This is a genomic window from Cryobacterium mannosilyticum (genome assembly GCF_004402705.1).
In the GTDB taxonomy this organism is placed as follows: Bacteria; Actinomycetota; Actinomycetes; order Actinomycetales; family Microbacteriaceae; genus Cryobacterium; species Cryobacterium mannosilyticum.
In genome coordinates this window covers 1-57259 of record NZ_SOFM01000004.1, presented here as the reverse complement: position 1 = coordinate 57259, position 57259 = coordinate 1, and the positions used below count along the sequence as shown (strand labels likewise).

49 protein-coding genes (1 of these 49 cut by a window edge) are annotated in these 57259 nt (G+C 70.6%); 35 read left to right on the top strand and 14 right to left on the bottom strand.

Annotated features, from left to right (window positions below; translation table 11 throughout):
- Positions 1–1020, bottom strand: the 5' end (the start) of a protein-coding gene (gene hrpA / locus E3O32_RS01020) for an ATP-dependent RNA helicase HrpA (RefSeq protein ID WP_134506115.1). It extends 2946 nt beyond the left edge of the window; only the first 1020 of its 3966 coding nucleotides appear in the window; the start codon lies at positions 1018–1020; its stop codon lies beyond the left edge, outside the window.
- Between the two features lie 88 nt (positions 1021–1108).
- On the opposite strand from hrpA, the gene E3O32_RS01015 reads away from it, so the two are divergent.
- The 3 genes from E3O32_RS01015 (at position 1109) to pnuC (ending at position 3527) form a co-directional block, all read left to right on the top strand.
- Positions 1109–1870: a helix-turn-helix transcriptional regulator gene (locus E3O32_RS01015; RefSeq protein ID WP_134506113.1), complete on the top strand. Its 762-nt coding sequence runs from the start codon at positions 1109–1111 to the stop codon at positions 1868–1870.
- A gap of 52 nt (positions 1871–1922) precedes the next feature.
- Positions 1923–2756, top strand: a complete 834-nt coding sequence (locus E3O32_RS01010; RefSeq protein ID WP_134506111.1) for an aldo/keto reductase — start codon at positions 1923–1925, stop codon at positions 2754–2756.
- A gap of 90 nt (positions 2757–2846) precedes the next feature.
- Entirely contained in the window at positions 2847–3527 is a 681-nt protein-coding gene (gene pnuC, locus E3O32_RS01005) for a nicotinamide riboside transporter PnuC (RefSeq protein ID WP_134506109.1), read from the top strand.
- A 45-nt stretch (positions 3528–3572) separates the two neighbouring features.
- Here pnuC and E3O32_RS01000 read toward each other — a convergent pair whose 3' ends face one another.
- The gene (locus tag E3O32_RS01000; protein WP_134506107.1) at positions 3573–4106 is read right to left on the bottom strand and encodes a hypothetical protein; all 534 of its coding nucleotides are present in this window, start codon (positions 4104–4106) and stop codon (positions 3573–3575) included.
- Positions 4107–4222: 116 nt separating this feature from the next.
- Between E3O32_RS01000 and E3O32_RS00995 the strand changes: the two genes are divergently transcribed.
- The 4 genes from E3O32_RS00995 to E3O32_RS00980 all read left to right on the top strand — a co-directional run bounded on the left by E3O32_RS00995 (position 4223) and on the right by E3O32_RS00980 (position 9034).
- On the top strand, positions 4223–6166 hold the full coding sequence (locus tag E3O32_RS00995) for a thioredoxin domain-containing protein (RefSeq protein ID WP_134506106.1): 1944 nt from the start codon (positions 4223–4225) through the stop codon (positions 6164–6166).
- Entirely contained in the window at positions 6163–6573 is a 411-nt protein-coding gene (locus E3O32_RS00990) for a DUF488 domain-containing protein (protein ID WP_134506104.1), read from the top strand. Before E3O32_RS00995 ends, E3O32_RS00990 begins: the two co-directional genes overlap by 4 nt.
- Positions 6574–6628: 55 nt before the next feature.
- Positions 6629–7057, top strand: a complete 429-nt coding sequence (locus tag E3O32_RS00985) for a DUF1761 domain-containing protein (RefSeq protein WP_134506102.1) — start codon at positions 6629–6631, stop codon at positions 7055–7057.
- A gap of 219 nt (positions 7058–7276) precedes the next feature.
- The gene (locus E3O32_RS00980) at positions 7277–9034 is read left to right on the top strand and encodes a stealth family protein (RefSeq protein WP_134506100.1); all 1758 of its coding nucleotides are present in this window, start codon (positions 7277–7279) and stop codon (positions 9032–9034) included.
- Here the strand turns inward: E3O32_RS00980 and E3O32_RS00975 are convergent.
- Positions 8964–9902 carry a phosphodiesterase gene (locus tag E3O32_RS00975; RefSeq protein ID WP_134506098.1) on the bottom strand — a complete coding sequence of 313 codons (939 nt, stop codon included), beginning with the start codon at positions 9900–9902 and terminating at the stop codon, positions 8964–8966. The genes E3O32_RS00980 and E3O32_RS00975 overlap by 71 nt on opposite strands.
- Positions 9903–10140: 238 nt before the next feature.
- Positions 10141–10347: a hypothetical protein gene (locus E3O32_RS00970; RefSeq protein WP_134506096.1), complete on the bottom strand. Its 207-nt coding sequence runs from the start codon at positions 10345–10347 to the stop codon at positions 10141–10143.
- Positions 10348–10451: 104 nt separating this feature from the next.
- On the opposite strand from E3O32_RS00970, the gene E3O32_RS00965 reads away from it, so the two are divergent.
- The 4 genes from E3O32_RS00965 (at position 10452) to E3O32_RS00945 (ending at position 14602) form a co-directional block, all read left to right on the top strand.
- A complete protein-coding gene (locus E3O32_RS00965; protein ID WP_134506094.1) occupies positions 10452–11306 on the top strand; it encodes a phosphatase PAP2 family protein in 855 nt (284 codons plus the stop codon).
- A 73-nt stretch (positions 11307–11379) separates the two neighbouring features.
- A complete protein-coding gene (locus tag E3O32_RS17485) occupies positions 11380–12708 on the top strand; it encodes a type III polyketide synthase (RefSeq protein ID WP_241974432.1) in 1329 nt (442 codons plus the stop codon).
- Between the two features lie 6 nt (positions 12709–12714).
- Entirely contained in the window at positions 12715–13476 is a 762-nt protein-coding gene (locus E3O32_RS00950) for a class I SAM-dependent methyltransferase (RefSeq protein WP_134506092.1), read from the top strand.
- A complete protein-coding gene (locus E3O32_RS00945) occupies positions 13469–14602 on the top strand; it encodes an FAD-dependent oxidoreductase (protein WP_134506090.1) in 1134 nt (377 codons plus the stop codon). The genes E3O32_RS00950 and E3O32_RS00945 overlap by 8 nt, the downstream gene beginning before the upstream one ends.
- 145 nt (positions 14603–14747) lie before the next feature.
- On the opposite strand, the gene E3O32_RS00940 is transcribed toward E3O32_RS00945, so the two are convergent.
- A complete protein-coding gene (locus E3O32_RS00940; RefSeq protein WP_134506089.1) occupies positions 14748–16820 on the bottom strand; it encodes a glycogen debranching N-terminal domain-containing protein in 2073 nt (690 codons plus the stop codon).
- 169 nt (positions 16821–16989) lie between these two features.
- Between E3O32_RS00940 and E3O32_RS00935 the strand changes: the two genes are divergently transcribed.
- The 8 genes from E3O32_RS00935 (at position 16990) to E3O32_RS00900 (ending at position 26940) form a co-directional block, all read left to right on the top strand.
- A complete protein-coding gene (locus tag E3O32_RS00935; RefSeq protein ID WP_134506087.1) occupies positions 16990–18114 on the top strand; it encodes a LacI family DNA-binding transcriptional regulator in 1125 nt (374 codons plus the stop codon).
- Positions 18111–19358 carry a sugar ABC transporter substrate-binding protein gene (locus E3O32_RS00930; protein ID WP_134506085.1) on the top strand — a complete coding sequence of 416 codons (1248 nt, stop codon included), beginning with the start codon at positions 18111–18113 and terminating at the stop codon, positions 19356–19358. Before E3O32_RS00935 ends, E3O32_RS00930 begins: the two co-directional genes overlap by 4 nt.
- 10 nt (positions 19359–19368) lie before the next feature.
- A complete protein-coding gene (locus tag E3O32_RS00925; protein ID WP_134506083.1) occupies positions 19369–20631 on the top strand; it encodes a carbohydrate ABC transporter permease in 1263 nt (420 codons plus the stop codon).
- Complete coding sequence (locus tag E3O32_RS00920; protein ID WP_420898083.1) at positions 20628–21542, top strand: carbohydrate ABC transporter permease; 915 nt, start codon at positions 20628–20630, stop codon at positions 21540–21542. The genes E3O32_RS00925 and E3O32_RS00920 overlap by 4 nt, the downstream gene beginning before the upstream one ends.
- 257 nt (positions 21543–21799) lie before the next feature.
- Entirely contained in the window at positions 21800–22708 is a 909-nt protein-coding gene (locus E3O32_RS00915) for an SDR family oxidoreductase (protein ID WP_134506081.1), read from the top strand.
- A 230-nt stretch (positions 22709–22938) separates the two neighbouring features.
- The gene (locus E3O32_RS00910) at positions 22939–24705 is read left to right on the top strand and encodes a DUF7059 domain-containing protein (protein WP_241974431.1); all 1767 of its coding nucleotides are present in this window, start codon (positions 22939–22941) and stop codon (positions 24703–24705) included.
- Positions 24706–24935: 230 nt separating this feature from the next.
- Positions 24936–26357, top strand: a complete 1422-nt coding sequence (locus E3O32_RS00905) for a flavin monoamine oxidase family protein (RefSeq protein ID WP_166790740.1) — start codon at positions 24936–24938, stop codon at positions 26355–26357.
- A gap of 319 nt (positions 26358–26676) precedes the next feature.
- On the top strand, positions 26677–26940 hold the full coding sequence (locus E3O32_RS00900) for a hypothetical protein (protein WP_134506076.1): 264 nt from the start codon (positions 26677–26679) through the stop codon (positions 26938–26940).
- On the opposite strand, the gene E3O32_RS00895 is transcribed toward E3O32_RS00900, so the two are convergent.
- From E3O32_RS00895 to E3O32_RS00885, 3 genes are all read right to left on the bottom strand, one after another.
- On the bottom strand, positions 26927–27748 hold the full coding sequence (locus tag E3O32_RS00895; RefSeq protein WP_134506074.1) for a Pr6Pr family membrane protein: 822 nt from the start codon (positions 27746–27748) through the stop codon (positions 26927–26929). The two genes, E3O32_RS00900 and E3O32_RS00895, sit on opposite strands and share 14 nt — an antisense overlap.
- Positions 27749–27854: 106 nt before the next feature.
- The gene (locus tag E3O32_RS00890; RefSeq protein WP_241974429.1) at positions 27855–28130 is read right to left on the bottom strand and encodes an acylphosphatase; all 276 of its coding nucleotides are present in this window, start codon (positions 28128–28130) and stop codon (positions 27855–27857) included.
- 144 nt (positions 28131–28274) lie between these two features.
- The gene (locus tag E3O32_RS00885) at positions 28275–29297 is read right to left on the bottom strand and encodes a LacI family DNA-binding transcriptional regulator (RefSeq protein WP_134506070.1); all 1023 of its coding nucleotides are present in this window, start codon (positions 29295–29297) and stop codon (positions 28275–28277) included.
- Positions 29298–29462: 165 nt separating this feature from the next.
- Here E3O32_RS00885 and E3O32_RS00880 point away from each other — a divergent pair, with 165 nt between their 5' ends.
- The 5 genes from E3O32_RS00880 to E3O32_RS00860 all read left to right on the top strand — a co-directional run bounded on the left by E3O32_RS00880 (position 29463) and on the right by E3O32_RS00860 (position 37097).
- The gene (locus E3O32_RS00880; protein WP_134506068.1) at positions 29463–31499 is read left to right on the top strand and encodes a beta-galactosidase; all 2037 of its coding nucleotides are present in this window, start codon (positions 29463–29465) and stop codon (positions 31497–31499) included.
- Positions 31496–32452: a carbohydrate ABC transporter permease gene (locus E3O32_RS00875; protein WP_134506066.1), complete on the top strand. Its 957-nt coding sequence runs from the start codon at positions 31496–31498 to the stop codon at positions 32450–32452. The genes E3O32_RS00880 and E3O32_RS00875 overlap by 4 nt, the downstream gene beginning before the upstream one ends.
- Before the next feature lie 5 nt (positions 32453–32457).
- Complete coding sequence (locus E3O32_RS00870) at positions 32458–33372, top strand: carbohydrate ABC transporter permease (protein WP_134506129.1); 915 nt, start codon at positions 32458–32460, stop codon at positions 33370–33372.
- Between the two features lie 97 nt (positions 33373–33469).
- Positions 33470–34795, top strand: coding sequence for an ABC transporter substrate-binding protein (locus E3O32_RS00865; protein WP_134506064.1), 1326 nt, complete (start codon positions 33470–33472; stop codon positions 34793–34795).
- A gap of 127 nt (positions 34796–34922) precedes the next feature.
- A complete protein-coding gene (locus tag E3O32_RS00860; RefSeq protein WP_338145174.1) occupies positions 34923–37097 on the top strand; it encodes an alpha-galactosidase in 2175 nt (724 codons plus the stop codon).
- A 186-nt stretch (positions 37098–37283) separates the two neighbouring features.
- Here E3O32_RS00860 and adhP read toward each other — a convergent pair whose 3' ends face one another.
- Positions 37284–38294 carry an alcohol dehydrogenase AdhP gene (gene adhP / locus E3O32_RS00855; RefSeq protein WP_134506125.1) on the bottom strand — a complete coding sequence of 337 codons (1011 nt, stop codon included), beginning with the start codon at positions 38292–38294 and terminating at the stop codon, positions 37284–37286.
- Between the two features lie 315 nt (positions 38295–38609).
- On the opposite strand from adhP, the gene E3O32_RS00850 reads away from it, so the two are divergent.
- Positions 38610–39800: a CaiB/BaiF CoA transferase family protein gene (locus E3O32_RS00850; RefSeq protein WP_241974434.1), complete on the top strand. Its 1191-nt coding sequence runs from the start codon at positions 38610–38612 to the stop codon at positions 39798–39800.
- Between the two features lie 3 nt (positions 39801–39803).
- On the opposite strand, the gene E3O32_RS00845 is transcribed toward E3O32_RS00850, so the two are convergent.
- Positions 39804–41348: a PucR family transcriptional regulator gene (locus tag E3O32_RS00845; protein WP_134506062.1), complete on the bottom strand. Its 1545-nt coding sequence runs from the start codon at positions 41346–41348 to the stop codon at positions 39804–39806.
- A gap of 126 nt (positions 41349–41474) precedes the next feature.
- Here E3O32_RS00845 and E3O32_RS00840 point away from each other — a divergent pair, with 126 nt between their 5' ends.
- From E3O32_RS00840 to E3O32_RS00825, 4 genes are all read left to right on the top strand, one after another.
- Positions 41475–42845, top strand: a complete 1371-nt coding sequence (locus E3O32_RS00840; protein WP_134506060.1) for an aminotransferase class III-fold pyridoxal phosphate-dependent enzyme — start codon at positions 41475–41477, stop codon at positions 42843–42845.
- Positions 42842–44410 carry an aldehyde dehydrogenase family protein gene (locus tag E3O32_RS00835; protein WP_198417504.1) on the top strand — a complete coding sequence of 523 codons (1569 nt, stop codon included), beginning with the start codon at positions 42842–42844 and terminating at the stop codon, positions 44408–44410. The genes E3O32_RS00840 and E3O32_RS00835 overlap by 4 nt, the downstream gene beginning before the upstream one ends.
- A gap of 78 nt (positions 44411–44488) precedes the next feature.
- Positions 44489–45718 (top strand): acyl-CoA dehydrogenase family protein, encoded by a 1230-nt coding sequence (locus E3O32_RS00830; protein WP_134506058.1) that lies wholly within the window; start codon positions 44489–44491, stop codon positions 45716–45718.
- A 58-nt stretch (positions 45719–45776) separates the two neighbouring features.
- Positions 45777–47162, top strand: a complete 1386-nt coding sequence (locus tag E3O32_RS00825) for an MFS transporter (RefSeq protein WP_198413029.1) — start codon at positions 45777–45779, stop codon at positions 47160–47162.
- Positions 47163–47288: 126 nt separating this feature from the next.
- On the opposite strand, the gene E3O32_RS00820 is transcribed toward E3O32_RS00825, so the two are convergent.
- Together E3O32_RS00820 and E3O32_RS00815 are read right to left on the bottom strand one after the other, a co-directional pair.
- Entirely contained in the window at positions 47289–47993 is a 705-nt protein-coding gene (locus E3O32_RS00820; protein ID WP_134506056.1) for a response regulator, read from the bottom strand.
- On the bottom strand, positions 47986–49827 hold the full coding sequence (locus E3O32_RS00815) for a sensor histidine kinase (RefSeq protein ID WP_241974428.1): 1842 nt from the start codon (positions 49825–49827) through the stop codon (positions 47986–47988). The genes E3O32_RS00820 and E3O32_RS00815 overlap by 8 nt, the downstream gene beginning before the upstream one ends.
- 223 nt (positions 49828–50050) lie before the next feature.
- On the opposite strand from E3O32_RS00815, the gene E3O32_RS00810 reads away from it, so the two are divergent.
- The 4 genes from E3O32_RS00810 (at position 50051) to E3O32_RS00795 (ending at position 54204) form a co-directional block, all read left to right on the top strand.
- Positions 50051–51046: a Bug family tripartite tricarboxylate transporter substrate binding protein gene (locus E3O32_RS00810; protein WP_134506054.1), complete on the top strand. Its 996-nt coding sequence runs from the start codon at positions 50051–50053 to the stop codon at positions 51044–51046.
- Positions 51043–51546 carry a tripartite tricarboxylate transporter TctB family protein gene (locus E3O32_RS00805; protein WP_134506052.1) on the top strand — a complete coding sequence of 168 codons (504 nt, stop codon included), beginning with the start codon at positions 51043–51045 and terminating at the stop codon, positions 51544–51546. Before E3O32_RS00810 ends, E3O32_RS00805 begins: the two co-directional genes overlap by 4 nt.
- Positions 51546–53105, top strand: coding sequence for a tripartite tricarboxylate transporter permease (locus E3O32_RS00800; RefSeq protein ID WP_134506050.1), 1560 nt, complete (start codon positions 51546–51548; stop codon positions 53103–53105). Before E3O32_RS00805 ends, E3O32_RS00800 begins: the two co-directional genes overlap by 1 nt.
- 232 nt (positions 53106–53337) lie before the next feature.
- Entirely contained in the window at positions 53338–54204 is an 867-nt protein-coding gene (locus E3O32_RS00795) for an SDR family oxidoreductase (protein WP_134506049.1), read from the top strand.
- Positions 54205–54238: 34 nt separating this feature from the next.
- On the opposite strand, the gene E3O32_RS00790 is transcribed toward E3O32_RS00795, so the two are convergent.
- Together E3O32_RS00790 and E3O32_RS00785 are read right to left on the bottom strand one after the other, a co-directional pair.
- The gene (locus tag E3O32_RS00790; protein WP_134506047.1) at positions 54239–54805 is read right to left on the bottom strand and encodes a PepSY domain-containing protein; all 567 of its coding nucleotides are present in this window, start codon (positions 54803–54805) and stop codon (positions 54239–54241) included.
- A gap of 90 nt (positions 54806–54895) precedes the next feature.
- Complete coding sequence (locus E3O32_RS00785) at positions 54896–55786, bottom strand: SDR family NAD(P)-dependent oxidoreductase (RefSeq protein ID WP_134506045.1); 891 nt, start codon at positions 55784–55786, stop codon at positions 54896–54898.
- 177 nt (positions 55787–55963) lie between these two features.
- Here E3O32_RS00785 and E3O32_RS00780 point away from each other — a divergent pair, with 177 nt between their 5' ends.
- Both E3O32_RS00780 and E3O32_RS00775 read left to right on the top strand, forming a co-directional pair.
- Positions 55964–56764, top strand: a complete 801-nt coding sequence (locus E3O32_RS00780) for a nuclease-related domain-containing protein (protein WP_166790739.1) — start codon at positions 55964–55966, stop codon at positions 56762–56764.
- 192 nt (positions 56765–56956) lie between these two features.
- Positions 56957–57259: hypothetical protein (locus E3O32_RS00775; RefSeq protein WP_420898082.1), on the top strand; the 303-nt coding region annotated here is incomplete at its 3' end.

Here is a 57259-nt window from a genome sequence, read left to right as displayed (position 1 = left end):
CGGCAGCCGCTGCACCTTCGAGCGCACGCTGTACCGGCTGATCCTGGCGGTTCCGGCGTCGATGACATAGCGGATGCCCGGCACGGTCAGGCTGGTCTCGGCCACGTTCGTGGCGAGCACGATCCGGCGCCGCACCCCGGCCACCGTCGACGGCTGGAACACCTTGTGCTGGTCGGCGGCAGAGAGCCGCCCGTACAGAGGGAGCACCTCGGTGGGGCTGCCGCGACCGCCGGTGGCGAACTTGCCCTGCAGGGCGTCGGCGGCGTCGCGGATCTCGGTCTCGCCGCTGAGGAAGACGAGCACGTCGCCGCTGGACTCCCGGTCGAGCTCGTCGAGTGCGGCGGAGATGCCCTCGATGTAGTCGCGGTCGACGGCGGGTGCGGCATCCGTCAGCTCGTCGTCGTCCATCGCCTCGGCGACGAGCGGACGGTAGCGGATCTCGACCGGGTAGGTGCGGCCGGAGACCTCGATGATCGGGGCCGGCGTGCCGTCGGCGGCGGCGAAATGCTCGGCGAAGCTCTGCGGGTCGATGGTCGCGGAGGTGATGATGAGCTTGAGGTCGGGGCGCTGCGGCAGGAGCTGGCGCAGGTAGCCGAGCAGGAAGTCGATGTTGAGGCTGCGCTCATGCGCCTCATCGATGATGATCGTGTCATACTTCCGCAGCATCCGGTCGCGGTGCATCTCATTGAGCAGGATGCCGTCGGTCATCAGCTTGATCCGGGTGTCCGGCCCGACCTGGTCGGTGAAGCGCACCTGGTAGCCGACGGTCTGCCCGACCTCCTGGCCGAGTTCCTCCGCGATGCGCTCGGCGATGGTGCGGGCGGCGAGGCGGCGCGGCTGGGTGTGGCCGATGCTGGTGCGGCCGAGTTCGAGGCAGATCTTCGGCAGCTGGGTGGTCTTGCCGGAGCCGGTCGCGCCGGCGACGATCACCACCTGGTTGTCCCGGATGGCGCGAGCGATATCCTCGCGGCGCTGGCTGACCGGGAGTTCGGGCGGGAAGGTGATGACGACGGGGATCATGAGCCTTCCATCGTATTCCAAGCCGGGGAACACCCGGGTGCCCCGGCCTCCCCCGACGCCTTAAACCGCACGATGTTAGCATCAATGCATGACCGACGAGGAAGCGCGCGGGGGGCGGCACGCCGCCCTGGCCTCGGACGCGCGCCGCCAGGTGCTCGAACTCCTGATGTGGTCCGGCGCAGCCCTCGACGCGGCCGCCGTGGCGGGGCAGGTCGGGCTCCACGTCACCACGGTGAGATTCCACCTCGAGCAGCTCGAGAGCGCCGGGCTGATCCGGCGCTCGGTCGAACGTGCGGGTGCTCGCGGGCGTCCGCGCATCCTCTTCACCGCCGGGCCGGCAGCTCGGGAGGACGAGGCCAGGCACGACCTGAGCCAGGCCCTGGCCGGCGCGCTCGCCGAGGACGCCGACGGCGGCCGGGCCAGGGCGATCCGGGCCGGCGAGCACTGGTCGGCCTCGTTCGCCGGCGAGCTGCGGGGGAACGCGGGGGAGGGCGTCGCACCGCTCCTGCGCATCCTCGACCGGCTGGGCTTCGACCCGGAGGTTGAGGTCCCGGTCGGTGCGATGGCCGACGCGGACGGGACCGCCGGGGCGGTAACGGTCGCGGCCGGGGCGGACGCTCCGGGCCCCACGGCCCCACGGGTGGTCAACCTGCTCGCCTGCCCGTTCCGGGCCGATGCGAGGCAGGCGCCGGAGGTGATCTGTTCCGTGCACCTGGGCCTGATCCGCGGCATCGCCGCCACCCTCGGCCATGACCCGGAGGGCACCGAACTGCGCCCGTTCGTCGGCCCGGAGCTATGCCAGGTGCGGCTTCGCGGCGCCTGGGTCGCGGACGTATCGCCGACGGAGTAGTCCGGCAGGCTCGGTCAGAGTCCGTTCGGTTCGGACCCCTAGGGTGGGGCGCATGACGACTCCAGTTCCCACCCTGACCCTCAACGACGGCCACACCATCCCCCAGCTTGGCTTCGGTGTCTTCAAGGTCGAGCCGGAGGAGACCACCCGGATCGTCTCCGACGCGCTCCAGGTCGGCTTCCGGCACATCGACACCGCCGCGATCTACGGCAATGAGGAGGGCGTCGGCGCCGCGATCGCCGCATCCGGGATCTCCCGCTCCGACCTGTTCGTCACGACCAAGCTGTGGAACGACCAGCAGGGCACCCAGAGCGCGTTCGACGCCTTCGACGAGAGCCTCGAGAAGCTCGGGCTCGACTACGTCGACCTCTACCTGATCCACTGGCCGACACCGGCGAAGGACCGCTACGTCGAGAGCTGGAAGGCGCTCGAGCAGATCCGCGCCTCCGGCCGGGCCCGGTCGATCGGAGTCTCCAACTTCCTCGAGCCGCACCTGGACCGGCTGCTCGGCGAGACGGAGATCGTGCCGGCCGTCAACCAGATCGAGCTGCACCCCGCGCACCAGCAGCCGGAGGTGACCCGGTTCGCCCGCGCCAACGGAATCCAGGTCCAGGCGTGGGGTCCCCTCGGCCAGGGCAAGTACCCGCTCCTCGAGGAGCCCGTGGTGGCCGTCGCGGCCGAGGCGCACGGCAAGACGCCCGCCCAGGTCGTCATCCGCTGGCACCTGCAGACCGGGAACATCGTCTTCCCCAAGTCGAACCGGCGCGAGCGGATGCTTGAGAACCTCGACGTCTTCGACTTCGAGCTCAGCCGCACCGAGCTGAACACCATCTCCTCACTCGAACGGGTGGGCCGGGTCAGCTCCCACCCGAACGACGTGAACTAGAGCGCGATGTGGGCCCTGCCGGGCGGGCGGGCACGGCCGCGGTAGGTTGGGACACGACGGGGGAACCATCCCCGGCGAGGAAGTTGACCGATGAATCCGATTGAGTGGCTCTTCGACGCGCAACTGCAGATCGGCACCCAGACCATTCTCTGGCGCGAGGTGATCGGCAACGCGTTCGGCATCCTCAGTGCGGTCGGCGGGATGCGCCGCAAGGTCTGGGCCTGGCCGGTGGGCATCGCCGGCAACGCCCTGCTGTTCACCGTGTTCCTCGGCGCCGTCTTCGGCACCCCCAACCCGGTCAACCTGCTCGGCCAGGCCGGGCGGCAGGTCATGTTCATCGTCGTCTCGATCTTCGGCTGGATCCAGTGGTCCCGCGCCCGCAAGTCGCGCACGCACGTCGCCGTCGCCCCGCACTGGGCGGGCAATCGCACCCGGGTGCTGCTCGGCCTCGGGCTGGTCGCCGGCACGCTCATCCTCACGCCGATCTTCCGGGCGCTCGGTTCGTTCGAGCCGGTCTGGGCGGATGCCTGGATCTTCACCGGGTCCCTGCTCGCCACCTACGGCATGGCGAAGGGCTGGACCGAGTTCTGGCTGATCTGGGTGGCCGTCGACATTGTCGGCGTGCCCCTGCTGGTCAGTGCGGGCTACTACGCCTCGGCCATCCTCTACCTGTTCTACGGCGCCTTCACGATCACCGGCTTCTTCATCTGGATGCGGGTCCAGCGCCGCCGCCAGGCCCTCGTCAGCCAGGAACTGACCGGCCAGGGCTGACCGCTGCCGGGGTGACCGGCTGTGTCCGGTTCAGCACGCCGCCTTCTACAGTGCGCGGAGCGCCAGGGTCACGGCAACGCCGATCAGCAGGCCCGCGACGCCGCCGGCGGCGACGAGCAGGATCCCGCGCGCCGGGCGCCGGTCCGGCCGGGCCCCGCCGGGTGAAGCCGGGGCTGGGTCGGGCTCCGGGTCGTCCTCCTCCGGCCCGAAACCCGGCCAGCCGCGGAAGCTGACCAGGACCAGGTCGAGGGCCGCGGCATCCTGGGCCAGCAGCCGGGTGAGCTCTCGCAGCCGGTGCTCGCCGAGGGTGGCGCTGACCGGCTCGCCGGTGTCGGGATCGGCGACCTCGCTCAGCGGTCCGTCGATCCGGGAGCGCGAGTACACGGCCGCCTGCTCCGCGCCGAGCCCGACGAGAGGGTCGGGGTGCCCGCCGGGGCTGCGACTGAGCGGGTGAGCCCGCCACCAGAGCGCATCCTGCACATCATGCCGGCCCCGGTAGGCGGCCCGCAACGCGATCACCAGTCCCGGATCGGTCTCGGCCGCGGTTTCCAGGCGACCGGCCACTGTCTTCAACGTCATCTGCAGCCCCCCCACTGTCACTGTCAGCCTAACCACCCCCGAACGGGAGGTCCAGTGGCAGGGGCGCCGGGTTGGCGAACGACAGCATCCACGAGGTCCCGGCGCAGAATGGAGGCATGCCCAACCGACTTGCCGACGCGATCAGCCCGTACCTGCGCTCCCACGCCGGCAACCCGGTCGACTGGCACGGCTGGGGTGCGGAGGCGTTCGCCGAAGCCCGCGCGCGCGACCTGCCCGTGCTCGTGTCGATCGGCTATTCGACCTGCCACTGGTGCCATGTGATGGCCCGGGAGAGCTTCAGCGACCCCGTTCTCGCCGACTATCTCAATGAGCACTTCGTGAGCGTCAAGGTCGACCGTGAGGAACACCCCGACGTCGACGCCGCCTACCTGGCCGCAGCCAGCGCCTTCGTCGGCGGCCTGGGCTGGCCGTTGAACGTGTTCGTCACCCCGGGCGGCCGGGCGTTCTACGCCGGAACCTACTTCCCGCCGCAACCGATGACGGGGCATCCGTCGTTCCGGCAGGTGCTCGAGGCGGTGACGGATGCCTGGACCACCCGCCGCGCCGAGGTCACCGAGAGCGCCGACCTGGTGGCCGCGGCGCTCGCCACGGCCGCTGCGGAGGGGACGACCGCCGGAGCACGGCCGGATGCGGTCGCCCTCAACGCGGCCGCCGCGGCCCTGGTCGCCCAGGAGGACCCGGTCTTCGGCGGTTTCGGCGGCGCCCCCAAGTTTCCGGTGGCGCCGGCCCTCGGCTTCCTGCTCGAGCGCGCCGAGGGGCGGGACCTTGCGCTGCGCACGCTCAAACGGCTCGGCGCCTCCCCGCTGCGGGACCCGATCGAGGGCGGCTTCTTCCGCTACGCGGTCAACCGCGACTGGAGCGAGCCGCACTACGAACGGATGCTCTACGACAACGCCCAGCTCCTCGACCTCTACACGCAGGCGTGGAAGCTCACCGGCGAACCGTGGGCCCACGCCGTGGCCCTGGGAATCGCCCGGTTCCTGACAGGCGTGCTGGCGCTGCCGGGCGGCGGCTTCGCCAGCGCGCAGGACTCCGAGAGCACCGTGGACGGGCGACGCGTCGAGGGCGGCTATTACGCCCTCGACGAGGAGGCCCGGAAGCTGCAAGCCCGGCCCGCCCTCGACGACAAGGTGCTCACCGGCTGGAACGGCCTCGGAATCGCCGCCCTCGCGCGGGCCGGATTCGCCTTCGACGAGCCGGCCCTCCAGGCCGCCGCGATGCGGGCGGCCGACATGCTGCTCGACCGGCACCTGGCCGACCAGAGGACGGGCGAAGTCGAGCTCGTGCGCGCGTCGATCTCGGGGCGGGTCTCCGGTGCCCGCTCGACCCTCGAGGACTACGGGATGTTCGCACGCGGCCTCCTCGAACTCGCCCTGGCGACAGGGGAGGTGCGCTACGCCCTCGCGGCACGCCGGCTCGTTGACGCGACGCTGCCGCCGGCCCAGACGCCGCCGGCCCAGTCGCCGCTGCCCTTCCGGGTGCCGAACGGCTCCGACCCGGTGCTGGCCGCGCAGGGTCTGGAATCCGCCGTCGACCCGTCGGAGGGCGCCTATCCGTCCGGCCTGACCTCCATCGCCGGGGCGGCCTGGCTGCTCCACCTCCTCACCGCGGATCCGCGCTACCTGGCCGCGGCCGAGTCCGGGATGGACCTGCTCGGAGGGCAGCTCACGTCCCGTCCGCTCGCGTTCGGCGCGGCCCTGCGCCTGAGCGCCGCGTTGGCGGCACCGGCCGTGCAACTGGTGGTCGTCTCGCCGGACGGCAGCCCGGCAACGAGCCCCGATGGCCTGCCCGCCGCGGCGCGCCGGCGGGCGACCGGTCTCGTGGCCGCGGTCACCGAGGCCCAGGCGAAGGCCTTCGCCGACGCCGGCTTCGACCTGTTCCGGGACCGCACGACCCGCGCCGGCCTGGCCGCCGCCTACCTCTGCCGGGACTTCGTCTGCAGCCTGCCGGTGACCGACCCGGCCGACCTTCCGGCCGACCTGCCGCCGGGGGTGCCGGGCTCGACCGGGAGGCCGACCGGGACGACAATGGGCGCATGACCATTCGGATCAAGCGTGTCTACGACGATCCGGCCCCCGACGACGGCAGCCGGGTGCTGGTGGACCGGCTCTGGCCGCGGGGCGTCTCCCGGGAACGTGCGGAGCTCGACGACTGGATCAAGGACGTCGCCCCGAGCCCCGACCTGCGCACCTGGTGGAACCACGACCCCGACCGGATCGACGAATTCGCCGAGCGCTACCGGACGGAACTCGGTGCGACACCCGTGACCGCCGCCGCCGTGGCCCGGCTGCGGAGCCTGGTCGCCGCGAACGCACGCACCGGCACAACCACGACCCTGGTCTACGCGGCCAGGGACCCGGTCGTGAACCATGCCCGCATCCTCGGCGAGTATCTCGGGGCGGCGCACCCCGAGAGCCTCCCGGTCGGCGCGCCGCCGACCCCCTAACATCGAGCCAAGTCGTCAACCGCTCCGACCGAGGAGCCGGCCGAAAGGATTCACCATGGTTCCCGAAATCAACATCTGGGCAGTGCTGCTCGCCACCGTCTCGAGCATGGTCGTCGGCTCGGTCTGGTACTCCCGCCGGGCCTTCGGCACCTACTGGATGAAGGCGGTCGGCCACGATGAGGAGAGCATGCGCACCGGGTCGGCGGCCCCGCTCATCCTCACCGTCATCGTCAGCTTCATCACCGCGTGGGTGCTGGCCGGGGCGGCCGCGATCGCTCAGAACTTCTACGGGGGCAGCTTCCTCGCCAACTCCCTGCTGACTTCGGTCATCCTCTGGGCCGGGTTCACCGCGGCACGGATGGCCACCCACGACGCCTTCGACCGTCGCCCCTGGGGCCTCACCGTGCTCAACATCGTGCACGAGCTGGTCACCCTGCTGCTGATGGCCCTGATCATCGGCCTGTTCGGCATCAGCGCCCTGTAGAACAGCCTGCGGAGACGACCGGTCACGGCCCCGATCCGGAGCCGTGGCCGGTCGCGTTCCCGCCCCGTCCCGGGACGTACACTGAGAGGAGCGCCACCGCGTTCCGCCGGCTGCTTCGCACTCGGTTTCAGGACGGGTGCGCGGTCGTGCGACACACCGGACGCACTCTCCCCGCTGGTGAACCTGGCGAACGAGTGTTCCCAATTCCAGAGGAGGACCATGGCTGATTACACTCGCCCCACTGCCGACCGGCACGCCCCAACCGGACGCGGCACCGAATCTGACGCCGCCGCCTCGCTCCCGGTCCTCTCGCTCAGCAACGAACCCGAACTCGTGCTCCGCGCCGTCGATGCCCGCACCCGCCGCTTCGACCGTGAAGACCTCGTCGTGCGCAAGGGCGAGATCGCGCTCGTCAACGGCCACTTCACCCCGCGTGAGTCCATGGTCAAGGACCTCCTCGCCGTCGCGAGCGCCCTCGACCTGGCCGGAATCGATTTCCTGCTCGTGCGCGGCGACCACGACCGCCCCACCATCGCCGTGGACCGCAAGAGCCGCAAGCAGCTCACCCGGATCCTCGCCGCCGCGTTCGCGAACGAGCCCTTTTACGCGAAACCGCTCGACGGCGACCTGACCCAGCCTCTCCTGCTCGCCGACGGCGCCCTGGCCACGCTGCGGAAGTCATCCGTCTTCCGGGTCTACCGGCCCCGGATCGAACCGATCGGGCGGCTCCGCTACGGCGCGGAGACCGCGTTCCAGTTCGAGCTGTGGTACTTCGGCGAGGATGAGATCGTTGCGCCGATCGAGAACTCGCTGATGCGCACCCGGATGCCGCGCGGCGAGGCCCGCGAGACCACGATCGACCTCTTCGGACGCAGCTGGCGCACCCTGCAGCACATGTTCGACGACCTGGCCAGCGACATCAGCTTCGACATCGACCTGGTCTTCTCCTGGGTCGACGGTTCGTCCAGCGACTTCCAGCGGGAACGGGCCAAGCGCATGCAGGCCTACGTCGTCGGCGAGGGCGACGACTCCGACGCCCGGTTCCGCCAGATCGACGAACTCAAGTACGCGCTCCGCAGCGTGTACATGTTCGCGCCCTGGGTGCGCCGCATCTTCATCGCCACGGATTCGCCCGCGCCCGAGTGGCTGGCCGAACACCCGCGCGTCACGATCATGCGCAGCGAGGACTTCTTCCCCGACACCAGTGCCCTGCCCACCCACAACTCGCACGCGGTCGAAAGCCAGTTGCACCACATTCCGGGGCTGGCCGAGCACTTCCTCTATTCCAATGACGACATGTTCTTCGGCCGCCCGGTGGGCCCGGAGCTGTTCTTCTCGCCCGGCGGCATCACCAAGTTCGTCGAAGCGTCCACCCGGATCGGCCTCGGCGACAACGACCCGTCCCGGAGCGGCTTCGAGAACGCGGCCAGGGTCAACCGGGCCCTGCTGCGCGAACGGTTCGGCAAGGTCACCACCCGGCACCTGGAGCACACGGCCGCGCCGCTGCGCAAGAGCGTGCTGCGCGAACTCGAGGCCGAGTTCCCCGAGGACTTCGCCCGCACCGCGGCCAGCCGGTTCCGTTCGGCGACCGATATCTCGGTCACGAACTCGCTCTACCACTACTACGCGCTGATGACCGGCCGAGCGGTGGAGCAGACCCAGGCGCGCTCGCTCTACATCGAGACCACCCTCAAGCTGGCCCTGCGCCAGATGAACAAGCTGCGCAAACGCCGCGACCAGGACATGTTCTGCCTCAATGACGGCAGTTTCCCGGAGATCTCCGACGAGGTGCGCCGTGCCGCGGTGACCGACTTCCTCGAACGTTACTTCCCGATCGTGGCACCGTGGGAGCGGGAGAGCCAGGCGAATGACCGGGTCGGCACGCCCCTGATCGGCACCTCGTCGGTCAGTTCAGAATCCGGATCGGCATGGTCATCGGCGGCTCACGGAACGCTGGCAGAGTACCCGCGGGCATGATCTCGATTCCCGACTCGGCCAGCCGCCTGCCGCTCTCCGCGGCGTCGATGTACTCCAGCGCCGGGTAGCTGCCGAGCGGCACCACCGAGTGCAGCACCGTGTCCGCGTAGACATGCACGAGGTTGAACGTGCGCGCGCCGTCCTGGCCGCGGGTGCCGCCGACCGGCACGTTGAGGTCCTGGGTGTAGCAGGTGGCCGAGGCGACCGACACGGGGATGCCCGCGAACATCGCCGTCGACGAATAGTGCAGGTGACCGGCGAGGATGCTGCGCACGTCGGTGCCGCGGAGCACCCGGGCGAGCGCGGCCTGGCCGCGCAGTTCGACCGAGACGGCCAGATCGAGAACGCTCGGCACAGGCGGGTGGTGCATCGCCAGGATGGTGCCGTCGGGTGCGGGCACGCTGAGCTCGCGGCCCAGCCAGGCCAGTTGGGCCTCGCTCACGGCGCCGTGGTGATGGCCGGGAACCGAGGTGTCCAGGGTGATCACGCGCAGGCCGCCGACGAACTCGACGTGGTCGATCGGGGCCGACGACGCCGGCTCGCCGAGCAGGGTCGTGCGGAACGCCGACCGGTCGTCGTGGTTGCCCATCACCCAGATGACCCGGGAGCCGAGCCTGGCCGCGGCCGGCTCGACGATGGAGCGCAGGGTGCGATAGGCATCCGGCTCGCCCTTGTCGGCCAGGTCGCCGGTGATGATGATCGCCTCCGGCCGGCCGGTCGAGGCCTCGACCTCGGCGAAGAGGGAGGCGAGATGCGCGGCACTGTCGACCCGGTCGTACAGGCGTTCGCCGTGGGCGAGCAGGTGCGTGTCACTGAGGTGAAGCAGGAAATGGTCCGGCCTGGGGTATTCGGCCGTGCGAATGTTCACGGAGCTTCCATTCGTTGGGACTGGGAGCACTCTTCGTTGAGTGCGCTGACTCTACTCCGTTTATTCGATCAGTAGTTCTTGAACATCCGGTGTACGCCACGCCAACACCGCGGAAGGGTCACGGAGGGAAACCCCCGGGCCCAACCGATTTCCGCGTCCAGGACACAGCCTTCCTGTCGGCTTCCTCGATCTGCATGACCTGCTCTCCCGAGCCCGTCAGCTCGGGCCTGTCGCGGGCTCAGGGGTGGGTCAGGCCGGAGGAGGAGCCGGGCAGGGTCGGCTTGTCGATCTGGTCCTGCTCATACGGCTCGATCTGCTCGTCGGCGGCGCGGCGCCGTTCGGCTTCGAAGTCGCCCTCGAGCCCGGTGAAACCGCCCAGGCCGACGGCGCGCTTGCCCGCGGATTTCCGGCCGGCCTGTGCCCGGCCCCAGTGCAAGTTGAACATTCTCCCAAGCTACGCCGCCCGGTTGCCGAGTCAAGGGTCGGGCGCACGCTGTGCGCGAACGACGGGCGGATGCCGGTGCCGGTTGAGGGGTTGTGCAGCCAGGCGTGGGAAACTGGAACGTGCGCACCACGTCGACCACCAGTCCCCTCCGCTATGTCGTGGGTGCTTTCTGCTCGATCGCGGTATTCGTCGTGATCTACCTGTTCTCGGTGCGCACCCTCGCCGGCCAGACCATGGACCAGCTCGCATTCGACGGAGCGGAGTTCGGCCGGCGCAGCGTGACCCCGTTCACCCAGCAGGTGCTCGACGCCCTGCCCGTAGTATCCGTGATCGCGGGAGCGGTGATCACCGGCATCCTCACCGCCGTCCGGCGAAACGTGCGCACCCTGGTCGTCGCGATCGGCGCGGCCCTGGGCGCCGTGCTGACCACGCAGCTGCTCAAGGGCTTGCTGCTGACCCGGCCGGACCTCGGCGTCGACGGCTATGCGGGCAACTCGTTGCCCTCCGGGCATACGACGGTGGCGGCGGCATCCGCCCTCGCCGTCTTCCTCGTCTCCAGCCCGCGAACCCGGTGGCTGAGCGCCCTCGCGGGCACCGCCTTCGCGGTGGTCGCGGGAGTGTCGACCCTCGCGAACGGCTGGCACCGGCCGAGCGACGTGATCGCCGCCCTGCTCGTCGTCGCGGTCTGGGGGTGCGCCGGCGGGGTGGCGCTGACCGTGTGGCGCGGCGATGACGCGACCACCATGAAGGCTCCGCCGGCCGCAGGGGCCCGGATCCAGCTGAAGATCCTGGTGCCGTTCCTCGTCGTTGCGGTCTCCGCGTTCCTGGTCACGTACTTCCGCGCGTTCGGAACCACGCCCGGGCCGCTGATCGCGTACATCGGCGGGGTGTCGGCGATCATCGCGGCCGGATTCGCCGTGGCGCTCACGGCAACCCGGCTGTTCTCCCGCCTGCCCTGACCCGCGGTTTGCCGGGAGACATCCCGATGTGTGGGGGGTGTGCCGGTGCGGGGCTGCGTGTAACACTGGGGCTATGTCCGTCACTCTCAGAGCGCTGCAGACCGTGGTTCCGCCGACAATCCTGGTGCAGGAACAGGTGCGCGACGTGTTCGCGGCCCAGCCGGGACTGAGCCGGCTGGCCCAACGGCTGGTGACGGCATCCTTCAACCTGTCGGGAATCGACCGCCGGCACACCGTGATCGACGAGCTCACGCTCGACTCGGACACCGCTGACCCGCAGTTCTTCGACGCGGCCACGCAGCGCCTGCTGATGCCGGGCACCCGGGTGCGCAATGAGCTCTACATCGTCGAGGCGACCAAACTGTTCGTCGAAGCCGGGCGCCGGGCGCTGGCCGCCTGCCCCGACATCGTCGCGGCGGACATCACCCACGTCGTCACCGTGTCGTGCACCGGCTTCTACGCCCCGGGCCCCGACTACATGCTCGTGCGCGAACTGGGGCTGAGCCCGGCCACCCAGCGCTACCACCTCGGTTTCATGGGCTGCTACGCGTCGATGCCGGCGCTGCGCACGGCGAAGCAGTTCGTCGAGGCCGATCCGAACGCGGTCGTGCTGGTCGTCAGCGCCGAGCTGTGCTCGCTGCACCTGCGCAGCTCCGACGACCCGGACACGATCGTCGCCTCCTCGTTGTTCTCCGACGGGGCCGCGGCCGGGATCGTCAGCTCCCGGGCGCCGTTGCCGGGGGAGCGGGCCCTGGACCTGGACCTGTTCGAGACCGTGATCACCCCGGTCGGCGAGGGCGACATGGCCTGGAAGATCGGTGACGAGGGCTTCGAAATGGTGCTGAGCACGTATGTGCCGCACATCATCGACGAACACATCGAAGCGGCCCTCGCGCCGCTCTTCGCCCGGGACGAGTCGCTCACGGCGGCGCTGGCGCCGCCCGCGGCCGAGCCGGAGCTCGAGCTGGTCGGGGCGGCCGCCGGTGGGCCGGGCTCGCTGGCGGCGGGGATGCCGGCCGGGGTGGCCGCCGGTTCGGCCGGGGCCCTGGCCGCGACGCTTCCCCCGACGCTTCCCGCGGCGCTTTCCACGGCGCTTCCCGCGGCGCTTTCCGCGGCGCTTCCCGCGACGCTTTCCACGGCGATCGCGCACTGGGCGATCCACCCGGGCGGGCGCAGCATCCTGGACAAGACCGAAGCAAAGCTCGGGCTCAGCGAGGCGCAGCTCGTTCCCTCGCGGGAGACCTTGCGCCAATACGGGAACATGAGCAGCGCCACGATCCTGTTCGTGCTGAAGGCTATCCTCGACGCCCCGGCCACCGCCGACGGGGAACGGGTCTGTGCGATGGCATTCGGGCCGGGACTCACCGTCGAGTCCGGGCTGATGACCGTCACCGCCGGCTAGGCGACCGTGGGCATCCCGTCGCTGCGGCTGCGCGCGAGCGACGCCGTCGAGCTGATGGACGACCCCGACTGCGACCCGGAACGGCTCGACCGCACCTACGCGAACTTCCGGTTCGTGAACGCGGTCGTGTCGGGCTGGCGCGGGATCTACCGGCGGGAGATCCGCCCGGAATTGTCGCGCATGACGGAGAGCACCCTGCTCGACATCGGGTCGGGCGGCGGCGACATGGCCAGGGCGTTGGCCCGCTGGGCTGCCGGGGACGGGCTGCGCCTCACCGTGACCGCGATCGACCCGGATCCCCGGGCGCACGCCTACGCCACCGGCCTGCCGCCGCTGCCGGGGCTCACGTTCCGGCGGGCGCTGAGCTCCGAGCTGGTGGCCGAGGGAGCGCGCTTCGACTTCGTCGTCTCCAACCATGTGCTGCACCACCTCTCCGCCGCGCAGCTCGGCGGCCTGCTCGTCGACTCCGAGCGGCTCGCCGCCGGCCGGGTGCTGCACGGCGACATCGAACGCAGCCGGTTCGCCTACCTCGGCTTCGGCCTGGGCACCTGGCCGTTTTTCGGGCGCTCGTTCATCCGCGACGACGGGCTCACCTCGATCCGGCGCAGCTTCACCGCGGCCGAGCTGCGCGCCGTCCTGCCGCGCGGCTGGCGGGTGACCCAGGAGCGGCCCTCCCGCCTCGTGCTGCGCTGGGCACCCCAATCCGCGTCGAACTCGGTGGAAGAACGGGCGGCCGCGGCGCCGGGCGGCGGGGCGACGGATGCGTGACGTCATCGTCGTCGGCGGGGGACCGGTCGGCATCCTGCTGGCCGGGCTGCTCGCCGTGCGCGGCCTCGACGTGGAGGTGCTCGAGCAGCGGAGCGAGCCGTCGATGCGGTCGCGGGCCATCGGCATCCACCCGCCGTCGCTCCGGGCCCTGCGGCAGCTCGGAGTCGCCGACACGATCATCGAGAGTGCGGTTTGCATCAACGGTGGGGAGGTGCGCTCCGACGGACGCCGACTCGGCCGGCTCCGGTTCGCCGAGACCGCCGACCGCTACCAGCGCGTCATCTCCCTGCCCCAGTACGAGACCGAGGCGGTGCTGCGGGCCCGGTTCGCAGAGCTCCGGCCCGGCGGGTTCCGCGGCGGCGTGACCGTGACCGGGGTGCGCGACCGGGGAGACCGGGTCGAGCTCGCCACCGCGCCCGGCGCGGGAGAGTCGCTCGAGGCCCGCTACGTCGTGGCCGCCGACGGTGCCCGCAGCGCCGTGCGCGACCTGCTCGGCATCCGCTGCACCGCCCGCACCGGCGGCGAAACCTACCTGATGAGCGACTACGCCGACACCGGCGAGCACGGCGATGAGGCGGTCCTGTTCTTCGAGCGGGGCGGGGTGGTCGAGTCGTTCCCGCTGCCCGGCGGCCGGCGCCGGTGGGTGGCGATGACCCCGACCCTGATGACGGGTGCGACCAGCGCCGACCTCGCGGCCCTTGTGCGCACCCGCACCGGCATCGAGCTGCCGCCGACGGAGGCGGCGGCGAGCTCCTTCGCGGTGCAGCAGCGGCTGGCCCGGCGGCTCGTGTCCGGCCGGGTCGTGCTGGTCGGCGACGCCGCCCACCAGATCAGCCCGATCGGCGGGCAGGGCATGAACCTCGGCTGGCTCGACGCACTGCAGCTCGCCCCCGCACTGGAACGGGCGATCCGCGAACCGGCGGCCGCGGCATCCGTTCTCACCGACTACGACCGTCGCCGCCGGCGCAGCGCCCGGATGGCCGCGCGGCAGGCCGGCTTCAACATGGCGATGGGCCGGCCGGCGCACGGACTGCGCCTCCGGGCGAGGAACGGCCTCGTGCGCGCGCTCGGAGTGCCGCCGGTGAGCATGGTGCTCGCCCGCGCGTTCACCATGCGCTGGCTCTAGCCCCGCTGATCCACCCCGCCCGCCGGCTGTAACGACCGTGGCTAACTCAGGAGAAACTGCCGACCGGACCGGCTGCCCCGCGGAAACACGCGGGCACGCCGACCGTGCCGCCTGAATCTCCTGAGTTGGCCACAAATCGGGAGCGCTACTGGCCGACGGCGACGGATGCCGCCGCGAGCAGCGTGTTGCGGCTCACCGCGCCGGAGGCATCCGTGGCGAGTTCGAAGCTGCGTCCCGCGAAGACGAGGCCGCGCACATCGAGCGCCCCGGCGATCGGCAGGGGGGAGACCCGGAGATCGTCCGCCTGAGCGTCGGGTTCGAGGCCCAGGATCGTGCCGAGCACCGCGACGGCGGACGCGGCCGACCAGGCCTGCGGGCGGCAGGCGGCCGGGTACGGGATCGGCGCGGCGGACTCCTCGGTCGAGTGGCCGGAGTGGAGTTCGGGCATCCGGTAGTCGAAGCCCTCCGCGGTGCGGAGCAGCCCCTCGATCAGGACCGCCGCCTCCGCGCCGAAACCGGCCCGGCCGAGGCCGGCGATCGCGATCGCGGTGTCGTGCGTCCAGACCGAGCCGCCGTGGTAGCTCAGCGGCCAGTAGCCGGTGGAATCGGTGGACATGGTGCGGAGGCCGTAGCCCGAGCTCAGCTCGGGGGAGACCAGGCGCCGCGCGACCAGGCGCGAGCCCTCCTCGTCGAGGATTCCGGTGCCGAGCAGGTGGCCGATGTTGCTGGTGACGGTGTCGACCTTCTGCTTGTGCGCATCGAGGGCGACGGCCGGGTAGGCGCCGTCGGGGGACTCGATCCAGAACGCCTCGTTGAAGCGGGTCTTCAGGGCGGCAGCCCAGTCGCGCCAGTCCGCGCCGCCGGAGCGGCCGAAGTGGTCGAGCAGCGCGGCGCCGCCGACGGCGGCCTCGTAGGCGTAGGCCTGCACCTCGCAGAGCGCGATCGGGCCTTCGGAGAGGCTCCCGTCGCGCCACTGGATGGAATCGCCGGAGTCCTTCCAGCCCTGGTTGGCCAGGCCGTGCCCGGTCGAGTCGACGTATTCGAGGAAACCGTCGCCGTCGCTGTCGCCGTAGGAGCGCATCCAGACCAGGGCGGTCTCGAGATGGGGCAGCAGCGCCTCGACCTCGGCGTCGGGCATGCCCCACTTCCAGGCGTCGTGCAGCAGGTTGATCCACAGCGCGGTCGCGTCGACCGTGCCGTAGTAGAGCGGCGGCAGGGAGGTGTCCTCGCCGGGCATGTTCAGGGTGCCCGGCCGCAGCTCGTGCATGATCTTGCCGGGCTGTTCGGCGGTCGCGGCGACCGTCTCGGTGCCCTGCAGCGCGGCGAGCACTCGCAGGGTCGACCCGGCGAGGCCGGTGCCGAGCGGTAGCAGCATCCGGGCGGCCCAGATCGAGTCCCGGCCGAAGAGGGTGAAGAACCACGGCGCCCCGGCGGCGAGGAACACGTCGTCGGGCTGGTCGCGGGTGACCATCCGCAGCCCGGCGAGGTCCTTGAGGGCGGTGTCCACCCAGGCGCCGAGGCGGGAGTCGTCGGCGCGGGCCGTGACGCCGGCCCAGTCGGATGCCCCGCTCGCGCCGCGGACGACGGCCGACGGGTCGACGATGGCCAGTTCCCAGCTCACGCCGACGCTGCCGTGGGCGGGGATCGTGACGCTCCAGCTCGCGGTGGTCAGACCGTCGGCGTCGACGACGAGGTCGGCGTCGGCGGAGGAGAACGAGGCCGTGATCGCGCCGGAGGAGTAGTGCACCCCGTCGTCGTCGAGCACGGAGACGATCTCGACGCCCGGGGTGAGCACGCCGCCCTTGACGTCGTGGATGATGTCGAACGACGGCGTGAGCTCGAGCGTCAGGGTCGTCTCGATCGGGTCGGTGATCGCACTGGTGAGTTCGATCGTCTCGGTCACCCGGCCGTCCCGCACCCGGCGCACCCGGTTGAGGAGAACCCGGGGGTCGGCGCCGCGGCCGTCGAGGTGGCGCAGCAGGGAGACGAAGCGGAGCGTGGCGGCATCCGTCACGCTGTGCGAGATGTTCTCGGGGATCTGGCCGCCGACCAGCAGGGTGAGGGCGCCCACGATGCGGGTGTCGGAGTGGTAGATGCCGTGCAGGGGGCGGCTGCCCATCGATCCGTCGGGGGAGGACCAGACCTGGGTGGGCGCCGACAGGGCGACCAGTTCGTCGTGGAGCAGAGGCTGGTGCGGGTGCTTCGGTGTCTCGGACATGCGTGGATTCACGACTCCTCAGTGATTCGGTGAGCCCTGCAATAGTGCATTCGAGGCCCGCTGTGCGATTGATTATTGACAGATTCGCGTATTCAGGTAACGTAGCACTCAGGATTTGAACGATCAAACTTTTGAACGATCAAATCACCACTTATCGCAAGGAGGCACCGTGGACCGGTTACCGACGATCGAAGACGTCGCACGTGCCGCCCGGGTGTCCAGGCAGACCGTGTCCAACGTGCTGAACACCCCGGCGATCGTCAAGCCGGAGACCCGCAAGCGCGTCGAGGTCGCCATCCGCAAGCTGGCCTACCGGCCGCACGCCTCGGCCCGCCGGCTGCGGATGCGCAAGTCCTCCACGATCGCCATCCGGCTCGACCCGATGACCAACGGCATCTCGGGCGCGCTGCTCGACCGTTTCCTGCACGCCCTGACCGAGCAGGCGGATGCCCGCGGCATCCGGATCCTGCTCTTCACCGCCGCCGACCCGGCCGCCGAGATCGAGCAGATCCGCAAGCTGCGCGCCGGCGCCGACGTGGACGCGTTCGTGCTCACGGCCACCTTCCACGGCGACCCGCGCACCGAATGGCTGGTGGAGAACGACGTTCCCTTCGTCACCTTCGGCCGGCCGTGGGGCGCCAACGACATGAACAACCCCAAGCACCTCTGGGTGGACGTGGACGGATTCGCGGGGATGCGTGAGGCGGCCATCCACCTGATCGACCAGGGCTCCTCCCGGGTCGGCTTCGTCGGCTGGCCGAGCCTCTCCGGCACCGGCGACGATCGCCGCCGCGGCTGGCAGGCCGCCGTCGAAGAACGCCTCTCCACCGGCGACGACGACCTCGCCGCCCTCAACCTGAGCGTGGAGGACCGCCTCGAGGACGCCCGGGATGCCGTGGTCGCGCTGCTCGAGAGCGACGAGAACATCGACGGCCTGGTCTGCGCGAGCGACACGCTCGCCCTCGGCGCGATGATCGCCGCGGCATCCGTCGGCCGGAGCGACCTGCCGATCATCGGCTTCGACAACTCGCCCGTCGGCCAGGCCATCGGCCTCTCCAGCGTCGACCAGACCCTCGACGAGGTCGCCGGCGGCGCCCTCGAACTGCTGCTCGGCGAGACCGGGGGAGACCTCGTGCACCGCGACGCCGCCGCCGGAGACGCCCGTCACCGGCTGATCACACCTCACCTCGTCATCCGGCAGCCGCTGCGGCTGCTGGCCCCTGACGCGGCCTCGACCCCCACCGCAACCAAGAGTGCGGTCGGCAATCACAAGAATGGGAAGGAAACACAATGAAACTACGACGAGGAGCACGCTGGGGTGCTGTTCTGGTGGCCGGCGGACTGTTGGCCAGCCTGGCCGCCTGTTCGTCCGGTGGCAGTGACAGCGCCGGCGGCGACGTTGCCGGGCAGAAGCTCACCGTGCTGATCGGCTCGAGCGGCGACGCCGAGACGAAGGCCGTGGGCGACGCGGCCAAGGCCTGGGGCACCACCAACAAGGCGACCGTCAAGGTCGTCGCGGCCAACGACCTCACCCAGCAGCTGGGCCAGGGCTTCGCCGGCGGCAACCCGCCCGACCTGTTCTACATGGGCTGGGACCAGTTCCAGACCTACGCGAGCAAGCAGTACCTGGAGCCCTACGCCGACAAGGCCGCGAACAAGGATGCCTTCTACCCGGCTCTGACGAGCGCGTTCAGCTACAAGGACAAGTTCTACTGCGAGCCCAAGGACTTCTCCACCCTCGGCCTGATCATCAACACCGAGAAGTGGGACGCGGCCGGCCTGACCGACGCGGACATCCCCACCGACTGGGCCGGCCTCGAGACCGTCGCCAAGAAGCTCACCACGGCCGACACGGCCGGGCTGTCCTTCGGCGCCGAATACGCCCGGATCGGCACGTTCATGAACCAGGCCGGCGGATCGATGCTGTCCAAGGACGGCAAGAAGGTCACGGCCGACTCGGCCGAGAACCTCGCCGGACTCACCGAGGTGAAGAAGCTCCTCTCCGACGGCGTGCTCAAGTTCCCCGCTGACCTCGACTCCGGCTGGAGCGGAGAAGCGCTCGGCAAGGGTAAGGCCGCCATGGTCATCGAGGGTCCCTGGATCAGCGGGCTCAAGACCGACTACCCCGACCTGATGTACAAGGCCGTCGAACTTCCCGCCGGCCCCGGCGGGCAGTCCACCTTCACCTTCAGCAACTGCTGGGGCATCCCGGCCCAGTCCAAGACGACAGCCGCCGCCGAAAGCCTGGTGAAGTTCCTCACCACCGACGAGCAGCAGCTGAAGTTCTCCGACGCCTTCGGGGTCATCCCGTCCAACGAGTCGGCCGCCAAGGTCTACTCGACGACGTACCCGCAGAACGCGTCCTTCGTCACGAGCAACGACTACGCGGTCAGCCCGGTCGCGTTCGCCGGCGCATCCACCGTGATCAGCGACTTCAACGCCCAGCTGCAGGGCCTGAGCAGCGCTGACCCCAAGGCGATCCTGAGCGCGCTGCAGACGAACCTGCAGGCCGCCCTCGACGCAGCGAACAAGAAGTAGGCAGGACATCATGAGCGCGATTCGGGGCAGCACCAATCCAACAACGGATGCCGGCACGGCATCCAGTGGGGCAGGGTCTGCCCCGAATCGCCGCCGTGGCACGCCTCGATCGAGCGTGCACCGCGGCGAGGCGAAGTACGGCTGGCTGTTCATCACCCCGCCGATCATCATCATCGGGATCTTCCTGGTCGTGCCGGTGCTCCTCGCCATCTGGGTGAGCGTCAGCGACTGGAGCGGGCTCGGCTCGCCGCTGAACCCGCAGGTCAGTTTCGTCGGTTCGAAGAACTTCGAGGCGGTGCTCTCCGATCCGGGGCTCGCCCAGAAGGACTTCGGCACATCCATCCGCAACAACGTTTACTACGTGCTGCTCGTGGTTCCGCTGCAGACCGCGCTCGCCCTGTTCCTGGCGGTGCAGGTGAACCGGCGTATCCTCAAGGGTCGCGGTTTCTTCCGCACCGCGTTCTACTTCCCCTCGGTGACCAGCTCGATCGCGATCACCGCGATCTGGCTGTTCCTGTTCGGCGCCACCGGTGCCGTCAACAAGATCCTCGGATTCTTCGGGGCGAGCGGCCCGGTCTGGTTCGCCGACCCGCGCGGAGTGCTGCACATCATCCTCGGCGCCTTCGGCGTCTCCTCGGCACCGGAGGCGCTCACGGGCGGCGGGATGCTCGGGGTCAGCTGGTGGGACTGGCTGAGCGGGCCGAGCGTGGCCATGTCTGCGATCATCCTGCTCGCCGTCTTCACCACCTCGGGAACCTTCATGCTGCTCTTCATCGCGGCCATGCAGGCGATCGGCGCCGAGGTGGACGAGGCCGCGCTGATGGACGGGGCCGGCCCGTTCCGCAAGTTCTTCTCTGTCACCCTGCCGATGCTCAAGCCGACCCTCTTCACCGTGCTGACGCTCGGGTTGATCGGCACCTGGCAGGTCTTCGACCAGATCTACCTCACCGGCGGCGGCAAGCCGGGCAAGACCCTGCTGACCCCTGCCTACCTGGCCTACGACACCTCGTTCAAGCAACTGAACTGGGGTCAGGGTGCGGCGATCTCCTTCATCCTGTTCGTGATCATCATCCTGCTCACCGCCCTGCAGCGGTATGTCCTGCGGGATCGGAAGGACAAGGGCAGGGTGAGCCGGGCGCTGGCGGGGGCGATCGCCGCCGATCGTGCCGTCGTCGTCGCGGCGACCACCGGAGCATCCGCTGCGGACCGGGGGTCCTCGAGGTCGTCCTCCCACGGAAGCGCCACCTCGAACCAGGCCGGAGAAGACAAATGAACGCCGTGACCACCCCCCAGGCCCCGGCCGCCGTGGCCCCCGAGGCAACGCCGGCCCCCACGATGCGCAAGCGGTCGGTCGGCTGGCGGCTCCGCACCGGGTCGGGGCTCAGCTACCTCATGCTCGGCGTGCTCGCCCTCGTCTACATCTACCCGTTCCTGATCACGCTGTCCTCCGCGTTCAAGACCGACGACGAGGCCACCAACGACCCGCTCCGGCTGATCCCGCAGATCTGGTCGTTCGCGTCGTTCGAGCGGCTGTTCACGGATGTCCCGCTTCCGCTGTGGACGATGAACACGATCTTCGTGACCATCACGATCACCCTCGGCCGGGTGTTCTTCGACTCCCTCGCCGGCTATGCCCTGAGCCGGCTGCGGTTCCGCGGCCGCGGACTCATCTTCGCGTCCCTCGTCGCGGTGATGGCCGTTCCCGGGGTCGTGCTCCTGATCCCGCGCTTCCTCATCCTCAAGCAGTTCGGCATGTACGACAGCTACGCGGGCATGATCGTGCCGCTGCTGGTCGACGCGGCCGGGATCTTCATCATGAAGCAGTTCTTCGAGTCGATCCCGAACGGGGTGGAGGAAGCGGCCCGCCTCGACGGCGCCGGCGTCTTCCGCACCTTCTGGACAATCGTGCTGCCGATGGCCAGGCCTGCCCTGGTGACCCTGTTCATCCTGAGCTTCCAGGGTTCGTGGAACGAGTTCGGGCACTTCATCGTGTCCAGGCAGAGCCCGGAGACGAACACCCTGACGACGGGCATCGCCTCGCTGTTCTCCGGCCAGCTCGGCTCGGGCAACGAGTTCCCGCTCAAGATGGCGGCCGCCGTGCTGATGACCATCCCGATCGCGATCATGTTCTTCGTCTTCCAGAAGCGGCTCATCAACACCACCGAAGGCTCCGAGAAGGGCTGACGCCGGCATCGGCCCGTGCTGCTTGTGCCGATGGCCCGAGCAGCACGGGCCGTTCGTCTGCCGGCGCCGGTCGCTGCAGTGTGGCTAACTCAGGAAATCTGCGGCCGGCTTCCCGGGCCGACCCGGAATTCCGGGGGCGGCTTTCCGGCGGGCACGAATCTCCTGAGTTAGCCACGCGCCGGCGGCGGGAGCAAGTGCCGCAGGGGAGGCCGGAGGGGCGGCGGGGCATCCGGCGGATGCTCCGCTAGGGTGACGCCATGACTCGCCCCGACGCCTCCGGCCCCGGCTCTGCCCGCCCTGACGCTGTCCGCCCTGACGTCGGCCGCCCTGACGCTGTCCGCCCTGACGCCGCCGGCCCTGACGTCGGCCGCCCTGCCGCGCTGACCCTGCCCCCGGCCTGGGACCTGACCGGGCGCACGGCGCTCGTGACCGGGGCCGGCAGCGCCACCGGCATCGGATTCGCCGCGGCCGGGATGCTCGGCGAACTCGGTGCCCGGGTGGTGCTCACCGCGACGACCGACCGGGTGCACGAGCGCGCGGCGGAGCTCGCGGCTCGGGGGATCGCGGCATCCGGCATCGTCTGCACCCTCGACGCCGAGGCCGGCGCGCGGGTGCTGGCCGAGGCGCTCGCCGGCGCGGGCCTTGCCCCGACGATCCTTGTGAACAACGCCGGCATGGTCGCCGTCGGCGACGCCGAGATGCTGCACGGTGACGTCACGACGAGCCCCGCGGAGTGGGACCGCGGCCTCGCCATCAACCTGTCGACCGCGTTCCACGCCACCCGCACCGTGGTCGGCTTCATGCGGGTCGCGGGCTGGGGCCGCATCGTGACGGTGTCGAGCGTGAGCGGGCCGGTGATGGCCTCCCGCAATGATGTGGCCTACGCCGCGGCCAAGGCCGGCCTCGTCGGGCTGACCCGGGCGCTCGCCGTGGACGAGGCTGCCCGCGGCATCACCGCCAACGCGGTCGCCCCCGGCTGGATCGAGACGGGCTCCCAGCTCGAGAGCGAGGCGGTCGAAGGCGGGCTCGTGCCGGCCGGGCGGAGCGGAACGGCCGCGGAGGTGGCCTCCGTCATCGCCTGGCTCGCCTCCCCGGGCGCCTCCTACGTCACCGGACAGACGATCGTGGTCGACGGCGGCAACAGCATCGCCGAGGAGCGCCGCTGACCTCCGGCCGTTCCCGGCCCCGACGGCCGCCCCGGACGCCCGGCGCAGCGGGTCTTCGTCCCCACCCGTGCATAACTCCTGCAATCCGCCGGCCGCACCGGAATCCGGCCCGGGATTCCGGGTCACCGCAGGGCCTGCCGGGTGCCGGCCCCGGAATGTTGCAGGAGTTATGCACAGGGCCGCGGCTGGAAGGGCCGAGCCCTGGGCCCCGGGTGCAGTTGAATGGGTCAGTGACTTCTGCACTCGTTGACCAGCTCCGAGCCGACCTCGGCGCCGCCCACTACTCCGTTTCGGCGCTGAGCGGCCTGTGGGGCAGCGAAGCGGATGCCGCACTCCGCCGCAACCAGCGGGTTCCGGCCCTGCGGGCGCTCTCGGCTCTCCGGGCGAAGCTCGGGCGGACCGAACCGTCCGCGACTCTGGCCCGGCTCTTCGTGCTCGGCCTGCCGGTGACCCGCGCCGACCTCGCGGCCGCCCTCCCCTCGCTCGGCGTCGCCGGTGCCGAGGCGCTCGGACTGGTCGCCGGCAGCGACCCCGCCGAGACGCCGGGGAACCCGGCGACCGCCGAGACGCCGGGGAACCCGGAGACCGCCGAGACGCCGGGGAACCCGGCGACCGCCGAAACGCCGGGGAACCCAGAGACCGCCGAGACGGCCGAGACCGTCGGGATGCCGGACGCGGCCGAGTCGGTTGGGACACCCGGCACGGCCGGCTCGCCCGACGCCGGGGCGTCCGAGGCCGGCTCGCTCAGGCCGCTGCTCGAACTGCGTCCGTACAGCTTCGTGGACGAGCACGGTGCCGGCAGCTGGTGGATCGCCTCCGACCTCGGCGAGCTCGCACTCGGCCGCCCGCTCGGCGAAACGCACGTGCTCGGCGTGGGCGGGGCATCCCTCACCCTGAGCGGACTGCTGATCCCGACCCGGGTCAGGACCGCCCTCGACCTCGGCACGGGCTGCGGCATCCAGGCCCTGCACGCCGCCCGTCACGCCGACCACGTCGTCGCGACCGACATCTCGGTGCGGGCCCTCGAGCTGGCGGCGCTCAACGCGCGGCTGAACGGCATCCGCAACATCGAATTCCGGCTCGGCAGCCTGTTCGAACCGGTCGCGGGGGAGCGCTTCGACCACATCATCTCCAACCCGCCGTTCGTGATCACCCCGCGCACCGAGGGCGTGCCCAGCTACGAATACCGCGACGGCGGCATGGTCGGCGATGCCCTTGTCGAGGCGGTCGTGCGCGGCGCGGCCGAGCACCTCACGCAAGGCGGCGTCGCCCAGCTGCTCGGCAACTGGGAATACCGCACCGACCAGGATGCCTTCGACCGCCTCGGCCGCTGGCTCGACGCCCCGCAGCTGGGCGGGGCGCCGCGCCCCGCGCCCGGCCTCGACGCGTGGATCATCGAACGCGAGGTGCAGTCTCCCGCGCTCTACGCCGAGACCTGGATCCGCGACGGCGGCACCCGCCCGGGCACCGCCGACTTCGACCGGCTCTACGGCGCCTGGCTGGACGACTTCGAGGCGCGCGGCGTCAGCCAGGTCGGCTTCGGCTACCTGCTCCTCCGCCGCCCGACGGCCACCGGGCCCGGCCTCCGCCGGCTCGAACGCCTCCCCGGCGCGCTCGGCCACAACCCGGCCGGCATCGGCAGCCACCTGGCCGCCTGCCTGGCCGCGCACGACCGGCAGGCGGCGACGGATGCCGGCCTCCTCTCCCGGATCCGGCTCACCGTCGCCTCCGACGTCACCGAGGAGCGCCACTACTGGCCGGGCCAGGAGGATCCGACGCTGATGACCCTGCACCAGGGTGGCGGCTTCGGCCGGTCCGTGCCGCTGGACACCGCCCTCGCCGCCCTCGTCGGGGCGTGCGACGGCGACCTCGACGTGGGGTCGATCGTGGCCGCGCTCGCGCAACTGCTCGACGCCGACGAGGCCGAGCTCGCCGCCGAGCTCCTGCCCGGCGTGCGCGGCCTCATCGACGACGGCTTCCTGCTCCTGCCCGCCTGAGCGGGTCCGCGCGCCGCGGCATCCGTTCAGGCGGAGTTTCTGCGACGCGCCGGGTTGTTCCGGCGCGAACAACGGCGTGTCGCGAGTTTCTCCACCCGAGCGGAGGCCGCGCGCCCGCGCCGGCACCGCCCGGTCGGCGGATCGGCAGGCGGCTGCGGTAGTTTGGGAGCAACCACACCGGCAGGCTCGGAGAGGAGAGCGTCCGTGTCAGCACTGGCATGGTCACCGCAATGAAACGTCGAACATTCCTGATCGGCTCGGTCTCCGGGCTCTCCGTGCTCGCGCTCACCGCCTGCGTGCCGCCGAGCCCCACGCCGTCGTCGACACTCACCCCCAAGCCGTCGCCGACCGCCTCGCTCGTGCCGAAGCCGGCGATGATGCGCCGCACCTCCTGGTCGGCCGACCCGTTCGCCCGCGGCTCCTTCAGCTTCCCCGCAGTCGGGGCAACCCCCGAGCAGCGGGACGCGCTGAGCAAGCCGGTTCAGGACCGCCTGTTCTTCGCCGGCGAGGCCACCTCGCCCGACTTCCCCGGAACCGTCCAGGGTGCTCGTGAGTCCGGCCTCCGCGCCGCCCGCGAGGTGGGAGCCGCCGCCACGGCCGGCGAGCGGATCGCCGTGATCGGCGCCGGCATCGCCGGGCTGTCCGCGGCGCGCGCGCTGCAGGATGCCGGCTTCGACGTGGTCGTGGTCGAGGCCCGCGACCGGATCGGCGGCCGGATCAACACGGTCAGCGACAAGAAGTGGCCGTTTCCGATCGAACTCGGCCCCTCCTTCGTGCGGCACAGCGGGCAGACCTCCCTCGACGAGGAACTCATCCGGCTCGGCGTCGCGACGGCGCCGTTCGGCCGCACGGTCGAGACCCGCACCCCCGCCGGACTGGTCGTGCCCGTGCCCGACATCGGGCCCCAGGCCGTCGCGGCCGCGCTGGCCTGGGCGGTGGACCAGCCCGCCGACGTGTCCATCGCGCGGGCCCTCGCCGACTCGGGGGCGTCGAAGCTGTCGACGACGGATGCCGACACCGGCATCTCCGACACCGACTGGCTCGACCACGAGATCGCCGCCGTCCTCGACCTGAACGCCGGCGCATCCGTCGACCTGCAGTCCGCCTGGTATACCTCGACCGTCCTGGGCGCCGACGACGACCGGATCGTGCTCGGCGGCTTTTCGACCCTGGTCACGGATGCCGCCGCCGGCATCGACCTTCTCGACTCCAGCGTGGTCACCCGCCTGGCCTACTCGGACGAGGGCGTCAGCCTGCGCCTCGGCAACGGCGAATCGCTGGGCGCCGACCGGGTCGTCGTCACGATTCCGCTCGGCGTGCTGAAGACCAAGGTGATGGAGTTCGCCCCGCCACTGCCGTTCGCCCACCGCGGCGCGATCGCGGCGCTCGGCGTCGGCACGCTGGACAAGATCTGGCTGCAATTCGACCAGCCGTTCTGGGACACCGAGGCGCCGCTCTGGACCACGGTCGGCGGCGACGGCGACTTCAAGGTCTGGATCAACATGGTGCCGCTGACCGGCGAGCCCGTGCTGATGGGGCTGGTGGCGGCTGAGAGCGCCCTTCGCCTCGCCGAGGTCGACGACGACGAGTTCCTCGCCGCCGCACTGGCCAGCCTGGAACCCTTCCTCGCACCGGCGCCGACCCCGAAATAGCGAAACCGGGTCTGACCGGGCGGTGGAAAACAACCCCCCGCGATTCCCAGCGAGGTGGTGTACAGTGCTCGCAACGTCCAGTCGTTGAGAAAAACTCCTCTTTTGAGGAGCACTTTCATGCAGGTGCAGTCCATCGCGGTGCTAGCCCAGAGGGCCAGCCGTTGCCCGATCGGAACTGCCGTTGGAATCCGCCGGGTCTCCACCCAGTGCGTCCTTGCCGGGTCTTCCTTCGGCCACCCGGCGCGGTCGCCGCTCGGGTGCACCGTCCCCACCCGCGGCCGCAGTTCCCCCGGCTTGACCGCTTGATTGAACGTGCCTCATGGATACCCTGCTGGATCTCGACTCCGTCGTCCTTCTCGATTTCGACACCGACCTGCCCTGCGAAGGCTCGCACCATGTGCGCGGCCTGAGCGGGCATTCTCCCACCGCCCCCGGCGCCTACATGGTGATCTCGCCCTGTTGCGGACCCAAGGTTGTGCAGTGCTCCCCGCGGGTGCACGCGATGCGGCACTCGGGCGTGCTCTACTGCGGCGCCTGCCGCAATGAGCACCTCACCAGCGACTACACCTTTATTCCGCTGTAGCGGCGGCGACCGCGGCCGGGATACGCCGCCACGGACGCGGCGACAGCCGCGACGTGGCCGTGAGCCCGGCCGCGATCCCGGTGAACAGCGCCACCGCGACCAGGCTGTAGAGCAGGGTCTCGAGCGGCCCGCTGACCTGGGCCGGGTCGAGGAAGAAGTAGGGATACCAGCCGACCAACGCGCCCCGCGCGAGGGTGAACGCACCCCAGAGACCGGGCACGAGCATCACCCAGGCGGTGGTCTTCCAGGGCAGGCGGGCCTTTCCGGCATCCGTCAGCCAGTCGAGCAGGGCGATGCCGGGGATCCAGAAGTGCAGCAGCTGGCTGGACCAGGGCACCTCGATCGTGTAGTCCCGCGACGAGGACTGGATCACGATGGTCAGGAAGACGATCCCGGACACGATGATGTAGGTCGTGATCAGCAGCCGGAACCAGTCCAGCCAGGGTGGGTCGACCGCCCGTCTGAAGGCGACGACGGCGCCGGCGACGAAGGCGACGACCGCGCCCATGCCGCTGAGCACGGTGAAGTAGCTGAAGTAGTTGTAGACGGCGAACGTGGCGAAACCGAGCACGTAGTCGAAGTAGCCGAGCAGGGCGACGACGCCGGCCACCGCCAGCACCACCCGGCCGACGCCGAACGCCTGGCGCACGCTGAACCGCGCCCCGGTGCGAGCCCGGGCGGTGGCCGGTGCGAGCCCGGACGGTTCCCGCCGTGCCCGGCCTGCGGGCGCGACGAACCGCCGCGACGCTGCCTGGATTCCGCGCGCCGTCGTCTTCGTCCGAGCGGGTTCGGATGCTCGCGCGCACATGCCTCCACGCTACGCCAGCATCCCGGACGCCTCCTGACCCCGGCCGGGGGTGGAAATGGGCCACGGGCCACGCGGCCGCGCACCGGGGAGTGCCGAAGGCGCCGGCTCAGAAATCTATCCGGAACGCGGTTTCGCCCAGCGGCTCCAGTTCGGAGGTCTCGACCGACTCGACCAGGGCCGACGGCGGACCGTGGGCGAGCCAGGCCAGCATGGCCGACACGGCCGCAGGGTCACCTTCCGCCTCCACCTCGACAGCGCCGTCGCGACGGTTGCGCACGAAGCCGGCCACACCGAGCCGGTCGGCCTCGGCCTGCGCGTAGTACCGGAACCCCACGGCTTGCACGACGCCGCGGACGACGGCGCGGGTGCGCATCCGTTTCATCGCTCAGACCCGTTCATGCTCCCAGTGTGCCCCGGATCGGCCGGGAACGGCAGCGAACCGGGGCGGTCAGGCGGCGTCGCGCCAGACGACGGGGGTCTCCAGCAGGATTCTCCGATCGGCTCGGACCGGCTGCCATCCGGGCGGTCAGGCGGAGTCGCGCCAGACGACGGGGGTCTCCAGCAGGATGCCCTCGGCCGGCTGCTCCTCGCCGCGCAACTGGCCGAGCACGCACTCCGCCGCGGCTGCCCCGAGCCCGAAGGCCGGTTGGTGCACGGTGGACAGGTGCGGCTGGGTGCGGAGGGCCCAGGTGCTGTCGTCGAAGCCGACGACGCCCACGTCGCCCGGCACGCTGCGCCCCGCATCGCGGAGCGCTTCGAGGGCTCCGGCCGCCACGGCGTCGGATGCCGCGAACACGCCGTCGATGCCGGGCTCGCGCGCGAGCAGAGCGCGCATCCCCGCCGCCCCGTCGGAGTAGGTGTAGAGCGGAACGCGTTCGACGAGGTTCGGGTCGAAACGGGAGCCGAGGGCGTCGGTGAAGCCGGCCAGGCGGTCGGCGCCGGAATCCCGGTCGAGCGCCGCCGCGATCATGCCGATCCGGCTCCGGCCCGTGCCGATCAGCCGCTCGGTGATCGCGCGCGCCGACCGGCGGTTGTCGATGCCCACGAAGGGGAGCCGGCGCAGGTCCGGCGGGTGCCCGACGAAGGCGGCCGGCAGGGCGAGCTTCTCCACGACCCGGATCATCGGATCCTCGTGGCGGGCCGAGACGATGATGACCCCGTCGACGAACCCGCCGCTCAAGTAGCGGGCCACCCGGTCGGTGTCGCGCTGCGAATCGATCACGAGGCTGACCATCTGGTAGTCGGCACGGGAGAGCACGGTGTTCGCGCCGAGCAGGATGCCGCCGATGTTCGGGTCATCCAGGAACAACGAGTGCGGCTCGTGCACGATGAACCCGACCGCCTGCGAGCGCTGCATCACCAGGTTGCGGGCGGCGTTGTTCGGCACGTAGCCGACCTTCTCGATCGCGGCCTCGATCGCCGTGCGGGCCGCCGCCGAGACATAGGGTTCGTCATTGACGACCCGGCTCACGGTGCCGCGGGACACCCCGGCCTCCACGGCGACGTCGTGGATGGTCGCACGCTTGCGCCTTGCCGGAACGGTCACCATTCGATAACTGTAGCCCCCGATTTTCCCGAATCGGCTTGACACGGGCGCGCGCCGCTACTTAGTGTGTGTACGTTCACAGAATCTCGACGGAGAGTTTTCGCTCCCCGGACTGTGCACGTTCACAGAGTCGTCGACGAACGCAATGGAAGCACGGTCAAGGAACACATGAACTCGCGAGCAGCAACCGAGGAGAGCCAGGTCCCGGCCACCCCGTTCAGCCACGACGGCATCGCCTTCGGCTGCGACTACAACCCGGAGCAGTGGAGCCCCGAGGTCTGGGTTCAGGATGTCGCGCTCATGCAGGAGGCCGGCGTCGACCTGGTCGCCATCAACATCTTCGGCTGGTCCCAGCTCGAGCCGAGGCCGGGGGAGTACGACTTCACCGCCCTGGACGCGATCATCGATCTGCTGCACGCCGGCGGTATCCGGGTGAACCTGGGCACCGGCACCTCGTCGCCGCCGCCGTGGCTGACCACGCTGCACCCCGAGATCCTCCCGATGACGGAGGACGGCACCACCCGCTACCCCGGCGGCCGCCAGGCCTGGTGCCCGAGTTCCGCGGTGTTCCGCGATCGCGCCCTCGCGCTGGTCGAGAAGGTGGCCGAACGCTACGGCAACCACCCGGCGATCGCGCTCTGGCACGTGTCCAACGAGCTCGGCTGCCACAACGCGCTCTGCTACTGCGACGACACCGCTGATGCCTTCCGCGCCTGGCTGCAGGCCCGCTACGGCACCATCGACGCGTTGAACGCGGCCTGGGGCACCTCATTCTGGAGCCAGCGCTACGGCCAGTGGAACGAGATCCTCACCCCGCGGCTCACCCTGTCCAGCCGCAACCCCGGCCAGGCCCTCGACTTCCACCGGTTCAGCTCGGACGAACTGCTCGACTACTACCGCCGAGAGGCGGCCGTGCTCCGCCGGCACAGCACCGTGCCGGTGACCACCAACTTCATGGTCGCCGCGCACATCAAGAACCTCGACTACTGGTCCTGGGCGCCGGACGTCGACGTGGTCGCCAACGACCACTACCTCGACAACCGGCTGGCCGACCCCACCACCGAACTGGCCTTCGCCGCCGACCTCAGCCGCGGCCTCGCCGGCGGCGCACCCTGGCTGCTGATGGAGCACTCCACCGGGGCGGTCAACTGGCAGCCGGTGAACCTGGCCAAGACGCCGGGGGAGATGGCCCGCAATTCGCTCACTCACGTCGCCCGCGGCGCCGACGCGGTCTGCTACTTCCAGTGGCGCGCCTCGCTGCAGGGCTCGGAGAAGTTCCATTCCGCCCTGGTGCCCCACGCCGGCACCGACACCGAGCTCTGGCGCGACGTGGTCGACCTGGGCGCCGCCATCGGCCGGCTGGGCGAACTCGCCGGCACCACGGTCGTGGCGGATGCCGCGATCATCTTCAGCTGGCAGGCGCAGTGGGCCGGCGACGGGGAATCCCGCCCGTCGCACGAGGTGCGCTACCTCGGCCAGGTCCTCGCCGCCTACACCGCCCTACGCGAACTGGGCATCACGGTCGACGTCGTCTCCCCTGACGCGGACCTCTCCGGCTACCGCCTCGTGGTCGCCCCCGCCCTCTACCTGGTCACCGACGCGCAGGCCGCCAACCTCACCGGCTACGTCGCTGCCGGCGGCCACGCCGTCGTCACCTTCTTCAGCGGCATCGTCGACGAGGACGACCGGGTGCGCACGGGCGGTTACCCCGGTGCGTTCCGGGACCTGCTCGGCATCACCATCGAGGAGTTCTTCCCGCTCGCTCCCGGCGGACAGGTCGCCCTCGACACCGGCGCCGCCGCGGGCCTGTGGACCGAACGGCTCCGCCCGACCGGCGCCGAGGTGATGGCCCGCTACCTGAACGGCCCGCTGCCGGGCATCCCGGCCGTCACCCGCAACCCGCACGGCGCCGGCACCGCCTGGTACCTGGCGACCGCGCTCGAGGCCGGGGCGCTGCGCGACCTGATGCGCACGGTCGCACAACAGGCCAGGGTGACCGCGGTCGGCCCGGAGAGCGACGGCTCGGTCGAGGTCGTCCGCCGGACGAGCGCCACCGCGAGCTACCTGTTCATCATCAACCACGGCGGCATCGAACTCACCCTGCCGGCCGCCGGCCACGAACTCATCACCGGTGAACCGGTCGGCCGCGTCGTGCGCGTTCCGGCCGGCGCCGTTCGCGTCATCAGAGAGGACACCGCATCATGAGCGCACCCGCCGCTTCACTCACGGATGCCCCGGGCGGCGCCGCCCGGCCATCCAAGTCCAGGGCCAGGAAGCCGCGCACGCCGAAGGTGCGGGTGCAGCACACCGGGGCGATCCTCGCCTTCGTGCTCCCGTTCGGCATCCTGTTCGGACTGTTCTACCTGGTGCCCATCGGTTACGCGATCTACGAATCGCTCCTGGTGATCAAGCGCGAGGGCACGTTCGGCGCAGCCACGGAGGTGTTCGGCGGTTTCAGCCAGTACATCCTGGTCTTCCAGAACGGGCCGTTCTGGCAGTCGATCGGGCGGGTGCTCATGTTCGGCGTCGTTCAGGTTCCGATCATGCTCGGCCTGGCGCTTTTGTTCGCCCTGCTGCTCGACTCGCCGCTGCTGCGCGGCAAGCGCTTCTTCCGGCTCGCCTTCTTCGTGCCCTACGCGGTACCGGGCGTCATCGCGGCGATCATGTGGGGCTACCTCTACTCGCCCAACCTGTCGCCGTTCAGCGCGGTCACCGAGAACGTCGACTTCCTCTCGGCCGACCTCGTGCTGTGGTCGATCGCGAACGTCGTCACCTGGGTTTATGTGGGCTACAACATGCTCATCATCTACTCCGCGCTGCTCGCCATCCCCACCGAGCTCTACGAGGCCGCCCGCCTCGACGGGGCCGGCCAGTTGCGGATCGCCTGGTCGGTGAAGATCCCCCTGATCATGCCCGCGATCGTGCTCACCGCGATCTTCTCGATCATCGGCACCCTGCAGCTGCTCGCCGAACCGCAGGTGTTCCGCAGCTTCAGCTCGGCGGTGACCAGCACGTTCACCCCGAACCTCACCGTCTACACGACCTCGTCCATTCCGAACGTGAACCTCGCGGCGGCCTTCTCGGTCGTGCTGGCCGTGGCCACGTTCATCCTGTCCTTCACATTCCTGAAGTTCACCCAGCGGAAGGAAGCCAAGTGAGCACCATGATCCCCGCGCCCGCGCAGCCCGCGCGCGGCATCCGCCCGGCGCAGTCGAAGACACCGAAGGCGCCACTCGCGCAGCGGGAGAGCCCGTTCGCCCGCGGCGGCGCCCTGATCGTGATGGGCGTCTTCACCCTCTACTTCCTGGTGCCGATCTGGTGGCTGCTGGTCGCGGCGTCGAAGAACCGTTCCCAGTTCAACACCACGAACCCGCTCTGGTTCGCCGACTTCTCCCTGTTCGAGAACATCGGCAACCTGGTCGCCTACCGTGACGGCGTCTACCTCAAGTGGATGCTCAACAGCGCCCTCTACGCCGGCGGCGGCGCGGCCATCGGCACCATCATCGCCGGGATGTGCGGTTACGCGCTCGCCAAGTACCGCTTCCCGGGCCGCGAACTCATCTTCAACGTCGTGCTCGGCGGGGTGCTCGTGCCCGCCACTGCCCTGGCGCTGCCCCTGTTCCTGATCTTCTCCCAGATCAGCCTCACCAACACGTTCTGGTCGGTGTTCCTGCCGAGCCTGGTCAGCCCGTTCGGGGTCTACCTCGCCCGCATCTACGCCTCGGCCAGCGTGCCGGACGAGCTGATCGAGGCCGCCCGCCTCGACGGGGCCGGCGAGGTGCGCACGTTCTTCACCGTTTCGGTACGGATGATGGTGCCCGCCCTGGTCACGGTCTTCCTGTTCCAGTTCGTCGCCATCTGGAACAACTTCTTCCTGCCCCTGATCATGCTGCGGGACGAGACCCTGTTCCCGGTCACGCTCGGTCTCTACGCCTGGAACTCCCAGGTGAACCAGATCCCCGTGCTGCGCGATTACGTTCTGATCGGCGCCCTGTTGTCGATCATCCCGCTGATCATCATCTTCCTTCTCCTCCAGCGCTTCTGGCGGAACGGCCTCAGCGCCGGTTCGGTCAAGTAGCCCCAAGCCGCTCCTCCCGCATCACCCGCACCGCAGCAGTATCCGCGTGGACAGCCCAGGCGGATTCCACCCCCCCCAAGAGAAAAGAAGAAACAGAATGCGAATGAAGAAAAGAGCAGTCGCCGTCGCCTTGCTCACGGCGGCCACCGTTGCCCTCACCGGCTGCGCCACCTCCGGCTCCACCGGCACCGACGCCGCAGCCTGCGCCCCGTCCAAGGGCAAGGTCGATCTGACCTTCACCACCTGGATTCCCGGCATGGAAGACACCGTCGCAGTGTGGAACAAGGCCAACCCCGACATCCAGGTCAAGGTGCAGACCGGCCCGAACGGCAACGGCGGCACCTACCAGAACTTCTTCAACCAGCTCAAGGCCGGCAACGCGCCCGACCTGGGCCAGATCGAATACGACGCGCTGCCGAACTTCCGGGTGCAGGACGGCCTGATGGACCTGGCCGCCTGCGACGGCGTGCTCGACGCGAAGAGCGACTTCGTCGACTGGACCTGGGGTCAGGTGAACTTCGGCGAGGACAAGTCGGTCTACGCCATCCCGCAGGACGCCGGCCCCATGGCCATGTTCTACCGGACCGACCTGTTCAAGGCGAACAACATCGAGATTCCGACCACCTGGGCCGAATACGCCACCGCGGCGGAGAAGATCCGCGCCACCGGCGGCTACATCACCAACTTCTCGCAGAGCGACATCAACCAGTTCGCCGGGTTCGTCTGGCAGGCCGGCGGAAAGTGGTTCAAGAACGACGGTGACAAGTGGACAGTTGATCTGACCGACCCGACCACGACCAAGGTCGCAGCCTACTGGCAGGACCTGATCGACCGGGACCTCGTCTCGACGAACCCGCCGTGGACCGATGAGTGGAACAACGCCTACAACTCCGGCAGTGACTGGACCTGGAACTCCGCAGCCTGGGGTGCCAACTCCATCGCCAGCGGCGCCCCGGACACCGCGGGCAAGTGGGCCGTCGCCCAGTCCCCGCAGTGGCAGGCCGGCGACAAGGCCAGCGGCAACTGGGGTGGCTCGTCCACCGCTGTCTTCAAGGGTTCCAAGCACCCCTACGAGGCCGCGAAGTTCGCGCTGTGGTTGAACACCTCCGCCGAGTCGCTCACGATGCTGAACAAGTCCGCCAACCTCTACCCGGCGGCCAAGTCCGGCCTCGACCTGCCCGCGCTCAAGGAGGGCGTGCCGTTCTACGGCGACCAGGCGATCTACGATGAGTTCGCGACCGCATCCGCCCAGGTCTCCCCGGACTTCGTCTGGGGCCCGACCATGACCCAGACCTACAATGATGTCTCAGACGGCTTCAAGGGCGCGGTCAGCGGCAAGGGAACCCTCGCCGAGGCGTTGAAGGTCGGCCAGGCCAACACGATCGCGGCCATGTCGGCGCAGTCGATCCCGGTCAACAAGTAGCAGTCGCACGACCCTGAGTCGGGGTGGCCGGTCCTCGCGGCCGGCCACCCCGGCTTGTTCCACGAGGGCCGCCAGCCTGGCCCGTTCCATCCGTTCGCGCACCGACGACCAGTTAGCAGCAGACCACGTGAGCACCCCTGCACCGACCTCAGCCGCGTCGGGTGCCCCGTCGATGGTCCACCACCTCCGTGCCGCGGGCGCCGGCCTTGTGCTGGATGCCCGCGGCCCGGGCGTTCCCGTCATCGTGCACTGGGGCGGCGACCTCGGCGCGCTCTCCGACGCCGAGTTGGCCGTGCTCGCCGATTCGGCCGTGCCCGCCATCCCGCCGAGCTCGGTCGACATCCCGCTCCGTCTCTCTCTGCTGCCCACAGCCCGGGAGGGCTGGAGCGGGCGCCCCGGACTGACCGGGTTCCGCGTCGGCGACGGCACGCCCCCGCTCGACCTTCGCCTCGCCCTGGTGCGCCCGGCCGGCCCGCTCGCCCTGGCCGTGCTGCTGACGGATGCCGCCGCCGGCCTCGACCTGCGCACCGACCTCGAACTCACCGTGCAGGGTGTGCTGCGGGTGCGGCACACCCTCACCAACACCGGCAGGTCGGCCTTCGAACTCGGCTCGCTCGACGTCACCCTGCCGGTGCCCGACCGCGCCGCGGAGCTGCTCGACTTCACCGGGCTGTGGAGCCACGAGCGCCGGCCGCAGCGCGGCATCCTGGGCCAGGGAGTCTGGAGCCGTGAGTCACGGCACGGCCGCCCCGGCCACGACGACGCGTTCCTCACCGTCGCCGGCACGCCCGGGTTCGGCTTCCGCGCCGGGGAGGTGTGGGCCACCCACCTGGCCTGGAGCGGCGACAAGCACACCTGGGCCGAGCGGAGCCCGCTGGGCGTGGCAACGCTCGGCAGCGGCGAGCTGCTCGCGCCGGGGGAACTCAGCCTGGCCGCCGGGGCGAGCTACTCCTCGCCGTGGACCGTGGCCGTGTACTCGGCTGCCGGGCTCGACGGGCTGTCGGCCAGGCTGCATCCGTGGATCCGGTCCTGGTCGACGCTCCGGGCGGCCGGGGCGCCAGGCGGCCCGCCCGGCCGCCCGGTCGTGCTGAACACCTGGGAGGCGGTCTACTTCGACCACGACCTGCCCACACTGAGCCGCCTCGCCGACGTGGCCGCGCAGGTCGGCGTCGAACGGTTCGTGCTCGACGACGGCTGGTTCACCGGCCGATCCGACGACCGGCGCGCACTCGGCGACTGGTTCGTCGACCCGGCAACCTGGCCGGAGGGCTTGCACCCGCTGATCGACCATGTGCGCGGGGCCGGCCTCGACTTCGGCCTCTGGGTGGAACCCGAGATGGTGAGCCTGGACTCCGACCTGGCCCGGCGGCATCCGGACTGGGTGCTCGGCACCGACGGGTCGCCGACCTGGCGGTTCCAGCGGGTGCTCGACCTCGACAACCCGGATGCCTTCGCCTGGCTCTTCGCTCGGCTCGACGCCCTTCTCACCGAGTACCCGATCAGCTACCTCAAGTGGGACCACAACCGCGACCTGCTGGCCGGCTCGGCGCACCGGCAGACGGTCGCCCTCTACCGGCTGATCGACGCCGTGCGGGCCGCGCACCCTCAGGTGGAGGTCGAATCCTGCGCGTCGGGCGGCGCCCGGATCGACCTCGGCATCCTCGAACGGGTCGACCGGGTCTGGACCAGCGACACCAACGACCCGCTCGAACGGCAGCTGATCCAGCGCTACACGGGCGTGCTCGTGCCGCCGGAATACCTCGGCGGGCACCTCGGCGCGGCGACCGCGCACACCACCGGGCGCACCGCCGACCTCGGGTTCCGGCTCGCCACCGCTCTGTTCGGCAGTGCCGGCATCGAGTGGAACCTCACCGGGGCGAGCGAGGCCGAGCTCGACGCGATCGCGGACTGGGTCGCCCGGTACAAGGCGCTCCGCCCGCTCCTGCACTCCGGAACGGTCGTGCACGCCGACACGAGCGACCCCGCGCTCGAACTGCACGGCGTCGTCTCGGCCGACCGCTCCACGGGGGTGTTCGCCTACGTGGCCCTGGCCGCCGCGCGCGCCGCGCTGCCCGCCCCGCTCCGTTTCCCGGGCCTCGACCCTGACCAGAGCTACCGGGTGGCCCCGCTCACCCTGGGCGGCGCCCCGCGAACGGTGCAGGATGCCCCGCCCGGCTGGCTCGTGGCGGGCGGCATCACCCTGCCCGGCTCAGTGCTCGCGGTCATCGGACTGCCCGCGCCGCTGCTCTCCCCGGAGCAGGCCGCGCTCTACACCGTCGACGTGGTGCCGGCGCCGCGGTAGCCCGTGCCCCGTTGCCGGTCGAGTTCCACCCTTCCGGTCGAACCCGACCGGTGCGCGGGTCGGTTTCGACCGAAAGGGTTGATCTTGGCGGGGGAGGCACCTGGAGAGCCCGCCATTCGTGCCCCGCGCACCGCGGCGCCGCCCGGGGGAACCCACCCGGACGGCGCCGCTCACGCTGAAGGCCGGCTAGTAGGTGATCACCACGCGGCCGTCGATCTTGCCGTGCTTCATCTCGTCGAAGACGTCGTTGATCTCGTCGAGGCCGCGGGTGGTCACGGTCGGGTGGATCAGGCCGCGGGTGAAGAAGTCCAGCGCCTCGGCCATGTCCTTGCGGGTGCCCACGATCGAGCCTCGGATGGTCAGCCCCTTGAGCACGATGTCGAAGATCGGCGCCGGGAAGTCGCCCGGCGGCAGCCCGTTGAAGACGATCGTCCCGCCGCGGCGCACCTCCCCGATCGCGTGCGCGAACGCCCGCGGGTGCACGGCCGTGACGAGCACGGCGTGGGCTCCGCCGGTCTCCCGCTGGATGACCTCGATCGGGTCCTCGTTCATCGCGTTCACGGTCAGTTCCGCGCCGTGCAGGCGGGCCAGGGCGAGTTTGTCGTCGGCCACGTCCACGGCGACGACCCGGAGGCCCATCGCCTTCGCGTACTGCACGGCCAGGTGGCCCAGCCCGCCGATGCCGGAGATGACGACCCATTGGCCCGGCTTGGCCTCGGTCATTTTGAGGCCCTTGTAGACGGTGACGCCCGCGCAGAGAACCGGGGCGACGGCGACGAGGTCCATGCCCTCCGGAATGCGAACGGCGAAGCGGGAGTCGACCAGCATGTACTGGCCGAACGACCCGTCCACGCTGTAGCCGCCGTTCTGCTGCTGTTCGCACAGGGTTTCCCAACCGGTCTGGCAGTATTCGCAGCTGCCGCACGCCGACCAGAGCCAGGCGTTCCCGACGACGTCGCCGACCGCGAGGTCGGTGACGCCCTCGCCGAGGGCGACGACCGTGCCGACACCTTCGTGGCCGGGGATGAACGGGGGGCTGGGCTTGACCGGCCAGTCGCCCTCGACCGCGTGCAGGTCGGTGTGGCAGACGCCGGTGCTGATGAGTTTCACGAGGGCCTGGCCGGGCTCGGGCGTGGGAATCCGGACATCCTCGATGGCCAGGTCGTGGCCGAAGGTCCTGACCACGGCGGCCTGCATGGTCGTAATGGTGCTGGTTCCCGGCGTCTCGCGGTCGGTCTCGCGGGTGGTCGTTTCAGTCAATGTCATTGCTTCACTCCCTAGTACGAACGTCATCGTCCGTGGTCCGAGGCTAGGTCGAGGTGCGTTGCGCGGGCTTGCGTGCAACGTTGCGCGCACCGTCACGGGTCCTGATGTCGCTGGTGGCGAGGCCACGCGCCGACCGGAGGGAGGGCATGTCGCACAGCCTGTGGATGATCCGTCCAATGATTCGGGTCCCCGTGCCCGCTAGATTCGGGAAGACCCACCCACGGGGACCGGTTCCCCGTGTCCTCACTGAACGGAGCAGGCGTGCAGCAGATCGACGGATCCGACCGGCCCCTCTCCCGTCCACTCGACGGCATCCTGGTCGCAGACTTCTCCCGGGTCCTGGCGGGCCCGCTCGCCACGATGACGCTGGCCGACCTGGGGGCGCGGGTGATCAAGGTGGAGCGGACGGGCAGCGGCGATGACACCCGCTCGTGGGGTCCGCCGCATTCGGCAACCGGTGCCACCTATTTCGAGGGCGTCAACCGCAACAAGGAGTCCCTGACACTCGACCTGGCGGATGCCGCCGACCTCGCCGCCGCCCGACGGCTCGCTCTCCGCGCCGACGTGCTCGTCGAAAACTTCAAACCGGGCGGGATGGACCGCCTCGGACTCGGCTACGGCGATCTGACGGAGGAGAATCCGGGGCTCATCTACGCGTCGATCACCGGTTTCGGCAGCATCGGAGGGGCCGACCTGCTCGGCTACGACTTCATGGTGCAGGCGCTGGGCGGGCTGATGAGCATCACCGGTGACACGGACAACCCGATGAAAGCGGGCGTCGCTCTGGTCGACGTGCTCACCGCGAAGGACGCGACGATCGGAATCCTGGCCGCCTTGCACGCGCGGGCGACGACCGGGCTCGGTGCGCGACTGGAGCTGAACCTGCTGTCGAGCCTGCAGGGTGCACTCGCCAACCAGGCCCAGGCCTACCTCGGCGCCGGCGTCGAGCCCCGACGGATGGGCAACGCCCACCCGTCCATCGTGCCGTATCAGCTGCTCGCCTGCGCCGATGGCCCGCTGGCGGTCGCCTGCGGGAACGACGGGCAGTTCGTCCGGCTCGCGGGGGTGCTCGGTGATCAGTGGCTGGCGTCGGATGAGCGGTTTGCGACGAACCAGGCCCGCGTCCACCACCGCGTGGAACTCGTGGACATCCTCGAGACGCGGCTCCGAGAGGCCCCGGCTCGTTCCTGGCATGAACGGCTCACCGCTGCGGGCGTCCCGGCCGGCCGGGTGTCCACCATCGCGGAGGGGATCGACCTGGCCGATTCGCTGGGACTGGAACCCACCATCGAGGTGCAGGACGCGTCGGGCGTGACCGTGGGACGCCAGATCCGGCATCCGGTCAGCTGGACGCCGCCGTTGGCTCCGCGCACGGCCGCGCCCCCGGCCCTGGGCGAGCACAGCCCTGCGATCCGCGCCTGGCTGGCTGCACCCTGATCTTCAGCCGACGGGCGACCGATCGGCGCCGCGCAGGGCCAGCCACAGGTTGGCCGCGACGTCGGGGTCGTCGAGGTCCGCGTCGATGAGAGTGCTGGCGATCGCGATTCGGTGCCTCAGCGAGTTGCGGTGCAGGTCGAGGTCGCGGGCGGTGGCCTCCCACTGGCCGCGGTGGCGCAGGTAGCTGCGCACTGTTCCCACCAGATCCGACCTGGTGTAGCCCCTGAGCGCATCGACCCAGGCTTCGGACCGAGGGTCGAGGGCGTCGACGAACGGGACGAGGTGCCCGGGCGAAGCCCGTCGGCAGGCCCGGCCGACCTCGGAGACGGCGCCGGCGAGCTTGGCCAGGAGCAGCGGCTCGCTCAACGCCGCCGCGAATCGGCCCGGATCCACGGCCGGCTTGAACGTCCTGTCCGCGGCTGCCGGCGGTTGCTCCTCCCGCGGCGCCGTTGCGGCCGGTTCGGCATTCGGCTCCTCGATCACCAGATAGCAGAGACCCTCGACGGTGCATTTCAGCCCTGATCGCCGGATGCTGCGTCGCAGTTCCGCGGAATCCTCGCCCGGTGTGAGTGCGGCGACCAGGTCGGCCAGCTCGTCGACGCTGAGCAGGTCCACCCCCTCGCCCGTGACGGCCAGCAGTCGGGCCCGCTGCGTGAGCGGGGCGAGGCCGAGTTCGGCCGCGGCGATTCGCGCGGCATCGACATGACCGTGCAACAGCAGGGCCGCCGCGGTTCCGCGCAGGATCGTGTTGGCCCGGCCGAGCTCCCAGGCCTGCTGCACCGTGACCGACAGGAGCATGCAGCCGGTCAGCATGAGTTGGCGGTCGGAGGGGCGAAGCGGCCTCCCGGCCCCGACCGCAAGGAAGCCGGCCGTACGCTGGTCCGCGATGATCGAGTACTCGACGACGTCGGTCCCCAGCAGGGGGAACGTGGCGGCCGTGTGGGTTCCGGCCAGGTTGAGCCGCGCCGTTTCTTCGCGCAGTTCCGGCAGCACCCGGCTTTCCGCCGGCGGCCAGATCGATTCCGCGGTTCCGTCTGCCGGGAGGTACACGGCCCAGCCTCCGAGTGCCTCGGCGAGTGCCTTGACGACGGATGCCGCTGCCCCCGGCCGCGTGGCCGCGCGTGCGAGCCCGGTCTGCAGACCGAGGTTCGCGGCGAATTCCGCCTGTTCCCTGGTTGCCAGGAGATCCCAGTAGGCCCGCGAGACCTGCATGAACGGCGTGCCATCCGGCACGATGAGCAGCGCCAGTTCGGCCTCCCGGCAGACCTCGACCAGTTCGGGGGGAACGGTGTCGGTGCCCGCGCCGAGTCCCAGGCCGAGCGCTGCGACTCCCTTGTCGACGAGACGGCGGACGTATCGGCGCACCTGATCGCCGCCTCCGGAGAGGGGGATCCCCGTGGTCAGCAGAAGCTCACCGCCGCCGAGGTACGGTGTCGGGTCATCCAGCTCTGAGATGTGCACTCCGGTGAGGATGCGGCCGACGGGGCGCCCTTCGGCTGCCCAGTGGAGATCGTTTCCCAGTCGTTCCTGAAGCTGCGTCAGGCTCATTGTCGCCACGTGGGGGCCCTTTCGACTCTGAAACGGGGAATACCTTGGACACTCTAGCCAAGACCCGGCAGGTTCCTGGACGCTTCGCACGATGTGGGGCGTGATGCCCTCGCCTACATTTGGGCGATGGACACAGCGACCGTTCCCCAATCCCGTCTACTCCGCACCGTGATTCCGGGGCCCCGGTCCTCGGCTTTGCACGCCGAACGGGTGCAGCAGGTCTCGAGCGGGTTCGGGATCGCCCTGCCGGTGTTCATCGACCGGGCCGAGGGCGGCATCCTGCTGGACGTCGACGGCAACCGCATCATCGACTTCGCGTCGGGCATCGCGGTCACCAGCGTCGGAGCCGCCAACCCGCTCGTGCAGGCCCGGGTCGCCGAGCAGCTGGACCGCTTCACCCACACCTGTTTCATGGTCACCGAGTACGACTCGTTCACCGCGGTCTGTGCCTGGCTGAACGCCCACACTCCCGGCGACTTCGACAAGCGCACGGCGCTGTTCTCCACCGGCGCCGAGGCCGTGGAGAACGCCGTCAAGATCGCGCGGGCCGCGACGGGCCGGGCGAAGGTCCTCGTCTTCGACGACGCGTACCACGGACGGTCCCTGCTGACCATGGCCATGACCGCGAAGGACAATCCGTACAAGGTCACCTTCGGGCCCTTCCCCACCGAGATCGTGCGTGCGCCGATGGCGGCTCCGCTGCGCTGGCCGAGCGGCGCGGAGAATGCCACGACGGATGCGCTCGCCCGGGTGGAGGCGATCCTGGCCGAGCAGGGCCCCGCGACCTTCGCCGCCATGGTGATCGAGCCGATCCAGGGCGAGGGCGGGTTCATCGTGCCCGCGCCCGGATTCCTGGCCGGGCTCCGAGACCTGGCGACCCGGCACGGCATCGTCTTCGTGCTCGACGAGGTGCAGGCCGGGATGGGACGCACCGGCACGATGTTCGCCAGCGAGCACGAGGGCGTCGCCGGGGACCTCCTCGTCACGGGCAAGGCGCTCGGCGGGGGGCTGCCGCTGACCGCCGTGACCGGCCGCGCGGAGCTGATGAACGCCGTGCACACCGGTGGACTGGGCGGCACCTACGCCGGCAACCCGCTGGCCTGCGCGGCCGCGCTCGGCGTCTTCGAGGCGTTCGAGAACGGGGACCTGCTCGCCGGGGCGCTGCGGATCGAGAGGACCGCCCGCCGCATCCTGGAGCCGCTCGTGGCCGAGGATTCCCCGATCGTCGACTTCCGCGGGCGCGGCGCCATGCTCGCGATCGAATTCGCCGACCGGGAGACCCTCGAGCCGCGCCCCGAGCTCGCCACCGCGGTCGCCGCGCGCTGCCACCAGCAGGGGGTGCTCGTGCTCGTCTGCGGAACGTACGGCAACGTCATCCGTCTGCTTCCCCCGCTCGTCATCGGCCAGGATCTGCTCGAAGACGGGCTCCTCGTGCTGCGGGGAGCCGTCGAGTCCGTCTACGCCGAGCAGTCCGTCGGCGCGGCGGTGCACGCGTGAACGGGCCAGTGGCACCGGCAGCCGACCCCGGCGTTGAGCCCGGCGTCGACCCGAGCTTCGACCCGCGCACGGGGGAGCAGCACGGCAGCGTCCCGCACACCGCGCCCGAGCAGGTCGCCGAGATCCTGCGGCGGGCGCTGGGCGCGGCTCCCCGCATCGCCGGCACCAGCCCCGCGACCCGGGAGGCCTGGCTCGCCGCGGTCGCGGACGCCCTCAGGGCCCACGAGGACGAACTGGTGCAGCTCGCCGGCGAGGAGACCGGCCTCGGCGCGGACCGGTTGCGCGGCGAACTCGCCAAGTGCGCCGCCAGCACCGTCTTCTACGGCGCGGTCGCGGCCGAGGGCAGCTACCTGGGCGCCGGCACCGAGGGCATCGGCGGCGATTCCACCCTGTCCCGGTGGAACATCCCGGTCGGCCCGGTCGCGGTGTTCGGAGCCAGCAACTTCCCGTTCGGGTTCGGAGTGATCGGCCACGACGTGGCTTCGGCGCTCGGCGCCGGCTGCCCCGTCGTCGTCAAGGCACACCCGGCCCACCCTCGTCTCAGCGTGCGGCTGGCGGAGCTGGTCGCCGACGCCCTCGACCGGGCCGGGGCCCCCGTGGGCAGTTACGCCCTCGTCGTCGGCTTCGACGCGGGACTCCAGCTCGTCGACGCCGCGGAGATCACCGCGGTTGCGTTCACCGGCAGCCAGGGCGGCGGGATGGCGCTTGTGGAACGCGCCGCCGCGCGCGGCGTGCCGGTCTTCGCCGAGATGGGCACCGTGAACCCGGTCTTCGTCACGACGGATGCCGCGGCCGACAGCGCGGGGATCGCGGCCGGCTTCGTCGGCTCCTTCACCCTCGGGGCAGGCCAGTTCTGCACCAAGCCCGGGCTGCTCTTCGCGCCCGCCGGCGCCGGCCTCTTCGACGCCGTGCGGGCGCAGCTCGGGCAGGTACCCCGGGCCCCGTTGCTGACGGCCGGGATCGCGCGCGGCTACCGGGCGGGCCTGGCCGGCCTCGCCAGGGCTGCCGAGGCCACCGGCGCTGAGGTCACCGGCGCCGAGGCCAGCGCCGCCGCCACGGACATCCCGGTCGAGCCGACCGACGGTTACGCGGTCGACCCGCGGGCTCTGCTGGTGCGGCTGGAGGACCTCCACCCCGGCTCGCGCCTGCTGGAGGAGTGCTTCGGCCCGGTCGCGCTCATCTGCGAATACGCGGACGCCGCCGGGGCGCTCGACGCCCTCGTCCGGCTGCAGCCGAGCCTGGTCGCCTCAGTCTTCACCGGCGGTCCCGGCGACCCGGAATCGGTGGAGGTCGTCGCCCGGTTGCTCGGCCAGGTCGGCCGGGTCGCGCTGAACGCGTGGCCGACCGGAGTGGCCACCAGCTGGTCCATGCAGCACGGCGGGCCGTGGCCGGCCACCTCCCGGTCCGACGCGACCAGCGTCGGCGCGGGCGCGCTGGACCGATTCGTGCGGCCGGTCGCGGTGCAGAATGCCGATTCGGCGCACCTGCCGGCGGCCCTTCACCCCGACAACCCCTGGCGCATTCCCCGGCGCATCGACGGCCGCCTGACGCTGCCCACAGCCTGACTGCGCACGCACCAGACACCGCACGCACCAGACACCGCGCACCCTGACTTCCGGCACCACCCGACGAAAGCGAATCCCATGACTGATCTCTCGACCCATCTCGAACCCACACTGTCCGACTCTCCCGCCGGCATCGTCGCCGCGCCCCCGATCGACACCTCGGACCTGATCGACATCGACTCCCTGCTCACCGCCGAGGAGGTGGCCCTGCGCGCTTCGGTGCGTGCCTTCGTCGATTCGACCATCCGGCCGAATATCGCCGGCTGGTACGAGAACGCGGTCTTCCCCCTGGAGATCGTGCCCGAGATGGCCAGGCTGGGCCTGCTCGGAATGCACCTGAAGGGCTACGGCTGCCCCGGCCGCAGCGCCGTCGAGTACGGGCTGGCCGCGCTGGAACTCGAGGCCGGGGACTCGGGCCTGCGCACCTTCGTGAGCGTGCAGGGATCCCTCGCCATGAGCGCGATCCACAAGCACGGCTCGGAGGAGCAGAAGAACGAATGGCTGCCGGGAATGGCAGCCGGCGAATACATCGGATGCTTCGGGCTGACCGAACCGAACTCGGGCTCAGACCCCAGCAGCATGACCACCTTCGCCCGCCGTGACGGCGACGACTGGGTGATCACCGGCACGAAGCGCTGGATCGGGCTGGCCGCCGTCGCCCAGGTGGCCGTGATCTGGGCGATGACCGACGACGGGGTGCGCGGATTCGTCGTGCCGACCGAGACGGCCGGGTTCACGGCCACCGTGATCGGCCCGAAACTCTCCATGCGCGCCTCCATCCAGTGCGAGATCGACCTGGACAACGTGCGCCTGCCCGCCTCGGCGGTGCTGCCGAAGGCCAGGGGGCTGAGCGGCCCGTTCGCCTGCCTGAACGAGGCGCGCTACGGCATCATCTGGGGTGTCATGGGTGCGGCGCGAGACAGCTACCTCACCGCCCTGGCCTACGCCGGCGAGCGGATGCAGTTCGACAAGCCACTGGCCGGCTACCAGCTGACCCAGCAGAAGCTCGTCGACATGGCCCTGGAGATCAACAAGGGAACCCTGCTCGCCCTGCACCTCGGCCGGCTCAAGGACGCCGGAACGCTGAAGCCGCACCAGATCTCGATCGGCAAACTGGGCAACACGCGTGAGGCGATCACGATCTGCCGCGAGGCCCGCACGGTGCTCGGCGGCAACGGCATCACTTTGGATTACTCCCCGTTGCGCCACTCGAACAACCTCGAGAGCGTGCGCACCTATGAGGGCACCGACGAGGTGCACACGCTCGTCATCGGCAACCACATCACCGGAATCCCGGCCTTCCGCTGAGCTTCCGTCCCCGGTTCCCCCCGCATTGAACACCCCACTCATCATCAAAGGAGATCGAATGAGTTCGCTAGCCATCATGGACGAGGCCCCCACCTCGAAGTTCCACCGGAAGCTTCTGATCGCGTGTTGCGGGGGACCGTTCCTCGACGGGTACATCCTCAGCCTGATCGGAGTCGCCCTCGTCGGATTCGTCGCGGATTTCCCGGTGAGCCCCGTGCAAGTCGGCCTGATCGGGGCGGCATCACTGATCGGCATGTTCTTCGGGGCCATCGTCTTCGGCACCCTCACCGACCGCATCGGCCGCGAGAAGATGTACGCCGTCGACCTGATGGTTCTCGTGGGAGCCTGCTTCCTCACCGCGTTCGTGCAGGGTCCGTGGCAACTCATCGTCCTGCGATTCATCATCGGCCTGGCCATCGGCGCGGACTATCCGATCGCCACGTCGCTGCTCACCGAGTTCACACCCGTGAAGAAGCGCGGCTACATGATCGGCCTCTCCGCCCTCGCCTGGGGGCTCGGTGCGATGACCGCCTTCCTGGTCGGCTGGGTGATGGTCACCGCGTCCGGCGGCTACGGGCTGTGGCGGTGGATGCTGCTCAGCGGCGCAATCCTCGGTGTCATCGTGGTGGTCATTCGTCGCGGCATCCCCGAATCGCCGCGCTGGCTCATCCAGAAGGGCCGGATCAGTGAGGCCCACGACGTGATCGAACAGGTCTACGGCCACCGGGACGTGTCCCTCAGCACGGTCAACACCGAGGACAAGACCCTGCCCACCCTCGAGGCTCTCCGCCTGGTCCTGAGCCGGAAGTACCGCAAACGCGTGATCATGTGCGGCGTGCTGTATTTCGCCCAGATCACCCCGCAGTACGCGATCTACATCTTCGGCCCGATGATCCTCCTGTCCTTCGGCCTGGAGGGAGGCAGCCTCGACATCATCGGGACGGCCGTGATCAGCCTCCTCTTCGTCATCGGCAATGCGGCGGCCCTGAAGCCGGTCGAAACCCTCGGCCGGCGCCCGATGACGGTCATTCCCTTCGCCCTCATGGCGGTGCCGCTGCTGGCGCTCTGGCTGCTTCCGCACGGGCCCGTGTGGTTCGTCATCCTGGCGTTCTGCTTCTACGCGTTCGTCTCCGGCGGTCCCAGCCTGATGGAGTGGATCTACCCGAACGAGCTCTTCCCGACCGAGATCCGTGCGACCGCCGTCGGCATCGTCGTCGCCATCAGCCGGATCGGCGCGGCCACGGGCACATTCCTGATGCCGATCGGCCTAGACCACCTGGGCGTCAGCGGGGTGATGCTGATCGGGGCGATCCTCACCGTGATCGGCTTCGTCGTCACCTACGCGTGGGCGGTCGAAACGAAGGGGCGTTCGCTGGAGGACACCTCGTCGATCGCGATCATCACGCCCGAACAGCTGCGGGACGCCAGGGTGGCGGCCAGGTAGGGCCGCGGACGCGCGGCGCCACCCGAGGTGAACTCACCCGGTCGGCGCCGCTGCTGCGTCTGCTCACGGGGTGAACTCACCCGGTCGGCGCCGTTGCTGCGTCTGCTCACGCTACCGCGCGCACGCTCAGCCGCCACCATCGATGCCGGCCCGCTCCGGCCCGCCCCAGGCGTACCGGCGCTGGGGACGGCCCGTCCGTCCGTAGCGCAGGGTGACGGATGCCTGCCCGCCGAGCACGAAATGCTCCAGGTACTTGCGGGCCACCACCCGGGAGAGCCCGAGCACCTCCGCGCATTCGGAGGCGGCGATGTCGGGCACGCTCGCCACCAGGGTGCGTTCGACCAGCGCGGCGGTCTCCCTGCTGAGCCCCTTCGGCAGCGGGACCAGGGCGTGCATCGACCCGGTCGCCCCGAGCGCCTGGTCGAGGTCGCCCTGGCTGAGATCGCCGGACCGGCCGAGCACCCGCCAGCGCGTCGCGTAGGCGTTCAACCTCGCCTGCAGTTCCGAGATCTTGAACGGCTTGAGCAGGTAGCTCACCACCCCGCCCTGCAGGGCCGCGCCGATCGTCTCCGATTCCCTGGCGGCGCTCAGCACGAGGAAATCGACGTCCTGGCCACCCTCCCTGGCGCGACGGATCACCTCGAGCCCGGTCATGTCGGGCAGGTGGATGTCGAGCAGCACCAGCCGGGGACGCAACGCCGTGATCAGCGCGAGCGCCTCCGCTCCCGAGTGCGCCACCCCCACCACGCGGAAACCGGGCAGCTGCGCCACGACCCGTTCATGCGCCCGGGCGACCATGAAATCGTCGTCGACGACGAGCACATCACACATGGGTGGCCGCCCGATCGGGGCGGGCCTGGCCCGGCAGGGCTGCCGGTCCCGCGGATGCGGCCGGTTCCGCCGTGAGCGGCAGCACCGCTTCGAAGACGGTCCCGTTCACGTTCTCGTAATCGACTCGGCCGCCGCGTCGCCCGGCGACCAGCCGCACGATCGCCAGCCCGTAGCCATGGTCGGCGCCGTTCTGGGCCGGCGACTTCGACGTCACTCCGACGTCGAACACGCGGCCCTGCAGGGCGCTCTCCACGCCGGGTCCGCTGTCGTGAACCCGCACCCGCACCGCGGCCGGCCCGGGGGCATCCGCTCGGCCAGGCGCATCCGCCGGGCACAGCGCATCCGCCGGGCACAGCGCATCCGCCGGGCACAGCGCCCCGGTCAGCCGGATGTCCACCGTCACCGTGCGGGTGCGGGCCCCGGTCACCGCGTCGAGCGCGTTGTCCACGAGGTTGCCGATCACGGTCACCAGGTCGGTCGACAGCCCGGCGTCCACCCGCGGCAGCCTGGCCGCGGGGGAGAGGGTGAGGTCGGCTCCGCGCTCGCGGGCGAGCGACGTCTTGGCGATCAGGACCGCGGCGACCGCGGGCTCCTCGATCCGGGCCAGCACGTCCCGGTCGAGTTCGGTGCGGTCGCGGGTCACCGCGTCGATGTAGTCGACGGCGGCGTCGCTGTCGCCGAGCTGCATCAGCATCGAGATCGTGTGCAACCGGTTCGCGAACTCGTGGGTCTGGGCGCGCAGAGTGTCGGTGGCCTGTTGGCTGCTGCCCAGGTCGCGCTGCAACGTGACCAGCTCGGTGCGGTCGCGCAGGGTGGTGACCACCTCCGGCCGGGAACGCGGCAACCGGATCGTGGTCTGGTTGAGTACCAGCAGCACCCCGTCGTTCACGAGGGCCGTGTCGCGGTCGTTCGTTGCGTGTGCGCGCAGGGCGGCCACCGCGTCCGCGCCAAGGCCGACCGCGTCGATCGAACACCCCTCGGCGTCGTCGGGGAGGCCGAGCAGGGTGCGGGCGCTGTCGTTGGCCAGCGTGATCGTGCCGTCGGCGTCGACCGCGACCACACCCTCGCGGATGCCGTGCAGCATCGCCTCCCGGTGCTCGACCAGGCGGGCGATCTGCTCGGGCTCCAGCCCGAGGGTCTGCCGTTTGACCCGGGCGGCGAGCCACCACGACCCGGCCAGGCCGAGCACTCCGGCCACCCCGAGGTAGGTGAGCAGGTTCGGTGCGGCGGTGGCCAGCAGCCCTGCGAAGGCCGGAACCTGGCGCCCGGCCACGATCATCCCCACCAGCCGGCCGGCGTTGTCGAGCACCGGCACCCGGGCGACGACGTGGCTGACCGTGCCGAGCGGCGCGACACCGGACCACGACCCGTCGGAGGCGGGCCTCGGCCCCTCGAGCCGCAGGCTTCCGCCGAGCAGGCGCGGGTCGGCCGGCGAGGCGAGCACCCGGCCGATCGGATCCGTGACCAGCAGTTCGTCGACGCCGGTGGTGGTGCGCAACGTCTCGACCGGTGCGGCAAGGCGCTGCGGCCGCGACTCCACCGGGTCCGTGCCGGCGCCCGTATCGGTGCCGGCGCCCGTATCGGTGCCGGCGGAGAGGATGCTGCGCAGCAGCGGGTTGGCCGCCGCATATTCGGCGACCGCGAGCATCCGTCGCTGCTGCATGCTCTCGAAGGTCGTGCGGGTCTGCTCGAGGGAGATGGCGGTGACCGCCACGAGCACGATGGCGAGCAGGCTCAGCTGGAAGACCAGGAGTTGACGGGTCAGGCTCAGCCGGGGGCGCGGCGGCCCGGCGGCCGGTCCGCGCGCGGCGGCCCGTGCTGTCGTCGAACGCATCGGCCCTCCCGCCGGTAGTCACGGGTCGGTCGACGCTGTCCGGTCGACACTGGCCCTAAGGAATGGTCGCGCACAATGGGGGAGAAACGAAACCCGCACACAAGCTACACAACGTTCGCTAGGACCATAAGTTGTCGATGCCGGTGGAGGCATGCGCACCATGGACCCTGTCGGCGACGAGGCCGGCCATCAGAACGTAAGGAACGCAATGAGGAAACCAGCAATGACGCGGCGGCTCATCGGCACCACCATCGTGGCGACGACCCTGGTGCTCGCGCTGAGCGCGTGCGGGGTCACCGGCGGCGCGTCGACGACGGCCACCGACAGCGGCCCCTACAAGGGGCTGCAGGTCATGGTGCCCAACGCCCCCGGCTCCGGCTACGACGTCACCGGTCGCGCCGCGGTGCGGGTGATGGACGAGATCGGGGTCAGTTCCGGTACCGAGGTCACCAACCTGGCCGGGGCGGGCGGCACCGTCGGCCTGGCCCGCACCCTCACCGAGAAGGGCAACGCGAACTTCCTGCTCGTGATGGGCCTCGGCGTCGTCGGCGCCGCCTACACGAACGAGGGCGACGCGAAGGTCGCCGATGCCACCCCGATCGCCCGCCTGATCGAGGAAGCCGGCGCGATTTTCGTGCCGGCGAACTCGCCGTACCAGACCCTCGGCGACCTGGTCACGGCGTGGAAGGCGAACCCCGCGAACTTCGCGGTCGGCGGGGGCTCGTCGCCGGGCGGCCCCGACCACCTGCTGCCGATGCAGCTGGCGGATGCCGTCGGCATCGACCCGGGCGCCGTCAACTACATCGCCTACGACGGCGGCGGCGAGATGCTGCCGGCCATCCTCGGCGGCAAGCTCCAGTTCGCGGCCTCCGGCTACGGCGAGTTCCTCGAGCAGATCAAGTCCGGCGAACTCCGCGTGCTCGCAGTCACCAGCGAGGAGCGAGTCCCCGTCGTCGACGCCCCCACCCTCACCGAGGAGGGCGTCGACCTGGTCTTCACCAACTGGCGCGGGCTGCTCGCCGCACCGGGCATCACGTCGGCCGAGCGGGCCAGGCTCGTCGGTGCCGTCACCGCGATGCACGACAGCAAGGAATGGGCGAAGGTCGTCAAGGACAACGGCTGGACGGATTCCTTCAGCACCGGCACGGCGTTCTCCTCCTTCCTCACCGACCAGGACAAGCGCGTCGCCACGACGCTGAAGAGCCTGGGACTGGTGTGACCGCGCCGCACACCCTGATGCGCGGCCGCTCCGAGCTGGGTGTCGCAGCCCTGCTCGGAGTGCTCGCCGTCGTCGTCGCGGTGGACGCGGCGGGCATCCGGCACACCGCCGTCAACGCGGGCGTGATGGGGCCGCAGGTCGTGCCCACCGTGATCGCGGCGGGCCTCGGCGCCTGCGCGCTCGCGCTCACCGTCAACGTGCTCCGCGGCGGCCACGGCCACCCGGAGGAGGGCGAGGACATCGACCTCACCACCGGGGCGCACTGGCCCACCCTGCTCGGCCTGGCCGGGCTGATCCTGGCCGCCGCCCTGACGATGGATGCCCTCGGCTTCGTCATCACGAGTGGCCTCCTCTTCTACGGGTCGACACTCCTGCTCGGCTCCCGGCACTACGTCTGGGGCCTGCTCATCGGGGCGGGCCTCGCCGTGGCTACCTTCTACGGCTTCGTGCTCGGTCTCGGCATCCCCCTGCCGGCCGGCCTGTTGACGGGAATTCTCTGATGGACAACGTCACCCTGCTGATGGAGGGGTTCGCGAACGCGCTCACCCTCCAGAACCTGCTGTTCGCCCTGATCGGGGTGCTCCTGGGCACCGCCGTCGGCGTGCTGCCCGGGATCGGCCCCGCGATGACGGTGGCACTGCTGCTGCCGCTCACCTACGCGCTGGACGTGACCGGGTCCCTGATCATGTTCGCCGGCATCTACTACGGCGGCATGTACGGCGGCTCGACCACCTCGATCCTGCTCAACACCCCCGGCGAGTCCTCGTCAGTGGTCACCGCGCTCGAGGGCAACAAGATGGCCAAGGCCGGCCGGGGCGCCCAGGCGCTCGCGACCGCGGCGATCGGCTCGTTCGTGGCCGGCACCATCGCCACGGCCGCCCTCGTCTTCGTCGCCCCGTTCATCGTGTCGATCGCGATCAGCCTCGGCGCCCCGTCGTACTTCGCGATGATGGTGTTCGCCTTCATCGCGGTGAGCACCGTGCTCGGCACCTCCCGCATCCGCGGGCTGTCCTCCCTGTTCATCGGGCTCGCGATCGGGCTGGTCGGCATGGACGCCACCACCGGGCAGCCGCGGATGACGTTCGGCCAGCCGCTCCTGGCCGGCGGGATCGACGTGGTCGTCATCGCGGTGGCCCTGTTCGCCGTCGGTGAGGCGCTCTGGATCTCCGCGCACCTGCGGCACGGCAAGCCCGCCACCATCCCGGTCGGCGTGCCGTGGATGGGAAAGGACGACTGGAAGCGCAGCTGGAAGCCGTGGCTGCGCGGCACCGCGATCGGCTTCCCGTTCGGCGCCATTCCGGCCGGCGGGGCCGAAATCCCCACCTTCCTGTCCTACGTCGTGGAGAAGAAGCTGTCCAGGCATCCGGAGGAGTTCGGCAGGGGCGCGATCGAGGGCGTCGCCGGGCCGGAGGCCGCGAACAACGCCTCCGCCGCGGGCACGCTCGTGCCGCTGCTCACCCTCGGCCTGCCCACCACGGCGACCGCCGCGGTGATGATCGCCGCGTTCAACCAGTACGGGATCCACCCAGGTCCGCTCCTGTTCAAGACCGAACCGGTGCTGGTCTGGACCCTGATCGCGAGCCTCTTCATCGGCAACACGCTGCTGCTGGCGCTCAACCTGCCGCTGGCACCGTTCTGGGCGAAGCTGCTGCGGATCCCGCGGCCCTACCTCTACGCCGGAATCCTGTTCTTCGCGGTGCTCGGGGCCTACGCGGCCGGCTTGCAGGCGCTGAACATCGTGATCCTGCTGCTGATCGGAGCGCTGGGCTATGTTGCCCGCCGCTACGGATTCCCGGTGCTGCCGATTATCGTCGGCGCCATCCTCGGCCCGGAGATGGAACGGCAGTTGCGCCGGTCGCTGCAGATCAGCGCGGGCGACCCGACCGCGCTCGTCGGGGAGCCGCTCGCCGTGGTGATGTACTCGGCGATCGTGATCTTCCTGGTGGTGCCGCCGGTGGTGCGGCTCGTGCGCCGTCGGTGGGTGCGCCGCCCGGATGTCCCGGCGGGCGAGGAGACGAAGCCGGAGACCGCCGACACACCCGACTCGCTCGTGCACTGAATGTTCTAATAGCTAAACTAAATCCACTGGATGGAAGCGGTATCGGCGGCCTGGTCACCAGCGAGGTCAATCCCGCCGACCGCCGGGGCCGCATCATCCGTCTCACGGCCGCCGCCGCCGTGGAGGTCGACGCGTTCCAGCGGGACTCTGTCGTCGCCCTGGCGCCGAACCCGGCGCCGGCATCGACGGACCCGGGGCGCAGGCCCGCGGGCGAAGAAGAAATGAGCACCTGATGGGCAGCATCCTCGTGACCGGGGCCTCCGGAACGGTGGGGCGGGCGGTGGCCGGCGCCCTGGTCGCGGCCGGCGAGGACGTCGTATCGGCGGTGCGTGCTCAGGGGCCCGGCGGCGATGCCTCTGGCGCAGGCATCGCGCCGGGCAGTGAGGCGCGCGCGTTCGACTTCGCCGTACCGTCCGGCTGGGCGGGCGCCTTCACCGGGGTGGACCGCCTGTTCCTGCTGCGCCCCCCGGCGATCGCGAACGTCGGGGACACCCTGCTCCCGGTGATCGATGTGGCGCTGGAGCAGGGCATCCGTCAGATCGTGTTCCTCTCCCTGCAGGGCGTGCAGTTCAACACCGCCACGCCGCATCACGCCGTGGAGAAGCACCTGAGAGAGCGGAAGGCGCCCTACACGTTCCTGCGGCCGAACTTCTTCATGCAGAACCTGTCGACCGTGTACCGGGACGAGATCCGGGAGCGGAGCGAGATCTACCTGCCGGCCGCCGGCGCCCACACGGCGTTCATCGATGCCAGGGACATCGGCCGGGTCGCCGCCCGCGTGTTCACCGAACCGGGGCATTTGGGCAGGGCCTACACGCTCTCGGGCGAGCAGTCGCTGACCTACGACCAGGTCGCGAGCATCCTCTCGGAGGTGCTCGGCCGGCGCATCAGCTACGCCCGGCCGACCGCCGCGGAGTACAGCGCCCGACTCGCGGCCCGGGGTGCCTCCGCGGACTTCATCGCGGTGCAGGAGATGATCTACCGGATCGTGCGGTTGCAGGTGTCCGCACTCCCGAACCGTGCCATCCGTCGGCTCACCGGAGCGCCGGCGACGTCATTCCGGCAATTCGCGATCGACCACCAGGCGCTCTGGGGGTAACCGGCTGCCCGGAGAGCAGGGCGCGGGCGTCTGGTCAGCCGGTCGCGCCGGAGGGGCGCACGACCTCGCTGCGCTGGGTGAGCTCGATCACCTTCCTGGTGCCGTTCGTGAGGGTGACCTCCACCTCGAACGCGTGGTCGACGGCGTCGCTGCGCACGAACCGGGTGACGGTGCCGCCGCCCACCTCGGCGAGGGCGACCTGCTCGGCGCTGGTGCGCTCGACGCTGGCGTGTTCGGCGCCGTCCAGGGCGCGCGCGGGAAGTCCGGCCGCGGCGTCGCCGAGCCAGCCGGGCGCGCTCACCCAGACCACGGCGAACGACGCGTCGAGTTCGACGGTCACCTCGACCCCGTTCGCGAGCCGAATCTCCACGGCGTAGGGCGGGCCGGGGGCGGTGCGGCGGTGGGCATCCGTCACGGTGCCGGGGCCCAGCTCGGCCAGGGCGGCGTCGCTCGCGTGCGCGAGCACCGTGCCGGTGAGCCGGGTGTCGTCGGTGCCCCCCGCGGTGGCGATCCCGGCGGTCGCGAGCAGCGCGGCCGCGCCCACCACGGCAGCGACGATCCACGTTCGCTTCTGCAACCTCGTTGTCGTGATGGAACTCATGCCCCCCAGTGTGGGGGACAGACCCCGCATTCGGGTGACAGCCGCGCCGAGAAAATCTCGCTTCTCAGCCTGCGCGGTGACAGGCGCAGCTCAGCCGTGCGGTTGCCCGCGGGTCGGCGCCCACCGTTCGAGCAGCGCCCAGAACGCCCGGGCCAGCTCGGGGTCCCGCGCGTCGGCGCTCGGCTCGGTGACCCGGGCGCCGTCGAAATAGGCGCCGCCGGGCAGGGCGGGGTCGCGTTCGGCCCAGTCGGCCTCGAGGTGCGCGGCGGCGCGCGGCGTCGTCGCGAACGGCATCAGCGGCAGCACCCAGCGCAGCAGCAGGCGCATGCCGCCACGGGCCGTGGCGGATGCCGTGACCGGCACGAAGCCGGGACAGACGTCGTCGGCGTGCACCCCGTCCCCGCCGTGTCGGCGCTCCCACTCCCGGGCCAGCCACAGCTGGGCGAGTTTCGCGTTCTTGTAGGCCCGGTCGGGATGGTACTCCGCGTCGAGGAACGGGTCGTCGAACCGGAAACGCACCGGCACGCCCCGGCTGCCGGGTTCTTGCAGCGCCGACCCGATGAAGACCAGGCGGGAGGGCCTGGCCAGCGCCGGGAGGAGCAGCGTGCTCAGCAGATACGGCCCGACGGTGTGGATCTGCAGTGTCTCCTCCAGCCCGTCCGCGGTGATCCGGCGCTCCGGCGGCGGCGCGAGGGTGCCGGCATTGTGCACGACCACCTCGAATCGGCGGCCCTCGCGCAGGAGGGTGCCGGCGAGCCCGCGCACGCTGGCGAGCGAGGCAAGGTCAAGCGGCCACCACTCCACCTGCGCCCCCGGCACGAGCCGCGAATACTCGGCCCGCGCCGTCTCGCCCGCGTCGGGCCGGCGAGCCGTGAAGACCACGTGGTGGCCCCGGCGGAGCAGCTCCAGCACGAGCAGGCGACCGATGCCGCGGTTGCCGCCGGTCACCAGGATGCTCTTCGGGCGAAACGGTTCGGTCATGCCCGGAGCGTAGTACCGTCCGCCGATTCCGTGGCCGGTTCGCCGGCGTCGAAGCCGGCGGTGCGTCGCCGGTGAATCACCGGGAACACCCCCTTCGGGGGACTGCTGTCCGTCGGCCGCGAGTCGCTAGATTCGAGTCAGCAGCCGGGGAGAACGATGACGATAGACAGTTCAGCCATGCGGCAGCGCTTCCCGGCTCAATCGGTCATCGAGCAGCTGCTGCATGAGCAGGGGAGCACGCCGCCCCTGTCCTGGTATGCGCGCCTCTTCGGCGGTTCGCCGCTCGGCGTCGACGGAATGCCCCGGTACCTGGGGGCGAAGGGCGAGATCACCGTCGGAGCCCTCCTGGAGACGCTCCCGCCGGACTGGATCGTCTTCCACGCCATCCCCGTCGCCGGCCGCGGCGCCGACATCGATCATCTCGTCGTCGGCCCCGGCGGCATCTTCACCATCAGCTCCATGCACCTCAGTGGCACGACCGGCCGCCACGGTGCCGACGTCTGGGTGGGCAAGCGCACCATGCTGGTCGCCGGCCGGAAGGTTCCGCAACTGGGCGACGCCGAGTTCGTGGCCGAACGGGTCACGAACCTGGTGCGGGAGCGGATGCCGCTGCTCACGCCGGTGCAACCGGTGCTCGCGCTGGTCGGCCCGAGGCGCCTGACCATCGCGGACAAGCCCGAGCAGGTGAAGGTGATCGACTCCCGGGACCTGCGCCGTTGGCTGGTCAAGCTCCACCCCGTGCTGAGTGCCGGGGAGGTGCAGGAGGTCTCCGACCTGGTCGACAGCCCGAACACCTGGCGCCCGCTGCCGCTGGCCGAGGTCGACGACGACCTGATGGACCGCTTCACCGTGCTCGATGCGCGGGTGCGGTCGGCGGGCATCCGTCGCCTGCTCTGGGCGGTGGGCGGCCCGGCGGTCGCGATCGGCGGCAGCATCGCCGTGCTTCACGCCCTCGAAGCCACCCGGCTCGCCGGCTGAGCCGGCGCCCGCTGCCCCAGTGCCAGCCCGGTGGTCGATCCGCTCCGGTGGTCGGGCCTGCCGGGACCCGAGAATATATATGCGAATAAGTTATCCACAAGTAGTGACAAACACTCACATTTGTGTTCGTGTTTTGGTATCTTCGTGGCATGGACTCACCGGCNTGTGTTCGTGTTTTGGTATCTTCGTGGCATGGACTCACCGGCAGAGCAACTCAGACAGGCAGCGGATGCCGTCGCCCGCCTGGGCTGCTCCAGCGCCGATCTGGAAGCCCTTCCTGACACGGTCGTGTTGACCGGTCAGCGGGAGATCGCAAAGGCCCGCCGCCTGCTCGAGGTGTACGCCGCGTGGATGGCTGCGACCATCGCCGATCGGTCCCGCCCGGAGCTGGGCCATTCGGGCCTGGCCGCGCAGCAGGGGTTCCTCTCCCCGGAGGCGATGATCCAGAAGGTCACCGGCTCAAGCAAGAACGAAGCATTCAAGCTCGTCGCCGTC

What these genes read in the sequence shown, in the direction of transcription:
- E3O32_RS01015 (WP_134506113.1), top strand. Translation starts at nt 1,109, where the DNA reads ATGACCGACGAGGAAGCGCGCGGGGGGCGGCACGCCGCCCTGGCCTCG.
- E3O32_RS01010 (WP_134506111.1), top strand. Translation starts at nt 1,923, where the DNA reads ATGACGACTCCAGTTCCCACCCTGACCCTCAACGACGGCCACACCATC.
- pnuC (WP_134506109.1), top strand. Translation starts at nt 2,847, where the DNA reads ATGAATCCGATTGAGTGGCTCTTCGACGCGCAACTGCAGATCGGCACC.
- E3O32_RS01000 (WP_134506107.1), bottom strand. Translation starts at nt 4,106, where the DNA reads ATGACGTTGAAGACAGTGGCCGGTCGCCTGGAAACCGCGGCCGAGACC.
- E3O32_RS00995 (WP_134506106.1), top strand. Translation starts at nt 4,223, where the DNA reads ATGCCCAACCGACTTGCCGACGCGATCAGCCCGTACCTGCGCTCCCAC.
- E3O32_RS00990 (WP_134506104.1), top strand. Translation starts at nt 6,163, where the DNA reads ATGACCATTCGGATCAAGCGTGTCTACGACGATCCGGCCCCCGACGAC.
- E3O32_RS00985 (WP_134506102.1), top strand. Translation starts at nt 6,629, where the DNA reads ATGGTTCCCGAAATCAACATCTGGGCAGTGCTGCTCGCCACCGTCTCG.
- E3O32_RS00980 (WP_134506100.1), top strand. Translation starts at nt 7,277, where the DNA reads ATGGCTGATTACACTCGCCCCACTGCCGACCGGCACGCCCCAACCGGA.
- E3O32_RS00970 (WP_134506096.1), bottom strand. Translation starts at nt 10,347, where the DNA reads ATGTTCAACTTGCACTGGGGCCGGGCACAGGCCGGCCGGAAATCCGCG.
- E3O32_RS17485 (WP_241974432.1), top strand. Translation starts at nt 11,380, where the DNA reads ATGTCCGTCACTCTCAGAGCGCTGCAGACCGTGGTTCCGCCGACAATC.
- E3O32_RS00945 (WP_134506090.1), top strand. Translation starts at nt 13,469, where the DNA reads ATGCGTGACGTCATCGTCGTCGGCGGGGGACCGGTCGGCATCCTGCTG.
- E3O32_RS00940 (WP_134506089.1), bottom strand. Translation starts at nt 16,820, where the DNA reads ATGTCCGAGACACCGAAGCACCCGCACCAGCCTCTGCTCCACGACGAA.
- E3O32_RS00930 (WP_134506085.1), top strand. Translation starts at nt 18,111, where the DNA reads ATGAAACTACGACGAGGAGCACGCTGGGGTGCTGTTCTGGTGGCCGGC.
- E3O32_RS00925 (WP_134506083.1), top strand. Translation starts at nt 19,369, where the DNA reads ATGAGCGCGATTCGGGGCAGCACCAATCCAACAACGGATGCCGGCACG.
- E3O32_RS00920 (WP_420898083.1), top strand. Translation starts at nt 20,628, where the DNA reads ATGAACGCCGTGACCACCCCCCAGGCCCCGGCCGCCGTGGCCCCCGAG.
- E3O32_RS00915 (WP_134506081.1), top strand. Translation starts at nt 21,800, where the DNA reads ATGACTCGCCCCGACGCCTCCGGCCCCGGCTCTGCCCGCCCTGACGCT.
- E3O32_RS00905 (WP_166790740.1), top strand. Translation starts at nt 24,936, where the DNA reads ATGAAACGTCGAACATTCCTGATCGGCTCGGTCTCCGGGCTCTCCGTG.
- E3O32_RS00900 (WP_134506076.1), top strand. Translation starts at nt 26,677, where the DNA reads ATGGATACCCTGCTGGATCTCGACTCCGTCGTCCTTCTCGATTTCGAC.
- E3O32_RS00895 (WP_134506074.1), bottom strand. Translation starts at nt 27,748, where the DNA reads ATGTGCGCGCGAGCATCCGAACCCGCTCGGACGAAGACGACGGCGCGC.
- E3O32_RS00890 (WP_241974429.1), bottom strand. Translation starts at nt 28,130, where the DNA reads ATGAAACGGATGCGCACCCGCGCCGTCGTCCGCGGCGTCGTGCAAGCC.
- E3O32_RS00885 (WP_134506070.1), bottom strand. Translation starts at nt 29,297, where the DNA reads ATGGTGACCGTTCCGGCAAGGCGCAAGCGTGCGACCATCCACGACGTC.
- E3O32_RS00880 (WP_134506068.1), top strand. Translation starts at nt 29,463, where the DNA reads ATGAACTCGCGAGCAGCAACCGAGGAGAGCCAGGTCCCGGCCACCCCG.
- E3O32_RS00875 (WP_134506066.1), top strand. Translation starts at nt 31,496, where the DNA reads ATGAGCGCACCCGCCGCTTCACTCACGGATGCCCCGGGCGGCGCCGCC.
- E3O32_RS00870 (WP_134506129.1), top strand. Translation starts at nt 32,458, where the DNA reads ATGATCCCCGCGCCCGCGCAGCCCGCGCGCGGCATCCGCCCGGCGCAG.
- E3O32_RS00865 (WP_134506064.1), top strand. Translation starts at nt 33,470, where the DNA reads ATGCGAATGAAGAAAAGAGCAGTCGCCGTCGCCTTGCTCACGGCGGCC.
- adhP (WP_134506125.1), bottom strand. Translation starts at nt 38,294, where the DNA reads ATGCAGGCCGCCGTGGTCAGGACCTTCGGCCACGACCTGGCCATCGAG.
- E3O32_RS00845 (WP_134506062.1), bottom strand. Translation starts at nt 41,348, where the DNA reads ATGAGCCTGACGCAGCTTCAGGAACGACTGGGAAACGATCTCCACTGG.
- E3O32_RS00840 (WP_134506060.1), top strand. Translation starts at nt 41,475, where the DNA reads ATGGACACAGCGACCGTTCCCCAATCCCGTCTACTCCGCACCGTGATT.
- E3O32_RS00830 (WP_134506058.1), top strand. Translation starts at nt 44,489, where the DNA reads ATGACTGATCTCTCGACCCATCTCGAACCCACACTGTCCGACTCTCCC.
- E3O32_RS00825 (WP_198413029.1), top strand. Translation starts at nt 45,777, where the DNA reads ATGAGTTCGCTAGCCATCATGGACGAGGCCCCCACCTCGAAGTTCCAC.
- E3O32_RS00820 (WP_134506056.1), bottom strand. Translation starts at nt 47,993, where the DNA reads ATGTGTGATGTGCTCGTCGTCGACGACGATTTCATGGTCGCCCGGGCG.
- E3O32_RS00815 (WP_241974428.1), bottom strand. Translation starts at nt 49,827, where the DNA reads ATGCGTTCGACGACAGCACGGGCCGCCGCGCGCGGACCGGCCGCCGGG.
- E3O32_RS00810 (WP_134506054.1), top strand. Translation starts at nt 50,051, where the DNA reads ATGACGCGGCGGCTCATCGGCACCACCATCGTGGCGACGACCCTGGTG.
- E3O32_RS00800 (WP_134506050.1), top strand. Translation starts at nt 51,546, where the DNA reads ATGGACAACGTCACCCTGCTGATGGAGGGGTTCGCGAACGCGCTCACC.
- E3O32_RS00795 (WP_134506049.1), top strand. Translation starts at nt 53,338, where the DNA reads ATGGGCAGCATCCTCGTGACCGGGGCCTCCGGAACGGTGGGGCGGGCG.
- E3O32_RS00790 (WP_134506047.1), bottom strand. Translation starts at nt 54,805, where the DNA reads ATGAGTTCCATCACGACAACGAGGTTGCAGAAGCGAACGTGGATCGTC.
- E3O32_RS00785 (WP_134506045.1), bottom strand. Translation starts at nt 55,786, where the DNA reads ATGACCGAACCGTTTCGCCCGAAGAGCATCCTGGTGACCGGCGGCAAC.
- E3O32_RS00780 (WP_166790739.1), top strand. Translation starts at nt 55,964, where the DNA reads ATGCGGCAGCGCTTCCCGGCTCAATCGGTCATCGAGCAGCTGCTGCAT.